This is a genomic window from Micromonospora sp. DT15 (genome assembly GCF_049841475.1).
Taxonomy (GTDB): Bacteria; Actinomycetota; Actinomycetes; order Mycobacteriales; family Micromonosporaceae; genus Micromonospora.
Map to the genome: position 1 here is coordinate 111,775 of NZ_JBNCKJ010000015.1, position 56,834 is coordinate 168,608.

General features: G+C 70.6%; 49 protein-coding genes, 2 tRNA genes and 1 pseudogene (2 of these 52 only partly in view). 38 read left to right on the top strand and 14 right to left on the bottom strand.

The window, feature by feature from the left end:
* Together ACLQ3F_RS28355 and ACLQ3F_RS28360 are read left to right on the top strand one after the other, a co-directional pair.
* A protein-coding gene (locus ACLQ3F_RS28355; protein WP_425852496.1) for a deoxyguanosinetriphosphate triphosphohydrolase crosses the window boundary here: on the top strand, positions 1-18 show its end. 1,248 nt of this gene lie to the left of the window's left edge; the window shows 18 of its 1,266 coding nt (coding positions 1,249-1,266); the start codon falls outside the window, past its left edge; its stop codon occupies positions 16-18.
* 15 nt (positions 19-33) lie between these two features.
* Entirely contained in the window at positions 34-882 is an 849-nt protein-coding gene (locus tag ACLQ3F_RS28360) for a siderophore-interacting protein (RefSeq protein ID WP_425852498.1), read from the top strand.
* 7 nt (positions 883-889) lie between these two features.
* On the opposite strand, the gene ACLQ3F_RS28365 is transcribed toward ACLQ3F_RS28360, so the two are convergent.
* Positions 890-2,095, bottom strand: coding sequence for a low temperature requirement protein A (locus ACLQ3F_RS28365; RefSeq protein WP_425852500.1), 1,206 nt, complete (start codon positions 2,093-2,095; stop codon positions 890-892).
* 113 nt (positions 2,096-2,208) lie between these two features.
* On the opposite strand from ACLQ3F_RS28365, the pseudogene dnaG reads away from it, so the two are divergent.
* A pseudogene (dnaG, locus tag ACLQ3F_RS28370) lies at positions 2,209-4,111 on the top strand (DNA primase).
* Positions 4,112-4,648, top strand: coding sequence for a hypothetical protein (locus ACLQ3F_RS28375; protein ID WP_355009809.1), 537 nt, complete (start codon positions 4,112-4,114; stop codon positions 4,646-4,648). It abuts the pseudogene before it with no gap.
* A gap of 9 nt (positions 4,649-4,657) precedes the next feature.
* Here the strand turns inward: ACLQ3F_RS28375 and ACLQ3F_RS28380 are convergent, their stop codons facing one another.
* Both ACLQ3F_RS28380 and ACLQ3F_RS28385 read right to left on the bottom strand, forming a co-directional pair.
* Positions 4,658-5,677 (bottom strand): TAXI family TRAP transporter solute-binding subunit, encoded by a 1,020-nt coding sequence (locus ACLQ3F_RS28380; protein WP_425852502.1) that lies wholly within the window; start codon positions 5,675-5,677, stop codon positions 4,658-4,660.
* Positions 5,674-7,899: a TRAP transporter permease gene (locus ACLQ3F_RS28385; protein WP_425852504.1), complete on the bottom strand. Its 2,226-nt coding sequence runs from the start codon at positions 7,897-7,899 to the stop codon at positions 5,674-5,676. Before ACLQ3F_RS28385 ends, ACLQ3F_RS28380 begins: the two co-directional genes overlap by 4 nt.
* A gap of 144 nt (positions 7,900-8,043) precedes the next feature.
* Between ACLQ3F_RS28385 and ACLQ3F_RS28390 the strand changes: the two genes are divergently transcribed.
* The 22 genes from ACLQ3F_RS28390 (at position 8,044) to ACLQ3F_RS28495 (ending at position 35,478) form a co-directional block, all read left to right on the top strand.
* Positions 8,044-8,976: an ABC transporter ATP-binding protein gene (locus ACLQ3F_RS28390; RefSeq protein WP_355009806.1), complete on the top strand. Its 933-nt coding sequence runs from the start codon at positions 8,044-8,046 to the stop codon at positions 8,974-8,976.
* Positions 8,977-9,104: 128 nt separating this feature from the next.
* Positions 9,105-9,644, top strand: a complete 540-nt coding sequence (locus ACLQ3F_RS28395; RefSeq protein ID WP_425852507.1) for a hypothetical protein — start codon at positions 9,105-9,107, stop codon at positions 9,642-9,644.
* A gap of 256 nt (positions 9,645-9,900) precedes the next feature.
* On the top strand, positions 9,901-10,689 hold the full coding sequence (locus ACLQ3F_RS28400; RefSeq protein ID WP_425852508.1) for an ABC transporter permease: 789 nt from the start codon (positions 9,901-9,903) through the stop codon (positions 10,687-10,689).
* A gap of 40 nt (positions 10,690-10,729) precedes the next feature.
* Positions 10,730-11,539 carry an ABC transporter permease gene (locus ACLQ3F_RS28405; RefSeq protein ID WP_425852510.1) on the top strand — a complete coding sequence of 270 codons (810 nt, stop codon included), beginning with the start codon at positions 10,730-10,732 and terminating at the stop codon, positions 11,537-11,539.
* A 64-nt stretch (positions 11,540-11,603) separates the two neighbouring features.
* Positions 11,604-12,629, top strand: coding sequence for a YihY/virulence factor BrkB family protein (locus ACLQ3F_RS28410; protein ID WP_425852512.1), 1,026 nt, complete (start codon positions 11,604-11,606; stop codon positions 12,627-12,629).
* Between the two features lie 259 nt (positions 12,630-12,888).
* Positions 12,889-14,067 (top strand): ROK family protein, encoded by a 1,179-nt coding sequence (locus ACLQ3F_RS28415; protein ID WP_425852514.1) that lies wholly within the window; start codon positions 12,889-12,891, stop codon positions 14,065-14,067.
* Between the two features lie 133 nt (positions 14,068-14,200).
* Positions 14,201-15,709 (top strand): sugar ABC transporter ATP-binding protein, encoded by a 1,509-nt coding sequence (locus ACLQ3F_RS28420; protein WP_425852603.1) that lies wholly within the window; start codon positions 14,201-14,203, stop codon positions 15,707-15,709.
* Positions 15,706-16,833: an ABC transporter permease gene (locus ACLQ3F_RS28425; RefSeq protein ID WP_355009798.1), complete on the top strand. Its 1,128-nt coding sequence runs from the start codon at positions 15,706-15,708 to the stop codon at positions 16,831-16,833. Before ACLQ3F_RS28420 ends, ACLQ3F_RS28425 begins: the two co-directional genes overlap by 4 nt.
* 98 nt (positions 16,834-16,931) lie before the next feature.
* Positions 16,932-17,984, top strand: coding sequence for a substrate-binding domain-containing protein (locus tag ACLQ3F_RS28430; RefSeq protein ID WP_355009797.1), 1,053 nt, complete (start codon positions 16,932-16,934; stop codon positions 17,982-17,984).
* A 54-nt stretch (positions 17,985-18,038) separates the two neighbouring features.
* Positions 18,039-19,214, top strand: a complete 1,176-nt coding sequence (locus tag ACLQ3F_RS28435) for a Gfo/Idh/MocA family protein (RefSeq protein ID WP_425852605.1) — start codon at positions 18,039-18,041, stop codon at positions 19,212-19,214.
* Positions 19,215-19,859: 645 nt separating this feature from the next.
* Positions 19,860-21,026, top strand: coding sequence for an inositol-3-phosphate synthase (locus tag ACLQ3F_RS28440; RefSeq protein WP_425852517.1), 1,167 nt, complete (start codon positions 19,860-19,862; stop codon positions 21,024-21,026).
* Positions 21,010-21,966 (top strand): SCO3242 family prenyltransferase, encoded by a 957-nt coding sequence (locus ACLQ3F_RS28445; protein ID WP_425852518.1) that lies wholly within the window; start codon positions 21,010-21,012, stop codon positions 21,964-21,966. Before ACLQ3F_RS28440 ends, ACLQ3F_RS28445 begins: the two co-directional genes overlap by 17 nt.
* Positions 21,963-22,922 (top strand): sugar phosphate isomerase/epimerase family protein, encoded by a 960-nt coding sequence (locus tag ACLQ3F_RS28450; protein WP_425852519.1) that lies wholly within the window; start codon positions 21,963-21,965, stop codon positions 22,920-22,922. Before ACLQ3F_RS28445 ends, ACLQ3F_RS28450 begins: the two co-directional genes overlap by 4 nt.
* Positions 22,923-22,977: 55 nt before the next feature.
* Entirely contained in the window at positions 22,978-23,586 is a 609-nt protein-coding gene (locus ACLQ3F_RS28455; RefSeq protein ID WP_425852521.1) for an EboA domain-containing protein, read from the top strand.
* Positions 23,587-24,444 carry a TatD family hydrolase gene (locus ACLQ3F_RS28460; RefSeq protein WP_355009791.1) on the top strand — a complete coding sequence of 286 codons (858 nt, stop codon included), beginning with the start codon at positions 23,587-23,589 and terminating at the stop codon, positions 24,442-24,444.
* Complete coding sequence (eboE, locus tag ACLQ3F_RS28465) at positions 24,444-25,643, top strand: metabolite traffic protein EboE (protein WP_425852523.1); 1,200 nt, start codon at positions 24,444-24,446, stop codon at positions 25,641-25,643. Before ACLQ3F_RS28460 ends, eboE begins: the two co-directional genes overlap by 1 nt.
* On the top strand, positions 25,640-27,055 hold the full coding sequence (locus ACLQ3F_RS28470; RefSeq protein WP_425852525.1) for an alkaline phosphatase family protein: 1,416 nt from the start codon (positions 25,640-25,642) through the stop codon (positions 27,053-27,055). The genes eboE and ACLQ3F_RS28470 overlap by 4 nt, the downstream gene beginning before the upstream one ends.
* Complete coding sequence (locus ACLQ3F_RS28475; protein ID WP_425852527.1) at positions 27,052-28,119, top strand: polyprenyl synthetase family protein; 1,068 nt, start codon at positions 27,052-27,054, stop codon at positions 28,117-28,119. Before ACLQ3F_RS28470 ends, ACLQ3F_RS28475 begins: the two co-directional genes overlap by 4 nt.
* Before the next feature lie 217 nt (positions 28,120-28,336).
* A complete protein-coding gene (locus tag ACLQ3F_RS28480) occupies positions 28,337-31,195 on the top strand; it encodes a PQQ-dependent sugar dehydrogenase (protein WP_425852529.1) in 2,859 nt (952 codons plus the stop codon).
* A 75-nt stretch (positions 31,196-31,270) separates the two neighbouring features.
* On the top strand, positions 31,271-33,385 hold the full coding sequence (locus ACLQ3F_RS28485; protein WP_355009786.1) for a ThuA domain-containing protein: 2,115 nt from the start codon (positions 31,271-31,273) through the stop codon (positions 33,383-33,385).
* A gap of 370 nt (positions 33,386-33,755) precedes the next feature.
* Complete coding sequence (locus ACLQ3F_RS28490) at positions 33,756-34,259, top strand: sensor histidine kinase (RefSeq protein WP_357260071.1); 504 nt, start codon at positions 33,756-33,758, stop codon at positions 34,257-34,259.
* Between the two features lie 211 nt (positions 34,260-34,470).
* Complete coding sequence (locus ACLQ3F_RS28495; RefSeq protein WP_355009784.1) at positions 34,471-35,478, top strand: sugar phosphate isomerase/epimerase family protein; 1,008 nt, start codon at positions 34,471-34,473, stop codon at positions 35,476-35,478.
* A gap of 64 nt (positions 35,479-35,542) precedes the next feature.
* On the opposite strand, the gene ACLQ3F_RS28500 is transcribed toward ACLQ3F_RS28495, so the two are convergent.
* Positions 35,543-35,947, bottom strand: a complete 405-nt coding sequence (locus ACLQ3F_RS28500) for a hypothetical protein (RefSeq protein WP_269682837.1) — start codon at positions 35,945-35,947, stop codon at positions 35,543-35,545.
* 294 nt (positions 35,948-36,241) lie between these two features.
* Here ACLQ3F_RS28500 and ACLQ3F_RS28505 point away from each other — a divergent pair.
* From ACLQ3F_RS28505 to ACLQ3F_RS28520, 4 genes are all read left to right on the top strand, one after another.
* Positions 36,242-36,314, top strand: a tRNA-Asn gene (locus ACLQ3F_RS28505).
* A gap of 247 nt (positions 36,315-36,561) precedes the next feature.
* Complete coding sequence (locus ACLQ3F_RS28510) at positions 36,562-38,679, top strand: MMPL family transporter (protein ID WP_425852532.1); 2,118 nt, start codon at positions 36,562-36,564, stop codon at positions 38,677-38,679.
* Positions 38,669-39,907, top strand: a complete 1,239-nt coding sequence (locus ACLQ3F_RS28515; RefSeq protein WP_425852534.1) for an NAD(P)/FAD-dependent oxidoreductase — start codon at positions 38,669-38,671, stop codon at positions 39,905-39,907. Before ACLQ3F_RS28510 ends, ACLQ3F_RS28515 begins: the two co-directional genes overlap by 11 nt.
* A 122-nt stretch (positions 39,908-40,029) precedes the next feature.
* A tRNA-Ile gene (locus ACLQ3F_RS28520) sits at positions 40,030-40,106 on the top strand.
* Positions 40,107-40,222: 116 nt separating this feature from the next.
* Here the strand turns inward: ACLQ3F_RS28520 and ACLQ3F_RS28525 are convergent.
* The gene (locus tag ACLQ3F_RS28525; protein ID WP_425852536.1) at positions 40,223-40,822 is read right to left on the bottom strand and encodes a TetR/AcrR family transcriptional regulator; all 600 of its coding nucleotides are present in this window, start codon (positions 40,820-40,822) and stop codon (positions 40,223-40,225) included.
* Between the two features lie 94 nt (positions 40,823-40,916).
* Between ACLQ3F_RS28525 and ACLQ3F_RS28530 the strand changes: the two genes are divergently transcribed.
* Complete coding sequence (locus ACLQ3F_RS28530; RefSeq protein WP_425852538.1) at positions 40,917-41,663, top strand: SDR family NAD(P)-dependent oxidoreductase; 747 nt, start codon at positions 40,917-40,919, stop codon at positions 41,661-41,663.
* Positions 41,664-41,921: 258 nt separating this feature from the next.
* Here the strand turns inward: ACLQ3F_RS28530 and ACLQ3F_RS28535 are convergent, their stop codons facing one another.
* A complete protein-coding gene (locus ACLQ3F_RS28535; protein WP_357196114.1) occupies positions 41,922-42,266 on the bottom strand; it encodes a hypothetical protein in 345 nt (114 codons plus the stop codon).
* Between the two features lie 603 nt (positions 42,267-42,869).
* Here ACLQ3F_RS28535 and ACLQ3F_RS28540 point away from each other — a divergent pair.
* A complete protein-coding gene (locus ACLQ3F_RS28540; protein ID WP_425852540.1) occupies positions 42,870-43,544 on the top strand; it encodes a cytidylate kinase family protein in 675 nt (224 codons plus the stop codon).
* 38 nt (positions 43,545-43,582) lie between these two features.
* Here the strand turns inward: ACLQ3F_RS28540 and ACLQ3F_RS28545 are convergent, their stop codons facing one another.
* The gene (locus ACLQ3F_RS28545) at positions 43,583-44,032 is read right to left on the bottom strand and encodes a hypothetical protein (protein ID WP_425852542.1); all 450 of its coding nucleotides are present in this window, start codon (positions 44,030-44,032) and stop codon (positions 43,583-43,585) included.
* A 120-nt stretch (positions 44,033-44,152) separates the two neighbouring features.
* Here ACLQ3F_RS28545 and ACLQ3F_RS28550 point away from each other — a divergent pair, with 120 nt between their 5' ends.
* Both ACLQ3F_RS28550 and ACLQ3F_RS28555 read left to right on the top strand, forming a co-directional pair.
* Positions 44,153-44,701 carry a hypothetical protein gene (locus tag ACLQ3F_RS28550; RefSeq protein ID WP_425852544.1) on the top strand — a complete coding sequence of 183 codons (549 nt, stop codon included), beginning with the start codon at positions 44,153-44,155 and terminating at the stop codon, positions 44,699-44,701.
* A 16-nt stretch (positions 44,702-44,717) separates the two neighbouring features.
* Positions 44,718-45,245: a hypothetical protein gene (locus tag ACLQ3F_RS28555; RefSeq protein WP_425852546.1), complete on the top strand. Its 528-nt coding sequence runs from the start codon at positions 44,718-44,720 to the stop codon at positions 45,243-45,245.
* Positions 45,246-45,279: 34 nt separating this feature from the next.
* On the opposite strand, the gene ACLQ3F_RS28560 is transcribed toward ACLQ3F_RS28555, so the two are convergent.
* Positions 45,280-45,732, bottom strand: a complete 453-nt coding sequence (locus tag ACLQ3F_RS28560) for a hypothetical protein (RefSeq protein WP_425852548.1) — start codon at positions 45,730-45,732, stop codon at positions 45,280-45,282.
* A gap of 16 nt (positions 45,733-45,748) precedes the next feature.
* Positions 45,749-46,381, bottom strand: a complete 633-nt coding sequence (locus tag ACLQ3F_RS28565) for a dihydrofolate reductase family protein (RefSeq protein ID WP_425852550.1) — start codon at positions 46,379-46,381, stop codon at positions 45,749-45,751.
* A gap of 137 nt (positions 46,382-46,518) precedes the next feature.
* On the opposite strand from ACLQ3F_RS28565, the gene ACLQ3F_RS28570 reads away from it, so the two are divergent.
* The 3 genes from ACLQ3F_RS28570 to ACLQ3F_RS28580 all read left to right on the top strand — a co-directional run bounded on the left by ACLQ3F_RS28570 (position 46,519) and on the right by ACLQ3F_RS28580 (position 51,026).
* Positions 46,519-49,284, top strand: a complete 2,766-nt coding sequence (locus ACLQ3F_RS28570; protein ID WP_425852607.1) for a BTAD domain-containing putative transcriptional regulator — start codon at positions 46,519-46,521, stop codon at positions 49,282-49,284.
* 94 nt (positions 49,285-49,378) lie between these two features.
* Complete coding sequence (locus ACLQ3F_RS28575; RefSeq protein ID WP_425852552.1) at positions 49,379-50,098, top strand: hypothetical protein; 720 nt, start codon at positions 49,379-49,381, stop codon at positions 50,096-50,098.
* 43 nt (positions 50,099-50,141) lie between these two features.
* Positions 50,142-51,026 (top strand): hypothetical protein, encoded by an 885-nt coding sequence (locus ACLQ3F_RS28580; protein WP_425852554.1) that lies wholly within the window; start codon positions 50,142-50,144, stop codon positions 51,024-51,026.
* A 114-nt stretch (positions 51,027-51,140) separates the two neighbouring features.
* On the opposite strand, the gene ACLQ3F_RS28585 is transcribed toward ACLQ3F_RS28580, so the two are convergent.
* Positions 51,141-51,770: a TetR/AcrR family transcriptional regulator gene (locus tag ACLQ3F_RS28585; RefSeq protein ID WP_425852556.1), complete on the bottom strand. Its 630-nt coding sequence runs from the start codon at positions 51,768-51,770 to the stop codon at positions 51,141-51,143.
* A gap of 78 nt (positions 51,771-51,848) precedes the next feature.
* On the opposite strand from ACLQ3F_RS28585, the gene ACLQ3F_RS28590 reads away from it, so the two are divergent.
* Positions 51,849-52,766, top strand: a complete 918-nt coding sequence (locus ACLQ3F_RS28590) for an alpha/beta fold hydrolase (RefSeq protein WP_425852558.1) — start codon at positions 51,849-51,851, stop codon at positions 52,764-52,766.
* A 25-nt stretch (positions 52,767-52,791) separates the two neighbouring features.
* Here the strand turns inward: ACLQ3F_RS28590 and ACLQ3F_RS28595 are convergent, their stop codons facing one another.
* The 4 genes from ACLQ3F_RS28595 to ACLQ3F_RS28610 form a co-directional block, all read right to left on the bottom strand.
* Complete coding sequence (locus ACLQ3F_RS28595) at positions 52,792-53,979, bottom strand: NAD(P)/FAD-dependent oxidoreductase (RefSeq protein WP_425852560.1); 1,188 nt, start codon at positions 53,977-53,979, stop codon at positions 52,792-52,794.
* 82 nt (positions 53,980-54,061) lie between these two features.
* Positions 54,062-55,006 (bottom strand): RNA polymerase sigma-70 factor, encoded by a 945-nt coding sequence (locus ACLQ3F_RS28600; protein WP_425852562.1) that lies wholly within the window; start codon positions 55,004-55,006, stop codon positions 54,062-54,064.
* Between the two features lie 184 nt (positions 55,007-55,190).
* Positions 55,191-56,411, bottom strand: coding sequence for an MFS transporter (locus ACLQ3F_RS28605; RefSeq protein ID WP_425852563.1), 1,221 nt, complete (start codon positions 56,409-56,411; stop codon positions 55,191-55,193).
* Positions 56,412-56,487: 76 nt separating this feature from the next.
* Positions 56,488-56,834 carry the 3' portion of a hypothetical protein gene (locus ACLQ3F_RS28610; protein ID WP_425852565.1) on the bottom strand. The gene runs 133 nt beyond the window's last position, so 347 of the gene's 480 nt are visible here — the last part of the coding sequence; its start codon lies off the right edge, out of view; its stop codon occupies positions 56,488-56,490.

The window sequence follows — 56,834 nt, forward strand, 5'->3', positions numbered from 1 at the left end:
GATCACACGTCAACTTAGGCTAGCCTAACTGGTATGACGGAACGCCCCAGGAACGTCACCTCGGCCCGGGTGCTGCGCACCGAGCGGCCCACCCCACACCTGATCCGGCTCGTCCTCGGTGGGGACGAACTGGTCGGCCTGCCGGTGGGCGAGTTCACCGACCACTACATCAAGGTGGTGTTCCCGCAGCCGAACGTCGCGTACCCGCAGCCGTTGGACCTCGCCGCGATCCGCCGGGACCTGCCCCGGGAGCAGTGGCCCCGGCTGCGCGCGTACACCGTGCGGCGCTGGGATCCGCTGGCCGGGGAGCTGACCGTCGATGTGGTGCACCACGGCGACGAGGGGTTGGCCGGCCCGTGGGCCGCCGCGCTGCGTGCCGGCGATCCGGTGCACTTCGTCGGCCCCGGCGGCGCGTACGCCCCGAACCCGGACGCGGACTGGCACCTGCTTGTCGGTGACGAGAGCGCCCTGCCGGCGATCGCCGCCGCGCTGGAGCGCCTTCCGCTGGGTGCCCCGGCCCATGTCTTCGTGGAGATCGCCGACCCGGCGGAGGAGCAGAAGCTGCTCAGCCCCGGGGCGGTCGAGTTGACCTGGCTGCACCGTGGCGAACGCCCGGTGGGCGAGGCGCTGGTCGCGGCGGTACGCGCGTTGGAGTTCCCGGCCGGCCAGGTGCACGCCTTCGTGCACGGCGAGGCGGCCTTCGTCCGGGAGTTGCGCCGGCTGTTGCGCGGTGAGCGGGGCGTACCCCTCGACCGACTCTCCATCTCCGGCTACTGGCGGCGTGGCATGGACGACGAGGGCTGGCGTTCCACCAAGGCCGACTGGAACCAGCAGGTGGCGGCCGAGGAGACGAGCGTCGGCGAGCCGGCCCGGGTGGCCTGAGCGCCGCTCAGCCCTCGGGCGTCTGATTCGCCTGGCCGGCCTTGGCGAGTCGCCGGCTGACCAGGACGGCGTATCCGACGACGGCCAGGGAGAGCAGCGACAGCATCAGCCTCGGTTGGTGCACAGTCACGGTGATCAGCGAGACCGAGACCACCCCGTAGACGGCGATCGCGAACCGGGCGGCGCTCGGCCGGGTCCACAGCCAGTACAGGGCGAGACCGCAGAGCGTCCAGATCACCATCGACGCGCCGAGCAGCAGCCGCAACTCCAGCGGCAGGTGGTTGGCGTCGTCGTCGACCAGCCGGACCACCTGCCCGAGTGACCAGCCGAGCAGCAGCAGCGCACCGCCGAGCGGAATGTGCAGGTAGCTGTACGCCTGCCCGCCACGCAGCCGGCGTTGGAGAAGGCGGGTGGTGACGAATGTGGTGTAGACCCACCAGACGGCCGCCGGGATCAGGAAGGCCAACGCCGCGGTGAGGATCATGTGGGGCGGAGGATGGTCCGGCACGGCGAAGAGCAGGCTGGCCAGCGCGCTACCCAGCACGATGATGGTGAACTGCCCGATCCGTTCCGGCAGGTGCCTGTTGTCCACCGGCCAGCGGTTGAGCCAACGTGCCCCGACCCAGGGCGTGGACAGTTCGATCAGCATCGCGACGATCCACAGGACGGGCCGCAGTTCGGTGGGCACGATCAGCGACACCAACCAGATCAACCAGCCTGACCCGAAGCCGATCAGGTAGATGGTCGTCACCATCCGGGCCATCGGGCTGGTGGAACGGGCGCGTAGGTACAGCAGGAGCAGCACACCCCGCACGATCAGGTACCCGATGGGCAGGAGGACGCTCTCCGGCACCTCGTCGACCCCGAGGGTCATCGCGCCCGCGCCCACGAGCGCGACGAGCACCAGCACCCGGTGCAGCGCGTCGTCCGGGTCGAACCGGGTGTCGTAGTAGACCTGTCCCATCCAGGCCCACTGGACCACCACGAAGAGCCCGATCACGGCCAGTACGTCGGTCGGCGACGGGCTCGGCTCGTCACCCAGCCGAGCCACCACCGCCGCCAGCGCGTACACGAAGATGATGTCGAGGAAGAGCTCCAGCCAGGTGGCGTGCCGGTGTCCGGCTTCGTCCGCACCCGGGGTCTGTTCGGGTAGCCCGACCCGTCCGGCCAGCCATCTCGGCAGGCGGGGGGCTTGGCTGCGTACCCGGCGCATCTGGTCATGGTCCCCGCGCGGACCCGGCCGGCGGGCCGGAACCGCCCAGCAGGCAGCGGCCGCCGCCACACCGGCGTCCCCCGGCCGGCGTGTCGTCGGTCCGGCAGGGCAGGATGTACGGCGAGGGGGTGGCGCATGGCTGGGCGGATCCGGGACGAGGACATCGCACTGGTCCGGGAACGCACCTCGATCGGGGATGTGATCTCCGAGACGGTCACCCTGAAGTCCGCCGGCGGCGGCAACCTCAAGGGTCTGTGCCCGTTCCACGACGAGAAGAGTCCGTCGTTCAACGTGTCCCCGGCCCGCAACGTCTGGTACTGCTTCGGCTGCGGGGCCGGCGGGGACGCGATCAAGTTCCTGATGGACGCCGACCACCTCAGCTTCGTGGAGTCCGTCGAGCGGCTGGCCGGCCGCGCCGGCATCCAACTGCGCTACATCGAGGACGACAAGGGCACCCCCCGCCCCCGACCGCAGCAGGGCCAGCGGCAGCGCCTGGTCGCCGCGCACGCCGCCGCCGTCGAGTTCTACAGCGCGCAACTGAGCACCGCCGGCGCGCGGGCGGCACGGGAGTTCCTGGCCCGCCGGGGCTTCGACCGGGCCGCCGCCGAGCGCTACGGCTGTGGCTTCGCGCCGGAGGGTTGGGACCCGCTCACCAAGCACCTGCGCCAGCAGGGCTTCACCCACCAGGAGCTGGTCACTGCCGGGCTGTCCCGGGAGTCCCGTTCCGGCACCCTGATCGACAGGTTCCGTCGCCGGCTGCTCTGGCCGATCCGCGACCTCGCCGGCGACGTGATCGGCTTCGGCGCACGCAAGCTCTTCGATGACGACGACGGCCCGAAGTACCTGAACACGCCCGAGACGCCGATCTACAAGAAGTCGCACGTGCTCTACGGCATCGACCAGGCCAAGCGGGAGATCGCCAAGCAGGGTCGGGCGGTGATCGTCGAGGGTTACACCGACGTGATGGCCTGTCACCTGGCCGGGGTGACCACTGCGGTGGCGACCTGCGGCACCGCCTTCGCCGCGGACCACATCTCCGTCCTGCGCCGGCTCCTGTTCGACAGCGACGAGGTGGCCGGCGAGATCATCTTCACCTTCGACGGTGACGCCGCCGGGCAGAAGGCCGCGCTGCGCGCCTTCGAAGACGACCAGCGCTTCGTCGGGCGCACGTTCATCGCGGTCAGCCCGGACAACATGGACCCGTGCGACCTGCGGCTGGCCAAGGGCGACCTGGCGGTGCGTGACCTGGTCGCCCGCCGTGAGCCGCTCGTCGACTTCGCGCTGCGGCACGTGATCAGCCGCTTCGACCTGGACACCGTCGACGGCCGGGTCGAGGCGATGCGCCACGCCGCGCCGCTGGTCGCCCGCCTGAAGGACCGGGAGAAGCGCCCGGAGTACGTCCGCAAGCTCGCCATGGACCTCGGCATGGAGATCGAGCCGGTGCAGCGGGCGGTGCTCGCTGCCGGCAACACCGCGCCGTCCGGCACCCGCGAGGCCGCCCCCGCCGCCCGGCCGACCTCCGCCCGCCCCGAGCCGGCGGTGGACAGCCCGCAGTCGATGGTCGAGCGGGAGGCGCTCAAACTCGCCCTTCAGCAACCGGTCCTGGCCGGGCCGATGTTCGACACGATCGAAGCCACCGAATACCGCCACCCGGTGCACGTCGCGGTGCGTACGGCCATCGCGGCGGCCGGTGGTGCCGCGTCGGCGACCGGCGGCGCGGTCTGGATCGAGTCGGTCCGCGACGCCTGCGAGGACCTGGCGGCAGCGGCGCTGGTCGGTGAGCTGGCCGTCGAACCACTGCGGATCGACGGTGAACCGGACCCGCGCTACGTGTCGATCACCATGGCCCGGGTGCAGTTCGGGTCGGTGACCGCCCGGGTCCGGGACCTCAAGTCACGCATCCAGCGGATCAACCCGGTCAACAACAAGGACGAGTACTTCGCCGCCTTCGGTGAGCTGCTGTCCCTGGAGCAGCACGCCCGGGCGTTGCGCGAGCAGGCTGCGGGAGGCCTCTAGATGGGACTGTTCAGCCGCAAGCCGAAGCTGCCGCCGGCCGACCGGCCGCCGCTGACCGCCGACGAGCGGGTGGTGGCCTGGGCCGCCGCCGGCAACGGCGAGGGCGACGGGGTGGTGGTCGCCACCAACCTCGGGTTGTGGCTGCCCGGTCGAGGGCACCGGCTCGGTTGGCACACCATCCTCAAGGCGGTCTGGTCCGGCCGGCAGTTGACAGTCACCCCCGCCGAGCCCGTCGTCGAGCGCGACGGCTACACGGTGGTCGCCGACGGTCCGGCCGAGACGTACCTGCTGCTCGACCCGGGGGAGTTGCCGCACCAGGTGCGGGCCCGGGTGACCCGTTCGGTCGCGTACACCGAGCACCAGCCGGTGCCCGGCGGCGCGGCGCGGGTCGCGGCCCGACGCGTGGCCGGGGTTGACGGTCTGACCTGGACGGTCCGACTCGATCCCGGCACTCCGACCGACGACGACGCAGTGCTCGCCGACACCGACCGGCTGGTCGGTGTGGCCCGCGCCGCCACCGCGCCGGCCGACGGCTGACCGGTCGGGTCAGTTCGCGCCGAGGTCGTTCAGCGCCTTCTCGGCGCCGCGGTGCAGTGGCACCGGCAGGGTCCGGCGGGCCTTTTCCAGCGAGATTCCCTTGGCCGCCGGGTTGGCCTGGGCCAGAGCGTCGCGCTTGTCGAACACCGTCCGGGTGATCGCGCAGGCCACGTTGGCGTCCAGATCCTTGCGGACCAGCAGCACGTTGGGCACGACGATGGTCGGGGTGTCGCTCGCCGTCTTGTACGCGTCCCGGCCGATCGTGCCTTCCTGGTAGCCGGGGCTCAGCGTGGTCATCTTCGGCAGCAACGGCGAGATGTCGACGAACTTCACCGAGTCGCCGGCAGTGGTGAACAGGTCGGTGAGGCCACCGGTGGGCAGACCACCGGACCAGAAGAAGCCGTCGACGCTGCCGTCCTTGATCCCCTCGACGGTCTTGGTGAGGTCCAGTCGCTGCGCCCGGATGTCCTTGGCCGGGTCGAGACCGGCGGCCTGCAACAGCCGGTTCGCGATCACCTCGGTGCCGGACTTCGGTGAGCCGGTGGAGATCCGCTTGCCGCGCATGTCGGCCACCGAGGTGATCCCGGAGTCGTTGCGGACCACCACCTGCGTGTAGTTGTCGTAGATGCGGGTCAGCGCCTGCACCGGCTGCGGCGCGGTGAAGCTGCCCTTGCCCTCCACCGCGTTGACCGCCGTGTCGAACAGCGAGAACGCCACGTCGTACTGGCCACCGACCAGTTGCTCGACGTTCTGCACCGAGGCGCCGGTCTCGGCGGCGGTGCCGGTGAGCTTGCCGCCGGTCGCTTCGGACAGCTGCCCGGCCAGGGCGTTGCCGACCACGTAGTAGACGCCCGTCGCGTTGCCGGTGGCGATGCCGACGCGGGTCTCCTTGGTCACCTCGCAGGTGACCTCGCTGGCCGTGTCGTCAGTGGCCGCGCCGCCCTGCTGACCTCCGCAACCCGCGGCGCCGACCGCGACCAGGGCGAGCACGCTGAGGCCCGCGGCGAGCCGTACGTCGATTCGTCTCACAGTTTCTCCTCCACAGGGTTGGACGATGGCCGGCCGGCGGATCTGCGGCGAACGATCACACCCGCCGCCGCGATCGCGGCGAGCGCCGCGCCGAGCGTGACCGGCACGGGTTCGAGCCAGAGCAATGTGACGCCGGCGAGAGCGCCCAGCACCCGCTCCGGTACGCCGGCCGGGCCCACACCGGGCAGCCAGCCACCGGCGGCGACGGCGAGCACCGCCACGCTGAGCGCTGTGACGCCGGCGGCGAAGGCGATCCGCTGGACGCCACCGATGCCGAGCAGGCCGAGCCCCGCCGGCGTGATGACGAACGCGATCGGGGTCAGGTAGGCCGGCAGCGCGTACCGCAGGGTCTGCCACATGGTCGGCACCAGCCGGCCGCCGGTGACCGCGGCGGCGGCCACCGCGGCGAGCGCGGTCGGTGGGGACACCTCGGACAGCACCGCGAAGTAGAAGACGAACATCGCCGCCGCCGGCGCGGTGACGCCCAGGTCGAGCAGGGCCGGACCGACGATCACCCAACCGATCACGAACGATGCGGTGACCGGAACGGCCAGGCCCAGCAGGCTGAGCGCGACGGCGGCGAGCAGCGCGGTGAGCACCAGCACCAGGGTCGGGTCCGACGTGGCCGCCTGCGCCCCGCCGATCAGCAGCGCCGCCGCCTGCGGCCCGAGGCCGGTCTTCGTGGTGGTCGCCGTGATGATGCCGGCGGCGGCGCAGACCGCGGTGACGGCGAGGACGCCGCGTACGCCGGTGACGAGCGCGGTCACCAGCCGGCCCGGGGTGAGTCGGTGCGCCCGGTCCAGGTAGGAGAGCACGACGGCGAGGACGATGGCGAACACGACGGCCCGCGTCGCGGACACACCGATGGCGAGGAACACGATGATGGCGATCAGTGAGGCGAAGTGGTAGCCGAACCGGGCCAGCAGCCGCCAGGGCGAGCCGACGTCGATCACCACCGGGCGTACGCCGGAACGGCGGGCGTCGATCTCCACGGCGAGCAGGATGCCGAGGTAGTAGAGCACCGTCGGTACCGTTGCCCAGCCCAGCACCTGGAGGTACGAGACGCCCAGGTACTCGGCGATGATGAACGCCGCCGCACCCAGGGTTGGCGGGGAGAGGATCGCGCCCACCCCGGCCGCGGCCAGCATGCCGCCGGCCCGCTCCGGCGGGTAGCCGGCGCGGCGCAGCAGCGGCCAGGTGACCGCGCCGATGCTCACCGTCGTGGCCGCGCCGGAGCCGGAGACGGTGCCGAGCAGGAAACCCGAGGCCACCGCCGTCCGGCCGGCTGCGGTCCGGGAACGTCGGAACGCCGCGGCCGACAACTCGACGAAGAACCGCCCGGCGCCGGACAACTCCAGCACCGCGCCGTAGATGGTGAACAGCACGATGTACGAGGCGGCCACGTCGAGCGGCGTGCCGTAGAAGCCGCTGTCGGAGTTGTAGAACGCGTCGACCAGCTGACTGAAGTCGAGCCCGGCGTGCGCGACCGGCCAGGACTGCGGCAACAACCCGCCGTAGTAGCCGTAGCCGAGGAACAGCAGGCAGACCGCCGGCAGGATCCAACCGGTGGCACGTCGACACGCTTCGAGCAGCAGGAGCAGCAGGAGGGTGCCCAGCACCAGATCCGTCGCCGCCAGCAGGCCCTGCCGGTCGAGGAACGCGTTGTAGCCGCCGCCACCGCTGCCGATCCGGATCGGGAGGACGGGGTAGAGGCAGGCCGCGACCGCCAGGGCGCTCAGAGCCCAGTCGGTCACTGTGGGCCGCGTCGACGCGGGTGCCGGGACGCGCCCGTCGCTGTCGCTCCCGGTGGCCTCGGCGCGGTCGGCCCGTGGTCGCCGGGCGCGTAGGCGGGCCGGCAGCCGCAGGTCGGACGGGTAGGCGAGGAAGACCAGCGGGAGTACGCCGGCGAGGAAGATGATCAGGTAATACTTGCTGCCCTGCGACAGGGGGCGGAACACCTGCCACAGGGCGAGAGCGCCGACCACCAGCGCCGCCACGGTGAGGAGCAGACCCGCCGGCCCGGAGAGCACCCGCCCTGGTTTCTCGTCCTCGAACTGGGCGGCCAGGTCCCGAGTCGCCTGCTCGGCGACGCTCGGGTCGCTCGGCTCGGCTTCAGATCGCGGTCGGGGTGGCCCGCCGGGGCTCGCTGCGGGCCCGTCAGCGGAAGAGTTGGCTGGTCGGGCACGTGACTGTGAACCATCGGGCGAGCTGATGGGCGGCACGGAAGGACGATACACGTCGATTGGCTGACGGGTGGGGCATCGATCGGCGTTTCGCCGTCGGTGGTACGGACACCACTGTGATCGGCCGGTCGCCGGCGGATATTTGCGTGGAGGGGTGTCGGACCGGGCGGTTAGGGTCGGGCGGTGACTTCGGGGCGACCACTGATTCAGGCTCGCGGGCTGGTGAAGCGGTTCGGCGATTTCACCGCCGTGGACGGCATCGACGTCGAGGTTCGCCCGGGTGAGGCGTTCGGTTTCCTCGGGCCCAACGGTGCGGGCAAGTCGTCCACCATGCGGATGGTCGGCTGCATCTCCCCACCCAGCGCGGGTGAGCTGCGCATCCTCGACATGGATCCGGTGGCTGACGGGCCGGCCATCCGGGCGCGCCTCGGGGTGTGCCCCCAGCTCGACAATCTCGATCCGGAGCTGACCGTCCGGGAAAACCTGACCGTCTACGCCCGCTACTTCGGCATCTCCCGCCGGGCGGCCCGGGAGCGCGCCGCCGAGCTGCTCGACTTCGTGCAGCTCACCGAACGGGCCGACAGCAAGGTCGAGCCGCTGTCCGGTGGCATGAAGCGTCGGTTGACCATCGCCCGAGCGCTGGTGAACGATCCGGAGATCGTGTTGCTCGACGAGCCGACCACCGGGCTGGACCCGCAGGCCCGGCACCTGGTGTGGGAGCGGCTGTTCCGGCTCAAGCAGCAGGGCGTCACGTTGGTGCTCACCACCCACTACATGGACGAGGCCGAGCAGCTCTGTGACCGGCTGGTGGTGATGGACGGCGGCCGGATCGTCGCCGAGGGCTCGCCCCGCGCGTTGATCGAGCAGCACTCGACCCGCGAGGTGGTCGAGCTGCGTTTCACCGCCGAGTCGCAGGAACCGTTCGCAGGCAAGCTCGACGGGCTGGGGGAGCGGGTCGAGGTGTTGCCCGACCGGGTCCTGCTCTACGTGCCCGACGGCGACGCGGCGGTCGCCGAAGTCGCCGCGCTGGGGCTCCAGCCGGCGAACGTGCTGGTCCGGCGCAGCGGCCTGGAGGATGTCTTCCTGCACCTGACCGGCCGCACCCTGGTCGATTGATCCACTCGGCTTCCTGCAAGTCGGGGTGATACGGCGCAGTGGACAGCCCGACTTCCTGAAACCCGAGTCGATCACGCACCGGCCAGGACCGTAGGGTGACGGCGGTCTGTCGTTCCCCGGGGAGTTTCATGTCTGAGCTGGTGACCGCCAACCGACGTCAGGCCGGGCTGACCGCCCTCTACCTGGGTGTCTTCGCGATGGTCTGGTTCAGTGTGCCGGCGGCGGAGCAGCCGCTGCGGGCCCTGCTCGTGGTGGGCAGCCTCGTCGCACTGCTCACCGCCGCGCTGGGCGGTGTGCTGTCCGCCCGACTGCGGGGGGCCGCCAGCCCTCGGGACCGGGCCGCCGACCGCCCGTACCTGCTCATCGTCCTGCCCGAGTTCGCCGCCGCCGGGCTGGGTGCGGCCGTGCTGGTCGCCGCCAACTGGTCCGAGTACGTTCCGGTGCTGGTCTGCCTGGTGGTCGGTCTGCACTTCTTCCCGCTCGCCCCGCTCCTGCGGGATCCACTGCTCCGCCCGCTCGGTGTCGCGCTGTGCCTGGTGGCCGTGGCGGGCCTCGTCACCGGCCTCGCCTCGGCGGTCTCGGCCGGGCTGGTGATCGGTGTCGGCGCGGGGGTGCTGCTGCTCGGTTACGCCGTGCAGGCGCTGATCCGCGCGTACCGACCGGCCTGACCGGCTGCCGAGGGGACTCGCGGAGCCGACCAGCGGCCATGCCGGTCCAGATCCACTCGGCTTCCAGGAAGTCGGGGCATTGGGGCGGCTCTGACACCGCGACTTCCTGAGAACCGAGTCGATCAACGGGCGGGCCGGGGCGACGGGGCGAAACCCGGGCGACACGTCGGCGGGGTCGTCGTAGGGTGACCGGCGGTCTGTCGTACCCCTTGGGTAGACAGGTCGTGGTCGACGGCGCGGTGGGCGGGGTGATCGGGTGAGTGCGACGGAATCGGCGCGGTTCCCATGGGTGCCGGCGTATGCGGTGTTCGAGCACTACCTGGTGGGTCTGCGGCGCACCTGGCGGGCCGGGGTGTTCTCGTCGTTCCTGCTGCCGGTGCTGACCGTCGTCGGGTTCGGGCTGGGCGTCGGCGCCTACATCGACCAGGGCGTCGGCGGGGTGCGTTACCTCGACTGGTTGGTCCCCGGGCTGATCGCCTCGACCGCGCTCCAGGTGACGGTCGGTGACTCGACCTGGCCGGTGTTCAGCAACTTCCAGTGGGTCAGGACCTACTTCGCGCAGGGCGCGTCGCCGCTGCGGGTGGGTGACATCGTGGCCGGGCACCTGGCGTTCGTGCTGTTCCGTGTGCTCACCACGATTGTGGCGTTCCTGTTGGTCACCGGGCTGTTCGGGGCGTTGCGGTCGCCGTGGGCGGTGGCCACCCTGCCGGTGGTCGCCCTGCTCGCGCTGGCCGTCGCCGCGCCGACCTTCGCGTACGCGGCGTCGGTGTCGAGCGACAGTTGGCTGGCGATGCTGTTCCGGTTCGCGGTCATCCCGATGACGCTCTTCGCCGGCGTGTTCTTCCCGGTCGAGTCGTTGCCCGAGGCGCTGCGCTGGCTGGCGTACGCGACACCGTTGTGGCACGCCGTGGACCTGTGCCGCGCGGCCACCCTCGGCGTCGCCCCACAGTGGTCGGTCGTCGGGCACCTGCTCTACCTGGCCGCCTGGGCGGTCGCCGGCTGGTTGCTGGCGGTGCGCGCGTTCCGTCGCAAGCTCGTCGTCTGAAGAGCAACTCGTCGTCTGAGGAGCAAGCAGAGAGGGTGTCGTGGTCACGCTGATCCTGCCCCGGCTGGTCGACGTCTCCGCCGCGTCCCGGCGGTCGGCGTCGGTGGTCGGGCGCAACGTCGCGGCGCTGAAGTCGGTCTACTGGCTGCTGCTGCTCTCCGGCTTCGTGGAGCCGCTGCTCTACCTGCTCTCCATCGGGGTGGGCGTCGGCGCGCTGATCGGCGACCTGCCGCTGCCCGACGGGCGGCTGGTCTCGTACGCCGAGTTCGTGGCTCCGGCGATGCTCGCCTCCTCGGCGATGACCGGGGCGCTCGCGGAGACCACCTTCAACTTCTTCGGCAAGATGAAGTACATGAAGCTGTACGACGGGATGATCGCCACCCCGGTACGGCCGTTCGAGATCGCCGTGGGCGAGTTGGGTTGGGCGATGCTGCGGGGCAGCGCCTACTCGGCGGCGTTCCTCGGGGTGATGATCGTGCTGGACCTGACCAGCGTCACCCGGGCGTTGACCGCCTTCCCGGCCGCGGTGCTGGTCGGGTTCGCGTTCGGGGCGCTCGGCATGGCGATCTCCACCTTCATGCGGAGCTGGCAGGATTTCGACCTGATGGGCTCCGCCCAGTTCACGCTCTTCCTCTTCTCCGGCACCTTCGTGCCGGCGCAGGCCTACCCGACGCTGCTGCACTGGCTCGTCGAGGTCACTCCGCTGTACCGGTCGGTGCACCTGATCCGGGGGGTCACGCTGGGCAGTGGCGGTTGGCTGTGGCTGCTCGACGTGCTCTACCTGCTGGCGATGCTGGCGGTCGGCCTGTACGTGGCCTCTCGCCGGATGGGCAGGTTGCTCTACAAGTAGGGGTTATGTGCGCGCGTTCACGGGGCATGTCCGGAGGTGACACCACCGACGAAGAGGAGGGGCGATGGCCTCGGACGAGTCTTCCGCCCAGCGGGAGCGGGAGCATGATCCCGCGAACGCGCCGGTCGGGCCTGAAGCGGGGCCGGACAGCCCCACCGATCTGCCCGGCAGTGGCTGGAAGGCGGCGTTGCGCCGGACGGTCCGCGAATTCCAGGACGACAGCCTGACCGACTGGGCGGCGGCACTGACCTACTACGGGGTGCTGTCGATCTTCCCCGGCCTGCTGGTGCTGATCTCGATCCTCGGCCTGCTCGGCAAGAGTGCTACCGAGGGCGTCAAGGACACCGTCAACCAGGCGGTGCCGAACGACAGCATCCAGAAGATCATCGAGGGTGCGATCGATACCGCCCAGCAGAACGGCGGCCTGGCCAGCATCGCGGCGATCATCGGTCTGTTGGCCGCGTTCTGGTCCGCCTCTGGTTACATCGGCGCGTTCATGCGCGCCTCGAACACCATCTACGACGTGCCGGAGGGGCGGCCGATCTGGAAGACGCTCCCGATCCGGCTCGGCGTGACCGCGGTGGTCGGGGTGTTGCTGCTGCTCAGCGCGGTGATCGTGGTCTTCACTGGGCGTCTCGCCGAATCGGTCGGTGACGTGATCGGGTTGGGCTCGACGGCGGTGGCGGTGTGGGACATCGCGAAGTGGCCGGTGCTGCTGATCCTGGTCAGCCTGATGTTCGCGATCCTCTACTGGGCCTCACCGAACGCGCGGCACGGCGGCTTCCGCTGGGTCAGCCCGGGCGGGGTGCTGGCCGTGGTGATCTGGTTGTTGATCTCCGGCCTGTTCGCCTTCTACGTGAGCAACTTCAGTTCGTACGACAAGACGTACGGGACGCTGGCCGGCGTGATCATCTTTTTGGTCTGGCTCTGGCTGAGCAACATCGCGATCCTGCTGGGGGCCGAGTTCGACGCCGAGTTGGAGCGGGGCCGCGCCATCGAGGCGGGTCACGACGTCGACGACGAGCCGTACGTCGAGCTGCGCGACGACCGCAAGCTCCGCAAGAAGCGAAATTCTGCCGGCCGTCGCTGACGGCCCCGCGCGAATCGCCCCGCCACCGAGGATCGGCTGGCGGGGCGTTTGCGTGTCCGTCGATGGAACTGTTGGCGAGGGGACGCGGCCGGTCCGTGATCCTTTCCTTGATCGACTAGTAGCTTTTGTTCTTTCGGACAAAAGTTGGTCTCGGAACGGCTGAAGCTCTGGACAGGCGGCGTGGAACGCTCTTACTGTGTCGGACACAACACACCGACATTGCGTCGATGTGAACGCTGCCAATGAAGAGGGGGCCCAGGTGCGCACCGTCGACCCCCTGCACGTGCGCCTGTTGCGGCTGCTCCGCGACGAGGGCGCTGTGTCCCGGGCCGAGCTGGGCGACCGGCTCCAGATGCCGCGTCCGCGCATGCTGGCCGAGCTGGATCGCCTGGTGGCGTTGGGTTATGTGGCCGAGGCCGGGCTGGCCGCGTCCCGAGGTGGGCGGCGCTCGACTCTCGTCGAGCTGAACCCGAAGCTGCGCTTCGCCGCCGTCGACCTCGGCGCCAGTTCGATGGACGTCGAGGTGGTCAACGGCCGCCTCGAACCGGTGGCCCACTACGCCGAGGCAGCCGACATCCGCAGCGGCCCGAAGGTGACCCTGCAACGGGTGAACGAGCTGCTGCACAAGGCCCGGGTCGACGGCGCGTACGAGCGCCTTGACGCTGTCGGCATCGGCGTACCCGGCCCGGTCAGCTTCCGCGACGGCGTGCCGGTCTCACCGCCGATCATGCCGGGCTGGGACCGGTTCCCGGTGCGTGAGCTGCTCAGCCGGGAGCACGGCTGCCCGGCGGTGGTCGACAACGACGTCAACATCATGGCGATCGGCGAGCGGCACGGTGGGGTCGCCCACTCGGTGGACGACTTCCTCTTCGTGAAGATCGGCACCGGCATCGGGTGCGGCATCTACCTCACCGGCGAGGTCTACCGGGGCACCGACGGCTGTGCCGGCGACATCGGCCACATCCAGGTCGACTCGCACGGTCCGATGTGCTCCTGCGGCAACATCGGCTGCCTGGAGGCGCTGTTCAGCGGCGCCGCAATGGCCAAGGACGCCGCAGCCGCCGCCCGCAGTGGGACGTCGCCGGCGCTGGCCGAGCGGCTGGCGCTGCGGGGTGTCGTCACCGCGCTGGACGTCGCCGAGGGCGCCGTCGAGGGCGACGTGACCTGCATCCAGTTGATCCGGGACGGCGGACGGCGGGTCGGCGGAGTGCTCGCCGGTCTGGTCAGCTTCACCAACCCGTCCATGATCGTGATCGGTGGAGGGCTGGCTCAGCTGGGCCACATCCTGCTCGCCGAGATCCGCAGTGTGGTCTACCGGCGGTCACTGCCGCTGGCCACCGGCAACCTTCCCGTCGTCCTGTCCGAGCTGGGCGGCCGTGCCGGTGTGACCGGCGCGGCGGTGCTCGCGAGCGACGTCGCCTTCGGGGAAGCCGCATGAAGCCGTTCGAGATTCCGTCGTGAGCGAGGAGGAGACTGTGGCTCTGCCCGAGGATGACCCCGCCACCGCGTCGGCCGAGGCCGTCGCCGAGGCGCCGCTGGTCGAGGCTCCCGCCGACACCGTCGCGGGCGAGGTGGTCCTGCGCCTCACCGATCTGGTGAAGACCTTCCCCGGCGTACGCGCGCTCGACGGCGTGCAGCTGGAGGTGCGTGCCGGCGAGGTGCACTGCCTGCTCGGGCAGAACGGCGCCGGCAAGTCCACCCTCATCAAGGTGCTGGCCGGGGTCCACCAACCGGATTCCGGGCAGGTGGAGTGGCGCGGCGAGCCGGCCACGTTCGCCAACCCGCAGGCCGCCATGAAGGCGGGCATCGCCACGATCTACCAGGAGCTCGACCTCGTCGAGGATCTGTCGGTGGCGGAGAACGCGTTCCTCGGGCACGAGTACCGCAACTTCGGTTTCGTCCGGCGCGGCCGGATGGCTCGGCACACCCGCCAGATCCTCAGCCGGCTCGGCCACGGTGAGATCCCGCCGAATCGGATGGTCCGGTCCCTGCCGGCGGCCGGCAAGCAGATCGTCAGCATGGCGCGGGCGCTGTCGCACGAGGCCCGACTGATCATCATGGACGAGCCGAGCGCGGTGCTGGCCCATGACGAGGTGGGCAACCTGTTCCGGATCATCCGGGAGCTGACCGCGCAGGGCATCGCCGTCATCTACATCTCCCACCGCCTGGAGGAGATCCGCGAGATCGGCGACCGGGTCACCGTACTCAAGGACGGCCGGACCACGGCGGCGAACCTGCCGGCGCGCGACACCCCGACCCGCGACCTGGTGAGCCGGATGACCGGCCGCACCATCGAGTACGTCTTCCCGGACCGGCCGACCGACGACCCCGCTGGTGCCGACCTGCTCCAGGTGCAGGGGTTGACCCGCACTGGTGAGTTCGCCGACGTGTCGCTGAACGTGCGTGCCGGGGAGATCGTGGGCATCGCCGGTCTGGTCGGCTCCGGGCGTTCCGAACTGCTGGAGACGATCTACGGAGCCCGCCTCCCGGAGGCCGGCACGGTGCAGATGGACGGAAAGGTCCTGCGGCCCGGCGTCGGCGCTGCGGTTCGCGCCGGCATGGGAATGGCCCCGGAGGAACGCAAGAGCCAGGCGCTGCTGCTCGGCGAGCCGATCTACCGCAACGTCACGCTGGCCACCTTCGGCCGGTACGCGCGCCTCGGCTTCACCAACGCCGCTAAGGAACGTGCCGAGGCGGACCGGATCGCGGAGACCCTGGAGCTGCGGCCCCGGGACGTCGACCGTCCGGTACGCACGCTGTCCGGCGGTAACCAGCAGAAGGTGGTGGTCGGGCGTTGGCTGCTCGGCGGCACCAAGTTGCTGCTTCTCGACGAGCCGACCCGAGGCGTGGACGTGGGCGCCCGAGCCGAGCTCTACCAGGTCATCCGGGGTTTGGCCGCTCAGGGTGTGGGGGTGCTGCTGGTCTCCAGCGAGGTGCCCGAGGTGCTGGGTCTGGCCGACCGGGTGCTGGTGATGCGGGAAGGGCGTGTCGTCCGCGAAGCCGCGGCCGGCGAACTCGACGAGAACACTGTGCTTGACCTCGTGATGGCGGGGTCCTTGATGGAAGGCGCACCGGCATGAGCGACGCGACTCCCACTCCCACCGCGACACCGGAGCGCCCGCAGCTTCCGGCGCAGTCGCCTCCGGTGGATCCGGCGGAGACGGCGGTGGCCAGCGACAAAGCAGGATCCGGGGGCAAGCTCTCCTGGTGGCGGGGTGACGGTGGCGACGGCGCCAAGCGCAACCTCGGCCTGATCGGGGTGCTCGCCGCGCTCATCGTGGTCGGCGCGGTCACCAAGCCAGACCTGTACGGCGACCCGAACTGGGTCTGGAACAACGTCCTGGCCATCCTTCAGTTGGCCTCGGTCGTCGGCGTGGTCACTGTCGGGATGACCTTCGTGATCATCGGTGGTGGCATCGACCTGTCGGTCGGCGCGATCGTCGCGCTGGCCGGGGTCTGGTGCACCACAGTGGCCACCCAGAGCTACGGCGCCGCCGGCATGATCTTCACCGCCCTCGCGGTCGGCGTCTGCGTCGGCCTCGTCAACGGTGTGCTCATCTCGTACGGGCGGCTGGTCCCCTTCATCGCGACGCTCGCGATGCTGGTGGCCGCGCGGGGGCTCGCGGCTTCGATCTCCAACAAGCAGACCCAGGTGTCGAGCAGCACGTTCATCAACGACATCGCCGCGCGCAAGGTGATCGGCATCCCGATCCTCGTCTACATCCTCGGCGCGGTGGTGCTGGCCGGCTGGGTGGTGCTCAACCGCACGACCTTCGGCCGGCGGACCATCGCCGTCGGCGGTAACCCGGAGGCGGCTCGGCTGGCCGGCATCAACGTCCGGCGGCACACCATGCTGCTCTACGCGCTCTCCGGTCTGTGCTGCGGTATCGCCGCCATCATGCTCACCTCGCAGGCCACCTCGGCGCAGGCGGCGATGGCCAACCTGTACGAGTTGGACGCGATCGCCGCGGCGATCATCGGCGGGACTCTGCTCAGCGGTGGCCGGGGCACGATCGTCGGCTCGCTGCTCGGCGTCATCATCTTCGCCACCATCACGAACCTCTTCGCCATCAACGGCCTCTCCATCGAGGCGCAGAACATGGTCAAGGGCGGCATCATCGTCGCCGCCGTCCTGGTCCAGCAGTTCCAGTTCAAGTCCGTCACTCGGCTCCTCGCGCGGAACAGGGTCACCACCGCAACCTGACGCACCGCACCGTTGTCCTGGCGACGTCGAGATCGTTCGACGGTGGCCGGGCCTCGCACACCCTCAATAAGTCACATCCCGCTCCCAGGAGGTCATTAATGACCCAGCACAGTCGCGACCTGTCGCGCCGCCGGTTGCTCTTCGGTGGAGCCGCAGTGGGCGCTGCCACCCTGCTCACCGCCTGCACCAGCAACGAGACCCCGGCCGCCAGCACCCAGACCAAGGCCGCCGGAAACGCCGAGGGCAACAACGCCCCGGGCAAGAAGGTCGTCATCGGCTTCTCCGCCCCGGCCGCCGACCACGGCTGGATGGGCGCGATCCACGCCAACGCCAAGGCGCAGGCCGCCGCGTACTCCGATGTGGAGTTCAAGGAGGTCGACGGTGGCTCGAGCTCCGAGGCCCAGCGCTCCACGCTCGGCACCCTGATCGCCCAGAAGCCGGACATCATCGTCGTGCTGCCGCACGACGGCAAGGAGGTCAACGCCGTTGCCCTCCAGGCGATGCAGGCGGGCATCCCGATCGTCAACCTCGACCGGATCTTCCCGGACGCGCTGGCCTCGCGGCTGGTGATCAAGGGTGACAACTACGGCATGGGCGTCGCCGCCGGGCACTTCATCGGCAAGCAGCTCAAGGACAAGGGTGTCACCAACCCGGTCATCGGCGAGATCGCCGGTCTGGAGATCCCGCTGACCGTCGAGCGCAGCACTGGCTTCAACGCCGCCCTGGCGACGTACGGGTTCAAGGTGCAGAACCGGCGTTCGGCCGAGTTCACCTCGGACAGCGGCCAGCGCGAGGCGGCCCAGCTCCTCCAGGCGCTGCCAAAGATCGACGCTATCTGGAACCACGACGACGACCAGGGCATCGGTGTGCTGGCCGCCATCAAGCAGGCCAACCGGTCGGAGTTCTTCATGGTCGGCGGCGCGGGCTCCAAGCTCGCGATCGACGCGATCAAGGCCGACAACACAGTGCTGAAGGCCACCGTCACCTACAACCCGTCGATGGCCTCGTCGGCGATCTCCCTCGCGCGGCTCATCGCGCAGGGTCGGGGCCTGGGCGACCTGACGGAGCTGCAGGTGCCCAAGGAAGTGACCCTGGCCTCGGAGACGATCACCAAGGAGAACGCGAGCAGCTACGACAAGCTCGGGTTCTGACATACCGGGGGGAGACCCACCTTGTCCACGACAGACAAAGAACTGCGGGTCGGCATGGTCGGCTACGCGTTCATGGGCGCCGCGCACTCACAGGCGTGGCGCACCGTGAACCGCGTGTTCGACCTGCCGGCGCGGGCCCGGATGGCGTTGATCTGCGGCCGAGACACAGCGAAGGTGGCGGACGCCGCCGACACGCTCGGCTGGGACGCGTACACCACCGACTGGCGTGACCTGATCAACCGGGATGACATCGACGTTGTCGACATCTGCACACCGGGCGACAGTCACGCCGAGATCGCTCTCGCCGCGTTGGCCGCGGGCAAGCACGTTCTGTGCGAGAAGCCGCTGGCCAACTCGGTGGAGGAGGCACGGGCGATGACCGCTGCGGCGGACGCCGCCCGGGCTGCCGGAGTGCGGTCGATGTGCGGGTTCAACTACCGCCGGGTCCCCGCGGTCACGATGATGCGCCAGTTGGTCGCCGACGGACGGCTCGGGGTGATTCGACACGTCCGTGCGACGTACCTGCAGGACTGGATCGTGGACCCGCAGTTCCCGCTGGTCTGGCGGTTGCAGAAGGACAGGGCGGGCTCCGGCGCGCTCGGTGACATCGGTGCGCACATCATCGACCTGACCCAGTTCGTCACGGGTCAGCGGATCAGCGGCGTCAGCGCGGTCACCGAGACCTTCGTCAAGGAGCGGCCGTTGCCCGCCGAGTCGAGCGGTCTGGCGGCCTCGGTGGACGGCCACGAGGCACCCACCGGGAAGGTCACCGTCGACGACGCCGCGGTCTTCGTGGCGCGACTCGACGGTGGCGCCCTGGCCACGTACGAGGCGAGTCGGTTCGCTACCGGCCGGAAGAACGCGCTGCGCGTCGAGATCAACGGCTCGCTGGGCAGTGTGGTCTTCGACCTGGAGCGCCTCAACGAGCTGGAGTTCTACGACGCGACCCGCCCGACTGTGGAGCAGGGCTTCAGCCGCATCCTGGTGACCGAGGGCGAGCACCCGTACATGTCGGCGTGGTGGCCCCCGGGCCACATCATCGGCTACGAGCACTCGTTCACGCACGAGATGCGCGATTTCATCGAGGCGGTCGCCACCGGTGTCGACCCAACTCCCTCCTTCGCCGACGCGTTGCAGGTCCAGCTGGTGCTGGACGCGGTGGCCCGCTCGGCGGAGCTCGGCTCCTCCTGGGCCGAGGTGGAACCGACGCTGACCGCGGCGGCTCTCTGACCATTGACCATCCGCGACGGCGGTGTTCGCACCGCCATCGCCCGACTGGCTTTCCGAAGCCGACCGGCGAGGGACCAGCCACGGATTGCGCCCCGTGGCCGGGACAGAGGTCGGCATCGGAGAGCGTGCAGCCGGGCCCTACGGCCCGGTGGCGCACGAGCAGGACGGTCGTCCGGTGCGACCGGACCGGGATTCCCCGGCCGCACCGGAGGACCGCCACCACCGGTGACCTCCGGAGGACCTGATGACACCGCCCGCCGCCGCCCCCGCCCGTACCGCACCCGCTCGCCGGTTCCCGGCGGGTAGTGGTTCGGTCGGTGTTCCGGTGGGCGCGGCGGCCTGAGACGCCCGGCCGGGGCATACCAGTGCCCCGACCGGCCGGATGCGGGGGAGGCAGGGTCGAGACGCCGACCCGACCCTGCCTACCAGCCCCGTCTGCTCGCACCTGCCGGGATCCGGTCCGGCGTCGTCGCCGCCGACGCCGACGTCGGAAGCCGGTGCTGTTCCGGTGCGGGGCGAGCGGACGGGGCCCATTCCACCCGGCCCGAAACTTTTCCGAAACCGGGCCGTATCTTTCCGAAACATATTCTGATATTCCTATATTTAGCGGTACCGACGGTTCCTCGGAAATGGGGAAGGAGCACCATGCGAACAGGTGTCTGGCTGGTAGGAGCGCGCGGTTCCGTCGCGACCACCAGCATCGTCGGGGGGCTCGCGCTGCGGGCCGGCCTGGCCGGGCCCACCGGCTGCGTCACCGAGCTTCCCGAGCTGCGCGGCCCGGCCCTGCCGGCCTTCGCCGACCTGGTCTTCGGCGGACACGACCTGGCCACCACTCCGCTGTGCAAGCGTGCCGAGGCCCTCGCGGACGCCGGTGTCATCCCCTGGCGGTTGGTTGCCGCGCTCCGCGACGAGCTGGGCGTGGTCGAGCAGGAGCTGCGCCCCGCGCCGGTCGGCGACACCCAGGCCGAGCGGGCCGAGGCAGTGGTCCGCGACCTGACCAGCTTCCGCGAGCGGCACAAGTTGGACCGGGTGGTGGTGGTCAACGTCTCCGCCACCGAGCCGGCCCCTCGACCGCACCCCGCGCACGCCGACCCGGCCGCGCTATGCGCCGCCCTCGACGGCCCGGACGAGGTGCTGCCGGTCAGCTCTCTCTACGCGTACGCCGCGGTGCTCGCCGGCTGCCCGTACGTCGACTTCACCCCGTCCACCGGGCTGCGGCTGCCGGCGCTGGCCGCGCTGGCCGAGGAGGCCCGACTGCCGTACGCCGGGCACGACGGCAAGACCGGGGAGACCCTGGTCAAGTCGGTGCTCGCGCCGATGTTCGCGATGCGCAACCTGGCAGTGGGCTCCTGGTCCGGGGTCAACCTGCTCGGCGGCGGCGACGGCGCCACCCTCGCCGACCCGGCCGCGAACGCGGCGAAGGTGCAGAGCAAGCAGCGGGTGCTCGGCGAGACGCTGGGCTACGTCCCGCAGGGCGGCACCCGCATCGAGTACGTCGAGGAGCTGGGCGACTTCAAGACCGCCTGGGATCTGATCACCTTCAGTGGATTCCTCGGCACCGGCATGCGGATGGAGTTCACCTGGCACGGTTGTGACTCCGCGCTGGCCGCGCCGCTGGTGCTCGACCTGGCCCGACTCACCGCCGCCGCGCACGCCGCCGGGCAGGTGGGGCCGCTGGCCGACCTGGGCTTCTTCTTCAAGGACCCGCTGGGCAGGCCCACCCACTCGCTGGGCGAGCAGTGGGCCCGGCTGACCGCCTTCACCCGGCAACTGCACGACGGCGGGGACGGTGATCATGACAACGTTGGCTGATCTCGCCGAGCTGGTCCGGGCACCGGCCGCGCTCTCGGTGCCCGGTGACGTGATCGCCGGGGCCGCGGCGGCGGGCGCGCTGAGCCCGCGTACCCCCGCCCTGGCCGGCGCATCGGTGCTGCTCTACTGGGCCGGCATGGCCGCGAACGACTGGTCCGACCGGGGTCTGGACGCCGAGGAACGGCCCGAGCGGCCGATCCCGAGCGGGCGGGTCACTCCGGCCGTCGCGGTCGGTCTCGCGGCGGGCCTCACGGCCGCCGGTGTGGGCCTGGCCGCCGCCGTGGGCGGTCGCCGCGCCGCCGCGCTCGCCGTGCCGCTGGCCGCCACCATCTGGGGGTACGACCTGCTGGCCAAGAACACCGCGGCCGGTCCGGCCGTGATGGCCGCCTGCCGAGGGCTGGACGTGCTGCTCGGCGCGTCCGGCGGTCGGATCACCCGGGCGTTGCCGGCGGCGGCCACCGTCGCCGCGCACACCTGGACGGTCACCGCGCTGTCCCGCCGGGAGGTCACCGGCGCCGACGCCACCCTGCCGATGCGCACCCTCGCCGGCACCGCGTTGGTCGCCACCAGTGCCGCCGTCGCCGTTCCGGGTGCCTTCCGCACCGCGAACACCGCGAACCCCGCCGGGGCCACCGACCGGGCCGAGACCGTCGACGAGACCGGCGTGCGCGCGGGTCGGAGCCGGTCGGCCACGATCGCGGCGCTGCTACCCGCGGTGCTGGCCGGGTGGTACGCCGCCCGGTACGGCGCGGCCCAGGTCGAGGTTGTCCGGGACCCGTCGGCCAAGCGGGTCCGCGCGGCCGTCGGCGCCGGGATCACCGGGTTGCCGGCCCTCCAGGGAGCGCTCACCGCACGGGGTGGAGCAGGTCTGCTCGGGGTGGCCGTCGCGGCGGCCGCGCCGCTGGGTCGACGACTGGCCCGGAAGGTCTCCCCGACATGAGCGTCCCCGAGCCACGGCCCGGTGCGCCGGCCACCGACGCCACCACGCTGCGCCTCGGGTACGGCACCAACGGGTTCGCCAACCACCGCCTCGACGACGCGCTCGCGGTCATCGCCGACCTCGGCTACGACGGGGTGGCGCTCACCCTGGACCATGACCACCTGGACCCGTTCGCGCCCGGGCTCACCCGCCGGGTCGCCGCTGTCAGTCGACGGTTGGAGTCTTTGGGCCTGGCGGTGGTCATCGAGACCGGCGCCCGCTACCTGCTCGACCCGTGGCAGAAGCACGCCCCGACGTTGCTGCACGACGACCCGACCCGGCGGATCGAGTTCCTCCGCCGGGCCGTGCGGATCGGCGCCGACCTGGGCGCGGAGGCGGTCTCGTTCTGGGCCGGTGTCCGACCCGAGTCGGTGTCACCGCAGTGCGCCTGGGACCGACTGGTGGCTGGCTGCGCCACAGTGGTCGACGCGGCCGACACCGCGAACGTCACCCTCGGCTTCGAACCGGAGCCGGGCATGCTGGTGCAGGACATCGCCGACTGGCGTCGGCTGCACGCCGCACTGGACAATCCGGCCCGCTTCGGCATCACCCTCGACATCGGCCACTGTCGGTGCCTGGAGCCCTGGCCGGTGCCGCAGTGCGTCGCCGAGGTGGCCGACCACCTTGTCAACGTGCAGATCGACGACATGCGCCGAGGCGTGCACGAGCACCTGGAGTTCGGCGTCGGCGAGATCGACTTCCCGCCGGTGCTGGCCGCCCTGCGCGACGCCGGCTACCGCGGCCTGGTCGCCGTGGAGTTGCCCCGCGACTCGCACGCCGCACCCGCCGTGGCGGCCCGGTCGATCGAGTTCCTGCGTGCCGCCGCCGCGACGGCCACCGATGACGACCCTGCCCCCACCCTTTGCTCTGCACCCGCCGAGGCGACGCCCGCCAAAGAGGCCCCGGTGCATATATAGGTGCAGAGCAAAGGGTGGCGAGGCACCGGGGAGCAGCACAAGGGGAGGAGACGGGATGACACCGGATTCACTACGGGCCGCGCTGGGAGGCGTACCCGATCCCGATTGGCTGGACACGGCGCTGCGCCGGGTCACCACCGAGCCCTCCGCGATCACCCGGCTCTTTCCCGCCGTCGGCCGACGCTGCGGGCGGGCCGCGCTGCCCGACGCCCCCGGCTGGACCGCCGACGACGCGGCCCGGGTGCTGCTGCTCACCAGCCTGCCCGGCGAGCACGCGGCGTACGCCGAGCGCCTCTACCAGCACGGTGACGCGGCCGAACGACGAGCAGTGCTGCGCGCCCTGCCGCTGCTGCCGATCGGCGCCGACGCGGTCCCGTTGCTGCACGACGCGATCCGGACCAACGACACCCGGTTGGTCGCCGCCGCGCTCGGCCCGTACGCCCGGCACCTCGACCAGGCCGCCTGGCGGCAGGCGGTGCTCAAGTGCGTGTTCAGCGGCGTACCCCTGGCCGGGGTGGCCGACCTGGACTCCCGGGCCGACAGCGAGCTGACCGCCATGCTCGCCGCGCTGGCCGCGGAACGACACGCCGCCGGCCGTGACCTGCCCGCCGACGCCACCGACCTGCTCGCCCGGCTCACCGCCGCACTGCCCCGGGAGGCGTGAATGCGCATCTTCGACCCCCACATCCACATGACCTCACGCACCACCGACGACTACGAACGGATGGCCGCCGCCGGGGTGCGCGCGGTGGTGGAGCCGGCGTTCTGGCTGGGTCAGCCGCGCACCAGCGCCGCCTCGTTCACCGACTACTTCGACTCGCTGATCGGCTGGGAGCCGTTCCGGGCCGGGCAGTTCGGGGTGCGCCACTTCGCCACCATCGCGCTGAACCCCAAGGAGGCCAACGACCCGCGCTGCCGGCCGGTCCTCGACCTGCTGCCCCGCTACCTGGACAAGGACGCGGTGGTGGCGGTCGGCGAGATCGGGTACGACTCGATGACGCCCGAGGAGGACGAGGCGTTCGCGGCGCAGCTCGCCCTCGCGGTGGCGTACGAACTACCGGCGCTGGTGCACACCCCGCACCGGGACAAGGCGCGCGGCTGTGAGCGGACCCTCGCCGTGGTCGCCGAGTCCGGCATCGACGCGGGTCGGGTGGTCGTCGACCACCTCAACGAGGTGACAGTGAAGCTGGTCCGCGACAGTGGCTGCTGGCTGGGTTTCTCGATCTACCCGGACACCAAGATGACGCCTCAGCGGATGGTGGAGTTGCTGCGGGAGTACGGCACGGAACGGATGCTGGTCAACTCGGCAGCCGACTGGGGGCGCTCCGATCCGCTGCTGACCCGAGCCACCGGCGAGGCGATGCTCGCGGCCGGCTTCAGCGACGACGACGTCGACAAGGTGCTGTGGCGAAACCCGGTGGAGTTCTACGGGCAGTCGGGGCGGCTCGACCTCAGCGACCTGGATGCCGCCGCCGCCGTGGACCCGCAGACCGGTAACTCGATCCTGCGCGGCGGCAGCTGATGCGGCTGCGACATGCCGGCGGCGAGACCGTCCACCTGGGCTACTGCACCAACGTGCACCCGGCCGAGGACCTCGCCGGGATCCTCGGTCAACTGGACACCTACGCGGTGCCGGTCCGCGAGGCGCTCGGCAGCGACCTGCTCGGGCTCGGCCTGTGGCTGGCCGCCCCGGTCGCCGCCGAGCTGGCCGCCGACCAGACGCTACGCCGCCGGTTGCGCACCGAGCTGGACGCGCGCGGCCTGGAGGTGGTCACCCTCAACGGCTTCCCGTACGCGGCCTTCCAGGCCCCGGTGGTCAAGCAGGACGTGTACCACCCGGACTGGACCACCGAGCAGCGCCTGACCTACACCCTGGACCTGGCCCGGGTCCTCGCCGACCTGCTGCCCGACGACGCCGCCCGGGGTTCGATCTCCACGCTGCCGCTGGCCTGGCGTCAACCGTGGGACACCGGCCGGGCCGACGCGGCCCGAGGCCGGCTGGACCAGCTCGCCGCCGGCCTGGCCGACGTGCAACGCGACACCGGCCGTGAGGTGCGCGTCGCCTTCGAGCCCGAGCCCGGCTGTGTGGTGGAGAGCACCGGTCAGGCGGCCGCGCTGCTGTCCGGGATGGACACCGAACGGCTGGGTGTCTGCGTCGACCTCGCTCACCTGGCCTGCGCCTGGGAGGAGCCGGCCGAGGCGCTGCACCGACTGCGGGCGGCCGGACTGCCGGTGGTGAAGGTGCAGGTCTCGGCCGCTGTCGAGGCCGCCGACCCGGCCCGCGACGCTGAGGCGTTGCGCCGCTGGGTGGAGCCGCGCTTCCTGCACCAGACCCGGGGCGCCGGTTGCGCCGGTCTGGCCGACCCGGCCGAGCCGACGTACGCGGCCGACGACCTGGACGAGGCGTTGGAGCGGGCGCTGCCCGGGCCGTGGCGGGTGCACTACCACGTGCCGCTGCACGCCCCACCCGAGGAGCCGCTCGGCTCGACCCTGCCGGTGCTTCGTGCGGCCCTGAGAGCGCTCTTCGACGGCCCGACCGCCGGCTGCGACCACCTCGACGTCGAGACGTACACCTGGGGGGTGCTGCCGGCCGCACGACGGCCCGGCACCGACGCGGAGCTGGCCGCCGGCATCGCCGCGGAGCTGGCGTTCGCCCGGGACGAACTGGTCGGCCTCGGCCTGACCACAGACCGAACCGTGAGCATGGGAGTGACGCGATGAGCCGGCGACTGGTGGTCCTCGACGTGGTGGGGTTGACACCCCGACTACTGGCCCACATGCCTCGACTGCGCGGGGTGGCCGACGGCGGCTTCCGAGCCGAGCTGGGCACTGTGCTGCCCGCCGTGACCTGCTCGGTGCAGTCCACCTTCCTCACCGGCGAGCAGCCCAGCGGGCACGGGATCGTCGGCAACGGGTGGTACTTCCGGGAGCTGGGCGAGGTGCTGCTGTGGCGGCAGCACAACGCGCTGGTCGGCGGGGACAAGCTCTGGCAGGCCGCTCGCCGGGCCGAACCCGGCTACACGGTGGCCAACGTCTGCTGGTGGTACGCCATGGGCGCCGACGTCAACTGGACGGTGACGCCACGCCCGGTCTACTACGCCGACGGGCGCAAGGAACCGGACTGCTACACCGACCCGCCGGAGCTGCACGACGCGCTCACCGGGCGGCTGGGCACCTTCCCGCTCTTCACCTACTGGGGGCCGACCGCCGCCCTGCCGTCGTCGAAGTGGATCTGCCAGGCCGCCGAGCAGATCCTCGCCGACGTGTCACCCGACCTGACCCTGGTCTACGTCCCGCACCTGGACTACGACCTGCAACGCTTCGGTCCCTCGTCGGCCCAGGCCGCCGCGGCGGCAGCCGAGCTGGACGCGGTGCTCGGCCCGCTGCTGGACGCCGCCCGGGCCCGGGACGCCACAGTGGTGGTGCTGTCCGAGTACGGCATCACCGACGTGTCCCGGCCGGTGGACGTCAACCGGTTGCTGCGCGCCGAGGGCCTGTTGCGGGTGCACACCCAGGCTGGCATGGAGTACCTCGACCCGTGGACGTCGAAGGCGTTCGCTGTCGCCGACCACCAGATCGCGCATGTCTACGTCAAGGATCCGGCCGACGTGCCGGCGGTGGCGAAGCTCTGCGCCGGCCTGCCCGGGGTGGCCGAGGTGCTCGACGCCGAGGGCAAGGCCGCACACGGGCTCGACCATCCGCGCGCCGGTGAGCTGGTGCTGGTGGCCGAGCCGGACGCCTGGTTCACCTACTACTACTGGTTGGACGACGCCAACGCACCGGACTTCGCCCGGCTCGTGGAGATCCACCGCAAGCCGGGCTACGACCCGGCGGAGCTGTTCTTCGACCCGGCGAACCCCGGTGCCGCGAAGGCTCGCGCCGGGGTGGCCCTGGCCCGCAAGAAGCTCGGCATGCGGTACCTGATGAGCGCTGTCGGCCTGGACGCCGGTGCGCAGGCGGTTCGCGGCTCGCACGGGCGGCTGCCGGCCGACCCGGCGGACGGCCCGGTGCTGCTCTGCTCCGACCCGAGCGCGGCCCGGGACAAGATCGCGGCGACCGAGGTCAAGGCGCTGCTGCTGGAGCTGGCCGGATTAGGCGTTGACGGCGCGAGCGGCTCGGGGGAGCGGACATGACGGTCACCGTCGCGCCCACCGACGCCAGCGAACTGCGGGCACGCTTCGACGCGGAGCTGGCCGGGTTTCTCAGCCGACAGGGCCCGGACTGGCCGGACGGGGCGCCGCGGGGCGTGTTCACCGCGCTGCAACGGTTCGTGCTGGCCGGTGGCAAGCGGTTACGACCGCTCTTCTGCTACTGGGGTTGGCGCGGCGCGGGGGCGGCCGACGGCACCCCGATCGTGGTGGCCGCGGCGGCCCTGGAGCTGTTCCACGCGTTCGCGCTGATCCACGACGACATCCTGGACGGCAGCGACCGCCGCCGGGGTGAGCCGTCGGTGCACCGGCTCTTCGCCGACCTGCACGCCCGCTCGTCGTGGCGTGGTGACCCCGAGGCGTACGGCCGCAACACCGCGCTGCTCTGCGGGGACCTCTGCGCGGCGTGGTCGGATCAGATGTTCCACGAGTGCGGGCTGAGCACCGAGCAGGTGCACCGGGGGTACGGCGTGTTCGCGCTGATGCGTACCGAGGTGATCGCGGGGGAGTACCTGGACCTGGTCTCAGGGGTGGGCGATGGCTCGGTGGCCAGCGCGCTCACCGTGATCCGGATGAAGGCTGCCCGGTACACGGTCACCCGGCCGTTGCAGATCGGTGCGGCGCTGGCCGGCGCAGGGCCGGAGCTGATCGCCGCGTTGGGCGAGTTCGGTGACCCGCTGGGTGACGCGTTCCAGCTCCGCGACGACGTCCTTGGCGTGTTCGGCGACCCGGCGGTGACCGGCAAGTCGGTCCTGGACGACCTGCGTGAGGGCAAGCCCACGGTCATGATGGCGCTGGCCCGCAGCGCCGCCGACCGGCCCCAGACCATCCGGTTGCGGGAGCTGTTCGGCAACCCGGCGTTGGACGCCGAGGGCGCGGCGGAGCTGCGCGACATCATCGAGGCGACCGGCGCGCGGGAGCGGATCGAGCAGATGATCCGGGTCCGGACCGAGGCCGCGCTCGTCGCGCTGCAGAACGCCGTGGTGGCCGATGAGGCCCGCGCGGCCCTGGTTGCGCTGGCCGGGCAGGCGATCGACCGACGCGCCTGACCGGCGACTTTCGATCAAATCGACAAAAGTTGATGCTGAACCGCCGGAAGGTATGGACACATCGACACGTGCGACTTAGTGTCGTGACCAACACGAAGATGTTTCGTCGAGGTGAACCGGCGGCGCGGTAACCCATCGACCCCCACCACCGCTACGGCATCCGGCGCGACGGCGCGCGCCCGGCCTGGCAGTCACACGTCAGGAAGGGACAGCACAGATGTCAATGAAGGACGCTCCCCGACAACGGTCCCGACGATGGTTCTCCGCCGGATCCGCGCTGCTGCTGGCGGTCGCCGCCGGCACTGTCACCTTCGCCGCCGGCTCGGCCCCCGCCCAGGCACACACGATCGTCGCCAGCGACTTCCAGCAGGTCGAGTTGGCTCGCGGCGTGACCGACATGGGTGAGCCGATGTCGCTGGCGGTGCTGCCGGACCGCTCGGTCCTGCACACCGCCCGCAACGGCACCCTGCGCCGCACCGACGCCAACGGCACCACCTCCGTGATCGGCACCGTCTCGGTCTACACGCACGACGAGGAGGGGTTGCAGGGCGTCGGGGTCGACCCGGGCTTCGCCAGCAACCGCTACATCTACCTCTACTACGCCCCGCCGCTCTCCACCCCCGGCGGCGACGCACCGGCCACCGGCACCGACTTCTCGGCCTTCGACGGCGTCAACCGGCTCTCCCGGTTCACCCTCAACTCGGACTTCACGCTCAACCAGTCCAGCAAGGTCGACGTGCTCGACGTCCCGGCCAGCCGGGGCGTGTGCTGCCACGTCGGTGGTGACATCGACTTCGACGCCGCCGGCAACCTCTACCTGTCCACCGGCGACGACACGAACCCGTTCGAGTCGTCCGGCTACTCGCCGCTGGACGAGCGGACCAACCGCAACCCCGCGTACGACGCGCAGCGCAGCGCCGGCAACACCAACGACCTGCGCGGCAAGATCCTGCGGATCAAGGTGAACGCCAACGGCACGTACTCCGTCCCGTCAGGCAACCTGTTCGCCCCCGGCACGGCCAGGACCCGGCCGGAGATCTACGCGATGGGGTTCCGCAACCCGTTCCGGATCAGCGTGGACAAGGCCACCGGTGTGGTCTACGTCGGTGACTACGGGCCGGACGCCGGCTCCACCAGCTCCACCCGCGGGCCGTCCGGCCAGGTGGAGTTCAACCGGGTCGCGGCACCGGGCAACTACGGCTGGCCGTACTGCACCGGCACCAACACCAGCACCGAGACGTACAACGAGTTCGACTTCGCGACCAGCGCCAGCGGCGCGAAGTACAACTGCACCGGCGGGCCGACCAACAACTCGTTCCGCAACACCGGCCTGACCACCCTGCCGCCGGCCCAGCCGGCCTGGATCCGGTACGCCGGTGACGCCGGCACCCCGACCGAGTTCGGCGGCGGCTCCGAGTCGCCGATGGGCGGCCCGGTCTACCGGTACAACGCCTCGTCGACCTCCACCACCAAGTTCCCGCAGTCGTTCGACGGGCAGTTCTTCGCCACCGAGTTCGGCCGGGGCTGGATCAAGCCGATCCACGTCAACTCCGACGGCTCCCGGGGCACCATCGACACCTTCCCCTGGGTCGGCAAGCAGGTGATGGACTCGGCGTTCGGCCCGGACGGCGCCTACTACGTCCTCGACTACGGCACCGGTTACTTCAACGGTGACGCCAACTCCGCGCTCTACCGCTTCGACTACGTCGGCGGCGGCAACCGGGCGCCCACCGCGAAGGCCAGCGCCAACCGCACCTCAGGTGCGGCCCCGCTCGCAGTGACGTTCTCCTCGGCCGGCTCGTCCGACCCCGAGGGTGGCACGTTGACCTACGCGTGGGCCTTCGGTGACGGCACCACCTCGACCGCCGCGAACCCGACGAAGACCTACAGCGCCAACGGCACCTACACCGCCACGCTGACCGTGCGGGACCCGCAGGGCGCCACCGGCAGCAGCAGCGTGCAGATCAGCGTCGGCAACACCGCGCCCACCGTCACGATCAACAACCCGGGCAACGGTCAGCTGTTCGGCTTCGGGGACACGGTGCCGTACAGCATCACGGTGACCGACCCGGAGGACGGCACCATCGACTGCACGAAGGTCAAGATGACCTATGTGCTCGGCCACGACCAGCACGGCCACCAGATCACCTCGAAGACCGGCTGCTCCGGTTCGATCACCATCCCGGTCGACGGTGAGCACGACGACGCGGCGAACATCTTCGCGATCTTCGACGCCGAGTACACCGACGCCGGTGGGCTGACCACGCACACCCAGCACACGTTGCCGCCGCGGCACCGCCAGGCCGAGTTCTACGGCACCTCGTCGGGGATCAACGTGTTCAGCAAGACCCCGGCCGAGGGTGGCAAGACCGTCGGCGACATCAACAACGGCGACTGGATCGCGTTCCAGCCGTACCGGCTGGGCAACGTGACCTCGTTCAACGCCCGGGTCTCCTCGGCGGGCGCCGGCGGCACCCTCCAGGTCCGGGCCGGCTCGGCCACCGGCACCGTGCTCGGCTCGGCCACGGTCCCGGTGACCGGCGGCTGGGAAACCTTCACCACTGTCACCGGGACGATCAGCAACCCGCCGACCGGCACGACCACGCTCTACCTGACCTTCGCCGGGTCGGGCACCGGGGCGCTCTACGACCTGGACGCCTTCACCTTCGTGACCGGGACGCCCCCGGCCGGTGGGGCCGGGCCGATCAAGGGCCTGGCTGGCAAGTGCCTGGACGTGCGCAACGCCGCCACCGCCGACGGCACGCAGATCCAGATCTACACCTGCAACGGCAGCGCGGCGCAGACCTGGGCCGTGACGCCGAACTCGACGATCAAGTCGTTGGGCAAGTGCCTGGACGTCGCGGGTGCCGCCACCGCCGACGGCACCAAGATCCAGCTCTATACCTGCAACGGGACCGCCGCGCAGAACTGGGTGGCCCAGGCCGACGGCACGTTGCGTAGCCCGGCGTCCGGCAAGTGCCTCGACGTCTCCGGCAACAGCTCCGCCGACAGCACTGCGGTCCACCTCTGGACCTGCGTCAGCGGTGCCGCAAACCAAAAGTGGATCCTGCCCTGAGCTGACAGGTGGGGGCCCCTCGGCACGCCTAGTGTGAGGCGAGGGGCCCCTCCTAACCGCAGTTAGGAGAGCGATATGCGCAGACGTCTGCGACCCGTCCTCGGTGCGGCAATGGCCGCACTCGCCGTCATCGCCTGCACCACCCCAGCCACCCCGGCCAGCGCCGCCGACGCCCCGTACGACGTGTTGGTCTTCTCCAAGACCGCCGGTTTCCGGCACGACGCGATCCCGGTCGGCATCCAGACCATCCGGGACCTGGGCGCGGCGAACAACTTCACCGTCACCGCGACCGAGGACGCCGCCGCGTTCACCACGAGCAACCTCAACCAGTACGAGGCTGTCGTCTTCCTCAACACCACCGGCGACGTGCTCAACGCCAGCCAGCAGACCGCCTTCGAGTCGTACATCGGCTCCGGCCGCGGATACGTGGGTGTGCACGCCGCAGCCGACACCGAGTACGACTGGCCGTTCTACGGCAACCTCGTCGGGGCGTGGTTCGCCTCGCACCCCGCTATCCAGCAGGCCAACATGAAGGTGGAGGACCGGGGCCACGCGGCCACCGCTCACCTGCCGCAGACCTGGACCCGCACCGACGAGTGGTACAACTACCGCACCAACGCCCGGTCGAGCGCCCACGTGCTGGCCACCCTCGACGAGTCGTCGTACTCCGGCGGCGGAATGGGCGCCGACCACCCGCTGAGCTGGTGCAAGAGCTACAGCGGCGGCCGGTCCTTCTACACTGGCGCGGGGCACACCCAGGCGTCGTACGCGGAGTCGGGTTTCCGGAACCACCTGCTCGGCGGCATCCGGTACGCCTCCGGTCGGAGCAAGGCCGACTGCCGACCCGAGACCGGCTACACCCCGCTGTTCAACGGCTCGACGGCCGGTTGGTCACAGGCCGGCCCGGGCAGCTTCACCAACACCGACGCCACCCTGACCTCGGTCGGCGGCATGGGGCTGTACTGGTACAACGCGAAGCAGTTCACCAACTACTCGCTGAAGATGGACTGGAAGCTGGCCGGTGACGACAACTCCGGCATCTTCATCGGGTTCCCTCCGTCGAGTGACCCGTGGTCGGCGGTCGACAACGGTTACGAGATCCAGATCGACGCCACCGACGCGACCGACCGCACCACCGGCGCGGTCTACACCTACAAGTCCGCCGACATCGCCGCCCGCGACGCGGCGCTGAACGCGCCGGGGGAGTGGAACACCTACGAGCTGCTGGTCGAGGGCGAGCGGCTACAGATCTTCCTCAACGGGGTGAAGATCAACGACTTCACCAACACCAACCCGGTACGGTCGCTGGCCGGTCACATCGGTATCCAGAACCACGGCACCGGTGACGACGCCTCCTTCCGCAACATCCGGATCAAGGAACTGGGCGGCACCCCGCCGCCGACCGGGAACACCACGATCCAGGCCGAGGCGTTCAGCTCGGCCAACGGGGTCTCCGCGTTCACCAAGGCGGGCGCCAACGGCGGGCAGACCCTCGGCTACATCGAGCCGGGTGACTGGGCCGCGTACAACGGGGTCAACCTGGCCGGGGTCACCTCGTTCACGGCGCGGGTCGTCTCCGGCGGCGCTGGTGGCGCCATCCAGGTGCGCACGGGTTCGGCCACCGGCCCGGTGCTCGGCACTGTCGCGGTGCCGAACACCGGCAGCTGGAGCACCTACGCCAACGTCTCCGCGGCGCTGTCCAACGTCCCGTCCAGCACCCAGAACCTCTACCTCACCTTCACCGGTAGCGGCACGGGGCTCTTCGACCTGGACGACTTCACCCTGGTCAAGGGTGGAGGTGGCACGAACGGGGTGGGCCCGATCAAGGGTCTGGCCGGCAAGTGCCTGGACGTGCGCAACGGTGGCACCGCCGACGGCACCCAGATCCAGCTCTACACCTGCAACGGCAGCGCCTCGCAGACCTGGACCGTGACGCCGAACTCGACGATCAAGGCGCTCGGCAAGTGCCTGGACGTCAACGGCAGCGGCACCGCCGACGGCACCAAGATCCAGCTCTGGACCTGCAACGGCAGCGGCGCACAGAACTGGGCTGCCGCGTCCGACGGCACGCTGCGCAACCCGTCGTCGGGCAAGTGCCTGGATGTCTCCGGCAACAACTCCGCCGACAGCACCGCCGTGCACCTCTGGACCTGCCTCAACGCGGCCAACCAGAAGTGGACCCTGCCCTGACCGACTGACCCCGGAGGGGCCGCGGCTCACGTCGTCGGCCCCTCCGGGCCGGCCGGCGTGCCCGGCCGACGTGCCCGGTTGGCGTCCCCCGTCAGCCAGTTGCGTCGGCAAAGGGCGACGAGCGGTGTCTTCAACGAGCGTGATGCCTCTGAGTCATCCTGATGACTCAGAGGCATCACGCTCGCACCGATTCGTCCGCCGGTTGCCATCCCGCCAGCCCGCCGTTTACGCGGGGGTGCGCGGGGTTGTTGGGGAGGCCGGAGCCCTGGTGCAGGGCTGGTCCCCGCACCGCTGCCGGCGCACTCGGATGCAGGCACATTGCGTGGATGCCGCCGACCGGCTCACAGGTGGCTGCCGTACCTTGACCTGCATGGGGTTGTTCGCGCAGTGGCGCGGGACGGTGCTGGCGCGAGGCCATCAGCTGCTCGGTGCGCTGGGCCGGGCCGACGAGCCCGACGACCCGTCCGAGCCGGCGCCCAGCCTGAACCGCCTCGACGCGCTGGTGGAGGGCTTCACCGCCGGTCAACCGGTGCGGTGGACCATGGCCGGGCAGCCCCGTCCGCTACCCGGCCCGGTCGACGTCGTGGCGTACCGGATCATCGAGGAAGCGCTGACCAACGCCTGCCGGCACGCGCCGGGCGCCCCGGTCGGGGTCCGCCTGCGCTACGACGCCGCGGGCATCAGCATCGAGGTCCGCGACGAGGGCGCCGGTCCCGCTCCGTCCGGCGGCGGCACCCAGGGCGCCGGTCGGGGTCTGCTCGGGGTACGCAGGCGCGCCGAGCGGCTCGGCGGCACGTTTTCCGCCGGCCCGCGTGCCGGTGGTGGCTTCACCGTACGGGCTGTCCTGCCCGCGCCTGAGGAAATGATCGGATGATCGGCCGACTGCGGGGCTTCCCCGATGGGGTACTGCGGAAATAGGGTGGGGGTCGGCGACCGTGCTGGTGGCCGGTGACCCGGTGGGAGGCGCAACCCGCCGGGCTCAGGTGTGCTCCGCACCCACCGGTGACCGTTCGGGTGCCACGCACGTCCGGTCACCCTCGCCCCGGTCCGCACAGGAATCCCCATCACATCAGGGGAGAAGGACAATGGCGCGACCCATCACGCTCTTCACCGGCCAGTGGGCCGATCTTCCGTTCGAGGAGGTCTGCCGGCTCGCCTCCGAGTGGGGCTACGACGGTCTGGAGATCGCCTGCTGGGGCGACCACTTCGAGGTCGACAAGGCGCTCGCCGACGACTCGTACGTCGAGCGCAAGAAGGAAACCCTCGCGAAGCACAACCTTGAGGTCTTCACGATCTCCAACCACCTGGTCGGTCAGGCGGTCTGCGACCACCCGATCGACGAGCGGCACCAGGACATCCTGCCCGGCCGCATCTGGGGCGACGGGGAGCCCGAAGGGGTTCGCCAGCGGGCCGCCGAGGAGATCAAGGACACCGCGCGGGCGGCGGCGAAGCTCGGAGTGAAGACTGTCGTCGGCTTCACCGGTTCGTCGATCTGGCACACCCTCGCGATGTTCCCGCCGGTGCCGCCGTCGATGATCGAGCGCGGCTACCAGGACTTCGCCGACCGGTGGAACCCCATCCTCGACGTGTTCGACGAGGTGGGAGTGCGGTTCGCGCACGAGGTGCACCCCAGTGAGATCGCGTACGACTACTGGACGACGAAGCGGACGCTGGAGGCGATCGGCAACCGGCCCGCGTTCGGTCTGAACTGGGACCCGTCGCACTTCGTGTGGCAGGAGCTGGACCCGGTGAACTTCATCTTCGACTTCGCCGACCGGATCTACCACGTGGACTGCAAGGACGCGAAGGTGCGTACCGGCGATGGCCGGCGTGGCCGGCTCGCCTCGCACCTGCCCTGGGCCGACCTGCGGCGCGGGTGGGACTTCGTCTCCACCGGCCACGGCGACGTGCCCTGGGAGGACTGCTTCCGCGCGTTGAACGCGATCGGCTACACCGGCCCGATCTCGGTCGAGTGGGAAGACGCCGGAATGGACCGGCTGGTCGGCGCTCCGGAGGCGTTGCAGTTCGTCCGCCGGCTCGCCTTCGACGCACCGAGCGCCGCCTTCGACGCGGCGTTCAGCAGCAAGGACTGACCGCGCGTCGGACAGACCACGGGCCGGTCGCCTTGCGGCGACCGGCCCGTCGACGTGCGATTGGTCAGAGCGTGCTGGCGTTCGTTCCCGAGCCGGACGGCTTGGTGCGGGGGTTCGTGGACGACGGCGACCCGGAGGTCGTGCCGACCGTGCTGGTGCCCGCCTTGGCGCCCACAGTGGCGGGCGTGCCGGCGAACGCGTCGTCGGCGGCGGTCAGCTCCTGCTTGCCGGTGCTGCCGTTGCCGTTGCCCAGCTTCTCGCCCAGTTTGGTCTGGCCGAGCTTGTCCTTGCCCTCGCTGTAGAGCTTGTTGGCCTGGGCCTGCGCCACCCCGGCCGCCTCCTGGACGGTCGGGTGGTCAAGCACCTTGCGGCCCCGGACCACGAGCTCTTCGTACTTCTCCCGGCCGGCACGGGCGCCCAGGACGAATCCCGCAGCCAGCCCGCCAAGAAACATGATCTTTCCGCGCATGGCGGCTCCTTCCGTACCTGACGCGCCGTCGCCCCGGCGAGTTGCCCCGTCGGAAGGCGACCTGTTCGCGCCTGCGTCCTCTGTCCGCAGCTAACTACCCATCCTGCTCCCCGCTCAAGCATGGTTGTGCCGGGATGGCGATTTACCCTGTTTGTCAATGCGTCGCGGACCCTGACCTGCGCCTCTTGATCAACCGGCGCCGGGGTGGAACCCACTGGACCGCCACCGGGGAAAGTCCTGTACTCTTGTCCCGTCGCACGGCGTCGGCGAGATCCGATGTCAGGCGGTGCACGATCCCCTGTAGCTCAATTGGCAGAGCAGCCGGCTGTTAACCGGCAGGTTATTGGTTCGAGTCCAATCGGGGGAGCTTCTCCACCCAGCGCCCGTCGGCCCCAGGCCGACGGGCGTTCTTCGTATCTGCCCCCCATCCGCAGAATTGATCATGCAGTTGTGGTGCCGGGTGCACAGTGCTTTGCGCATGTCATCCACCACCACAACTCCTTGATCGACGCTGACGGTATGCCGGATTCACACCGTCTCGATGGGTTTCGGCGGCAGGATGGGCGATGGTGGCCGCGCTCAGAGCGCGTCGAACCTTGGGGTGTGAGGGGCGGATGTCCGGACGAGGCGGCAGGGCCACGCTGATCGCGGTGGCGGTCGTGCTGGCCTGGTTGGTGATCGGCGGCGTGTCCGGCCCGTACGCGGGACGCCTCAGCGAGGTCGCCACCAACGACAACGCCGCCTTCCTGCCCACCGACGCCGAGGCGACCCGAGCCCAGGACCTGGCCAGCGAGTTCGTCGACAGGCAGACCATCCCGGCTCTGGTCGTCTACGAGCGGCCCACCGGGATCACCGACGCGGACCGGCAACGGGTGAGCGCCGACGCCGCCCGGTTCGCCCAGATCCCCGGAGTGGTCACCCCACTGCCCCCGCCCATCCCGAGCGACGACGGCCAGGCACTCCAGGTCGTCGTACCGGTGGACGACGCCGAGGGCGAGGAGATCGGCACTGTCGTCGAGCAACTGCGCGACATCACCGGCGGAGACCGGGACGGCCTCACCGTGGACGTCTCCGGCCCGGCCGGTCTGCTCGCCGACCTGATCGAGGTCTTCTCCGCCATCGACGGACCACTGCTGCTGGTCACCCTGGTCGTAGTGCTTGTCATCCTGCTGGTCGTCTACCGCAGCCCGGTCCTGTGGATCTTCCCGCTGCTCGCCGCCGGGATGTCGTACGCCCTCGCCTCGGTCTTCGTCTACCTGCTCGCCGACGCGGACGTGGTCAAGCTCAACGGGCAGGCCCAGGGCATCCTCACAGTGCTGGTCTTCGGCGCCGGCACCGACTACGCGCTGCTGCTGATCGCCCGCTACCGGGAGGAACTGCACCGGCACGAGCGCCCATGGGACGCCATGAAGGCCGCCTGGAAGGGCGCCGCTCCGGCCATCATCGCGTCCGGCGGCACCGTCATCGTCAGCCTGCTCTGCCTGCTGCTGTCCAGCCTCAACTCCAACCGGGCGCTCGGACCGGTCGCCGCCATCGGCATCGCCGCCACCCTGCTGGTGATGCTCACCTTCCTACCCGCGCTGCTGGTGCTCGGCGGACGGTGGGCGTTCTGGCCCCGACGACCCCGAGCCGACCAGGCCGACCCTCGGGCCGAACACGGCATCTGGAGCCGCGTCGCCGGCTTCGTCGCCCGGCACGCCCGCCCGATCTGGCTGAGCACCGCCGTCGTGCTGGCCCTGCTGACCCTCGGCCTCACCCAGCTCGGCGCCACCACCCTCGGCCAGTCCGACCTGTTCACCCAGCGCACCGACTCGGTCGACGGTCAGGAGGTGATCTCCCGGCACTACCCGGCCGGCACCGGCAGCCCGGCCACCATCTTCACCACCGAGCAGACCGCCCGACAGATCGCCCAGGTGGCGAAGGATGTGCCCGGGGTCGCCGACGTCCGCCCCCTCACCGCCGGCCCGCAGACCGGCCCATCCCAGGAGAACGCCGCTCCGAAGGTCGTCGACGGGCGGGTGCAACTGGAGGCGACCCTGGCCGACCCACCAGACAGCGACGGCGCCGAGCGGACAATCCGCGAGCTGCGGGTGGCCGTACACCAGGTGCCCGGCGCGGACGCGGTCGTCGGCGGCTTCACCGCGATCAACGTGGACACCTCGGACGCCGCGAAGCGCGACCAGAACGTCATCATCCCGGTGGTGCTGGTGGTCATCGCTGTCATCCTGGCCCTGCTGCTGCGCGCGCTGCTCGCCCCGCTGCTGCTGATCGCCACGGTGCTGCTCAGCTTCGCGGCGACCCTCGGACTCTGCGCGCTGCTGTTCCGCCACGTCTTCGACTTCCCCGGCGTGGACTCGTCGTTCCCGCTGTTCGCGTTCGTCTTCCTGGTCGCGCTCGGCATCGACTACAACATCTTCCTGATGAGCCGCGTCCGCGAAGAGTCGGTCAAGCGCGGTACCCGCGCCGGAGTGCTCGCCGGCCTCGCCGTCACCGGCGGGGTGATCACCTCCGCCGGCATCGTGCTCGCCGCGACGTTCTCCGCCCTCGCCGTCCTGCCACTCGTGGTGCTCGTCGAGTTGGGTACGGCGGTCGCGATCGGGGTACTGATCGACACCATCATCGTCCGGTCGCTGCTGGTGCCCGCACTCGCGTACGACATCGGGCCGAAGATCTGGTGGCCGGGCCGGTTGTCCCGGGCGAACGGTGAGCGGGAGGCGCGCGGTGCTGGCTGAAACCGATGTGGTCATCGTCGGCGGCGGCCTGGCCGGCCTCGCCGCCGCCCGCCGGCTGCACCGCGCCGGCGTGCCCTGGCGGCTGGTGGAGGCCGAGGGTCGGCTCGGCGGCCGGGTCGCCACCGACGTGGTCGACGGTCACCTCATCGACCGGGGCTTCCAGGTGCTCAACACCGCCTACCCCCGGCTCGGCACGCTGCTCGACACCGACCAGCTCCACCTCGGCTACTTCACCTCCGGTGTGCTGGTCCGCAAGGGCGACAAGCTGCTGCGGCTGGTCAACCCGCTGCGCGAACCGACCGGCGGGCCCGGCACCGCGCTCGCCGGGGTCGGCTCCCTGCTCGACCGGCTGCGCTTCGCCGCCCTCGCCACCGGCTGCGCCACCCTCCCCGCGTCCCGGCTCCTCGACGCGCCGGAAACCAGCACCGAGACCGCGCTGCGCCGCGCCGGCCTCTCCGACGCCATCATCGAGGAGCTGCTGCGACCGTTCCTGTCCGGTGTGTTCATCGACCGGGAACTCTCCACCTCCAGCCACGTGCTGGCGATGGTGCTGCGCTCCTTCGCCCGCGGCCGGATTGGCCTGCCCGCCGAAGGAATGGCCGCGCTGCCCAGGGCCATCGCCGCGCCGCTCCCCGCCGACCTGCTCGACCTGAACACCCCGGTCGCCGAGGTCACCCCGGGCCGGGTCCGCACCCAGGCCGGCGACATCCACTGCCGGGCCGTCGTGGTCGCCGTCGACCCGCCCGCCGCGGCCACGCTGCTGCCAGCCCTTGCGACGGTACGCATGCACAGCTACACCACCTACTACCACAGCGCCCCTGAGCCGCCGCTCACCGAGCCGATCCTGCTCGTCGACGGCGACCGACGCGAACTCGTCGCCAACACCGTGGTGCTCAGCAACGCCGCCCCGACGTACGCGCCCACCGGGCGGCACCTCATCGCCACCTCGGTGGTCGGCCCGACGGCCCCACCCGAGCCGACCATCCGGGCCGAGTTGACCCGGTTGTACGGCCGCTCCACCGCCGGCTGGACCCACCTCACCACCATGGCCATTCCCGAAGCGCTACCAGTCGCGCCACCGCCGCAGGGACGGCTACGCAAGCCGGTGGCAATGGGGGAGGGCCTTTTCGTGGCCGGTGACCACCGGGACAGCCCATCGATCCAAGGTGCTCTCACCAGCGGCTGGCGCGCCGCCGGCGCCGTCCTGGACGAGCTGCGCGCCGACTGACGGTCGTACCCGAGCACGCTGTTATATTCCTGTTGCCCATCGTGCTGGCGCAGGCGTGGGCACCGGCCGGCTTCATGCTGGCTGCTGATCGCCGAGCGGGATAAGATCCGGCGCGGTGTTTCGGGGCGGTAGCTCAGCCGGTTAGAGCAGGGGACTCATAATCCCTCGGTCGCGGGTTCGAGCCCCGCCCGCCCCACCAGCCGTTTTGCTGGTCAGCCATGCTGCCTATGACCCGGACGGGACCGCGTCGAGGTCCGGACCAACGCTCTCAGTCCGCACCGAGTCCGCAGCCGCACGACCCGCCGCCCGGCCGGTTCAGCCGTCGTGGGGATCCGGTAGGAGTTGATTGGCGAGTGATCGTGCTGTGGCGGTGAGTGTCGCCGTGTCCATGCCGGTCCGGCTCATGAACAGCAGGCCTTGTTGCGCGGCCAGGAGTGCGCGCGCCAGTGCGATCGGATCCGCCTCCGCGGGTAGGTCGCCCTCGCGTTGGGCGCGGGCGACGCAGTCGCCGATCAGCGCGGTGGACGTCTCGTACGTGCGGTGGGCGTGATCGAGGACTTCGGGGTCGGCGTTGCCGAGTTCCAAGGTGCTGTTGGCCATCAGGCAGCCACGCCGTTCGCCGGCGCCGGTCGGGTCGCCGATCGGTGGCTCAAGGATCGTGCGTAGTGCGACCACGGCCTGCGGAGCTTCGGTGAGGGCTTTGCGCAGGTGGTCGTGGTTGTCGTCGGTGTAGCTGCGCAGCGCCCGGAGGAAAAGCCGGCGCTTGTCGCCGAACGCTGCGTACAGGCTGCCTTTGCCCAGCCCGCTGACCCGCATCAGGTCCTCCAACGAGGTCGCGGCGTAACCGGCGTTCCAGAACTGATCACGGACGGCGTTGAGCACCTGCTTCTCGTCGAACCCTCGCGGACGTGCCATGCGATCCAGGATACGGATCCTTGACCGTCCGGTCCACAATCCTTATGGTGGACCGGTCAGTCAATAACTCGTCGTACGCGGGAAGTGGGCAGCAGTGGGAAAGCTGGACAACAAGGTGGCGATCGTGACCGGCGGATCGCGGGGGATCGGCACCGCGATCGCGCTGGCCCTGGCCGACGAGGGAGCCGACGTCGCAATCAGCTACGTGGCCGCGGAGGATCGGGCCAAGGCCGTGGTCTCCGACCTGGAGGCGAAGGGAGTGCGCGCGGCAGCGTTCCGGGCCGACCAGACGGACGTGACGCAGGCGACCGCCCTGATCCACCAGGTGGTCGAGCAGTTCGGAAAGCTCGACATCCTGGTCAACAACGTGGGAATCGGTGGTGGTGGCCGCATCGACGAGGTCGATCCCGATGAGGCCGCCATCGAGCGCCAGCTCACCGCCAACTACAGGAGCCCGGCGGCCGCGATCCGGGAGGCGTTGCCGCTGCTGCCGGATGACGGGCGGATCATCAGTATCAGCTCGGGTGTGGGAATGCGGGCCGGGTTCCCCGGGATGGCGTACTACACGGCGACGAAGTCGGCCATCGAGGGCTTCAGCCGGGGCGTGGCCCGCGATCTGGCGGGCCGGGGTGTCACGGTCAACGTCATCCAGTCCGGATTCGTCGACACCGACGCCAACCCGGCTGACGGCCCGGCCGCAGCCATGTTCCTTCCGACGACGTCGATGGGGCGCTACGGCAGGGGGGAGGAGATCGCCGCGGGCGTCGTCTTCCTGGCCAGCCCGGAGGCCTCCTACGTCACCGGCGCAGTACTCCGGATCGACGGCGGATACGGCGCCTAGTTCGAACTCCAACCTGTGGCCGGGCGATATCGACCCCCGGCCGATCACGACGACGGCCCTCGGTCGAGGCAGGTCATGTAGGAGCTTTGCTGCACCCGTCCGATGCTGGCGGGCGACGGGACCACCGGCACCTGCGCAGGCGCCGGTGGTCTCGGACCGGCACCGAACAGAGGTTGCCGTTGAAGTCGACACCTGGGAAGCCGGCATCAACGTCCCGGGCAACCAGATGTCCGCAGACGACAAGCGGCGGGCGGTGTGTCAGGACCAGCGGAACATCCGCACTGGCAGGAGTACGAGAACGACTGTCGCAGCGACGGCCAGCAGAATGCGCACCGTGCGAAGACCTCGCCACCATGGAATGACCCAGAGCAGCAACCACATGACGCCTGAGATGAGCACATGTAAGCCGGCCACCCCGAGGATGGTCTCCTCGCACATGTTGTCTGCTATGGCCTCCTTGCACAGCGCCGGTGGACCGTTGCGGTCCCCGAGGCTTCCCAACACCCCGGCGAGGCAGGCCAACACTGGAGCGGCTATCAGGGTGAACAGCGGCGTCACCAACCACCCGGCCAGATCACGATGCCGGTCCACTAGCCGTCCCACTGGCAGAACGCTACAGCCGGACATCGGCACTTCTCAAGCTGACGATTCGGGCCCCGCGCCAACGGCAGGACGGCCGTCGGAGGTGGCACAACGTCGGCGTCTTCCTCACCGAGGTGGACCGTGATTTTGCTTGTGGGCGCCGCCATCCCGGCGTCGATGATGTTCGCGAATGGTCCATCCGTTGCCACCGGGTTGATAGGCGTACTTCTTCTCACCGAGGATGGTGCGTCAGGGCTGCTTCAGATCGTTGGTGCGGCAGTCATCGTCGGCCTGTTGCTGGTACCCGCGTCGTCCCGCCGGTGGTTTCACGACTTGCCGGCGGAGGGGTAGCGCCGGCCAGACGTTCGGTCCCTGAGCGGTGTCGTAGCCGCCTGTTACGGTGCCCCTCAGTTGGCCGGTCAGAGCAACCCACATGGGACAGCGCGGCTACGGGGGGCGGGCACTGGTAGGTCCCCGGAGTGATCCCGGGACTGAATATGGGACACCGCGACCCGCCCCCGCCACGCACACCACGAGCCCGGAGTAGAAGACCGTGCTGTGACCGACTTCGATGGGGCGCAAATCCGGCCGACCGGCGAGCGGTGACGTGAGGAGGGGCAGGACATGGTTCACGGCACCCGCGACGAGCTGCTCGACCGCTTGGCTGAGGCGGTTGGCGCCGTCACGGTCGCCCACCCGACGCGGGTTGCCATCGACGGGCCGCCGGCCGCAGGCAAGACCACCCTCGCCGACGAGTTGGCCGTCGTCCTGCGCGCACAGGGACGCGAGGTCATCCGCGCCACGATCGACGACTTCCTCTTCCCTCGGGCGCAGCGCTATCCGCGCGGCGAGTTCTCGGCCGAAGGCTGCTACCACGACACCCACGACTATCAGGCGCTGAAGCGGGTTCTACTCGACCCGCTGGGGCCGGACGGAGATCGACGCTTCCAACCCGCGGTCTACGACAGCGCGACGGATGCCGTGCTGTCCCCGCCGGTCGTGACTGCCCCGGCCGACGCCGTGCTCGTCTTCGACGGCGTCTTCCTGCTGCGCCCGGAACTGGTCGACCGGTGGGAGCTGCGCGTCTTCGTGTCGACGGCACTGGAGAAGACCGTGGACCGTGCCGTGGTCCGGGAGCGCCGGGTGTCGACCCGGGCCGACGTCGAACGGCGCTGGCGGGAGCGTTACATCCCCTCCCAGCACCTCTACCTCGCTACGGCCCAGCCGACCCAGCACGCCGACATCGTCGTGCACAACGACGAGACTCAGCGGCCGGTCTGGGAGATACGGACGCACTGACCGCACTCATTCCGTCGAGCGCACAGTGGGCGGCCACATTACCCACGGTCGACGTACTGACCAAACGGTTCGACGGATCCGTCCCAACCGTTCCAACCCTGTTGGGTCACCTGCCCGTCCGCGTAGGTGTAGGACCAGCGGGCACCGTCCTCGCCTTCGATGTGGACAGTTCCGGAGCGAACGAACGGCGCGATCGCGACGTAGAAGGCGATGGCCTGGTACGACCACTTGGGGTCACCCTCGTCGTCATGATCGAATTCGATCCAGTCGCCGTCGCGGACGATCGAGGCTCTGGCCTCGCACGCTATGTCGACAAGCGTGTCATCCGACGGAGACCCATCGGGTTTGTACCAACCAGCCTGTTCGGCCATGGCGGCCTTGGCGGCGGCGACCGCGGCGGCGTCGTCCGACTCTGGTAGGTGCAGACGGCCTGACGGCCACACCGTATATCCCACGATGGGCATCCTACGACTGTCGATGTTCTTCACGTCGAGGCCGTTGTCCGGCGGGTGGAAGACGGCGAGCTGACAGGGTAGGCATTCGGTCTCCCCGAGGCGCTGGTGCGTCGGCGCTACCGTGAGTGCGTCACACCCACCGAGGAGCGCCGCATGACCGCCGCACCGCGCAGGGCCGTACGCCGGGGTCTCATCGTCCTTCTCGTTCTGCTGGCGGTCTCCGGCTGGACCTATGTCGCCATCGGTGACCGGTGGAAGAGCAACGTCGCCTTCTTCACCCTCGACGAGGGCGACAACTACCGGCTCCGGGTCACCGGTTCGTTCGATGTCCGTTGCGCCAAACTTGAGCGGGAGACGTTCTCCGACCCGTACGTCAACTGGCGGGAGGCGGGTAAGGACTGCGCCTGGCCCCGGGTGGCTGACGGCGACGGCTGGCTGGCCGGTGGGCGGGTCGAGCAGGTCCATTCGGAACGTCTGGGCCGGCGCCTGCCGGAGGCGATCCTCTACGGCATCGTGCCGGCCGCCGCCACGTCGATCCAGATCACCCTTGGCGACGGGACGCCACGCGAGGCGACCACCATCGCATCGGGTCACGACGCCTACCGGGTCTACGCCGTGTACGTACCCGATGCGGGCGACCGGGTCGAGGTCGTGTCGCTGCGGCTGCACGACGCGCAAGGCGGTGATCTGGTTGTCTACTAGCCGTTTCCGTTCCGTGGTGGCTGCCGTGGTGGTGTTCGGTGGTCTTGCCGTGGTCGGCGGCCTCACCTGGGAGGGCTGGGACGGGCGGCGGCCGAGCGTCACCGGTCCCCGGTTACTCACCGAAGGCACGACGGGCGGCGTGCACTGGTCGGTGGTCCAGGTTCGGGAAAGCACCTGGGGCGAGTGTCTCTACCTGCGTCAGGACGGCGCGACAGTGGAACGCGCCTGCACCGAGTCCGGAGTTCTGCAGAACTACGAACTCAGCGTCCGTACGCTCCGCGGCGCCGCCGCCCCGATCATCTTCGGCATGCTTCCCGCCGCTGCCGCCCGAGCCGAGGTGGCCGCGGACGGCGGCGATGTCCAGGCCCGCTTCCGCAACGCCGAACTGGTGCCGCTCGAGGTCCACGGCTCCGACGGGTCCAGGCGCTTCGTGATGCAGGCCGCACCAACCGGCCCGGACTGGGCTGGCAAGAACTCGGTGTCGGTTGCCGTTCAGGACGCGGCGGGTCGGCCGCTCACCCCCCGCGACAGACGGTCCCGGTAGTCGCCGGGCATGCGACGACAGCCGTCCGGCGCGTTCAGCCGATGTGCAGCAGCAACACCTGGTGGTCGCTGAGGTCGGAGACGCAGTCGCGCAACAGCCTCAGCCCGTCCAGCCCGGCCGGGCCACTCTCCTCGAAGTCCATCCCCATCTCGGCGAAGTGGGCTGCCAGATCCTCCGCGCGGTGCCCGCCGGGATCGAGCTGATCCAGTAACCCTGGTGCGGGAGTGATGAGCGTGGTCAGGCCGTACGCGCTGTTGATGGCCTCCGACTCGGCGTTGAGCTCCGGCGGATCCAGGTCGATGCCGCGCTCCTCCAGATAGGTCAGGACGTACAGCATGCAGTAGCCGGACCAGTCGTACTCCTGCCGCGCCCTGCGCCCGTGTGCGGCCAGGTACGCGCGGAACGACGACGGCGATGTGCGGGCCAGGCGCGCCAGCTCAAGGATGCTGTCCCTGGGGACCACTGTCAGTGACGCGATGGCGGACAACGCATCCTCCGTCGCTTCAGGAGAGCACGCGGTAGGTGACGTGCAGGACCGCGCTTGCCGCCCGTGCCGTCACCTGTTCGAGCTTCAGCGACGGGACGCCGTCGAACAGCCGCACACCGGCGCCGAGGGTGAGCGGCACCATGTGCAGGCGCAGCTCGTCGACGAGGCCGGCGGCGAGGTACTGGTTGATGGTGGTCGCACCGCCGTGGATCAGGATGTCGCCGCCACCGGCCGCCGCGCGGGCCCGCGTGAGGGCCGACTCGATCCCGTCGGTGACGAAGTGGAAGGTGGTGCCGCCCTCCATCGGCTGCGGCTCCCGTGCGTGATGGGTGAGCACGAACACCGGCTTGTGGAACGGTGGGTCGTCACCCCACCAGCCGTTCCACTGCCGATCCCACGCACCGCGCACGGGGCCGAACATGTTGCGCCCCATGATGACCGCCGACGCGTCGGTGATCTGGTCGATCTCGGCCTGGTTCTCCTCGGCGGCGTCGAACATCCAGGCGTGCAGCCTGCGGCCCCCGCCGTCACCGCCGTCGTCGCCGAACGGGCGTTCCTCGGTCTGGTTGAGCCCGGCCGAGTACCCGTCGGCGGAGATGGTCTGGTCGACGATCACCTTGCCGTTACGTGTGGTCACAGCGCTCTCCATCTGCGCACCTCCCTGCCGTAGTGCGCTAGAGGCTAGCTCCCGGAGTCCGGTTCTGGTGTCCCCCTGGATCGTGTCCAGTGCGCGACGAACGGATCGAGCATGCCGGGGTGGAGATTTAGCCTGATTCGGTGATCTCGATGGTTGGTACGGGCGTGCGGGTCAGGCTGCTCGGGCCGGTGGAGGTGGTCGTCGCCGGCGCTCCGCAGGCGGTGAACGGTGTACGCCGCAAGGCGGTTCTGGCCACGTTGGCGCTGCACGCGGGCCGTGTCGTCAGCATCGACCGGCTCGTCGACGTGGTCTGGGGCGACCAGCTACCGGCCACCGCGGCGAACACGTTGCAACGCCACGTGTCCTACCTACGCGGGGTGCTCGGTGAGCCCGGATCGATCGTGGCGCGCCAGCCCGGCTATCTGCTCGACACCGGGCCGGACTCCACGGACGTCCAGGCCGCCGAGCGCCTCATCGAGCTGGCCCGGCGCTCGACGGACCCCAACGAGCAGGTGAAGCACCTGACGGCCGCGGTGGCACTGTGGCGGGGCCCACCGCTGGCCGACGTGGCCGGGTCGGCCTGGCTTGAGGAGCAGGCAGAACACCTGGCACGCCTACGGTTGGAGGCCGAACGGTCGCTCGCCGAGGCCCGGCTGTCCGTCGGTGAGCACGCCGGCCTCGTCCCCGGGTTGGAACGGCTCGTCCGACAACACCCCTTCGACGAGCACCTGCACGCGCAGCTGATGCTCGCCCTGTACCGCGACGGCCGGCAGGGCGAGGCGGTCGCCACGTACCGGCGGTTGCGCGACAACCTGCGGGAGAACCTCGGCCTCGACCCGGGTCCGCGGCTACGCGACCTGGAGTGCGCCATCCTGCGCCAGGACAGCGCCATCGCCGCACCGGCCCCGGCGGCACCGACGCGGGTGGCGGCGCAACTGCCTCCTCCCGTACCCACGTTCACCGGACGCGACGCGGAGCTCGCCGCCCTCGACGCGCTGATCGACCGGGGCGGCACCGTAGTGGTGTCCGGGACGGCCGGCGTCGGCAAGACCGCCCTCGCCGTGCACTGGGCGCACCGCGCGGCCGAGCGCTTCCCCGACGGGCAGCTCTACGTCAACCTGCGCGGCTTCGACCCGGCGGCCACACCAACCGAACCGGTGCGGGCGCTGCACGGTTTCCTGGAGGCGCTCGGCGTTCCGGTGGCCCGGATGCCCCGCGACCTGGACTCGATGGCGAGCTTGTACCGCACGACGGTGGCGGGCAAGCGACTGCTGGTGGTGCTGGACAACGCGCGCGACGCGGAGCAGGTCCGGCCGTTGCTGCCCGGCTCACCGGACTGCCTCGCCATCGTCACCAGCCGCGACCAGCTCATCCCGCTGGTCGTCACCGAAAGCGCCCAACCGGTGCCCCTGGACCTGCTGAGCCCCGGCGAGGCCCGCGACATGCTGGTCCGCCGGCTCGGGGAGAGCCAGGTCGCCGCCGAACCCGCCGCGGCCGACACCATCGCCGACCGGTGCGCCCGGCTGCCCATCGCCCTGGCCATCGTGGCCGCCAGAGCCGCCACCAACCGGCGCTTCTCGTTGGCCGCCGTCGCCGGCGAGCTGGGCGACCTGGACGCCTTCCGCGCAGGTGACGAGGCCACCGACGTACGGGCGGTCTTCTCCTGGTCGTGCCGGACGCTCAGCCCGGCCGCGGCCCGACTGTTCCGGCTGCTGAGCCTGCATCCCGGCCCGGACGTCTCCGCCCCGGCCGTGGCCAGCCTGGCCGGCGTCGACGGACAGGCGACCGGCCCTCTGCTCACCGAGCTGACCCGGGCGAACCTCTTCACCGAGCACACGTACGGGCGCTACGCGTTCCACGACCTGCTGCGCGCGTACGCCGCCGACCTGGCCGAGGAGGCCGAGCCGCCGGCCGAGCGTCGGGCCGCCATCCACCGGCTGCTCGACCACTGCCTGCACACCGCTCACGCCGCCGACCTGGCGCTGCACCCGCACTTCAGCGCGATCAGCCTCCCGCCACCCCGGGCGGGTGTGACGCCGGAACGCCCCAGGAGCCGATCGGCCGCCGCGGCGTGGTTCGCCACCGAGGTCCCCGTCCTGCTCGCCACCGTGCCGCTCGCGGCGCGGTCCGGGTTCGAGGGACACGCCTGGCAGCTCGCCTGGACCATGGCCGGCTTTCTGCACCGGCAGGGGCACTGGCAGGACTGGCTCGGCACACAGCAGATCGCTCTGGCCGCCGCGTCCCGCATCGGGGACCAGGCGGGGCAGGGCCACGCGCACCGCAGCCTCGGTCTCGCCTGCTCCCGGCTCCGACGGTACGACGAGGCCGACGACCACCTGCGGCGCGCACTCGACCTGTTCACCGACGTCGGCGACGACGCCGGACGGGCGCACACCTGCCTGAACCTTGGTCAACTGGCCGAGCGGCAGGGGCAGCACCAGCAGGCGCTGCACCATTCCCGGCGGGCGCTGACCCTGTTTCGAAGGGCCGGAAACCGGGCCGGGCAGGGGTACACCCTCAACGCGGTCGGTTGGCAGGAAGCGCTGCTCGGCAACTACCACAAGGCCCTCGAATCGTGCGGCCAGGCGCTGCGGATGTTGCAGGAGGTGGACGACGTCCAGGGGCAGGCCGACACCTGGGACAGCCTCGGCCACGCCCACCACCAGCTCGGCGACGACCGGCGGGCCATCGCCTGTTACGAGCACGCACTCGAACTCTTCACGCAGGTCAACGACAGGTACGCCGAGGCGGGCACGTACGTCAACCTCGGCGGCAGCCACCTGGCGCTCGGCGACGTCCCCGCCACCCGTGCCGCGTGGCGGCGAGCCCTGACCATTCTCGACGAGCTCGGCGATGCCGACGCCGACTCGATCCGCGCCGACCTCGAACAGCTCGACGCCACTCGGCTGCGCTGACGTACGTCGCTTTCAGCGCCGTTTCCGGGCCGCTTCAGCGCCGCCCGGCACTCTTCGGACACCAGTCTCTTCCGCATCAGGAACGGAGCGTCCGATGAGTCTTCTGGCACACCGCCTCGCGGTGATCGGGGTGGTCAGCGCGACGGTGCTGGCCATGTCCTCCGCCGCCGTCGCCCAGACCGACAAGCCGCAGCAGAAGGGCGCCGACTGCGTGGTCCAGCACGTCGACGAGCGCGGCAAGGTCCTCCGCACCGAGACCGCGCCCGAGGGCCGGGAGCACGGCCCGTTCCGCTGCGTCGGCGGGAAGTGGACGTTCGCCTGGGCACCCTTCGGGGCGGACGACATGATCACTGCCGCCGAGATCCAGATCGAGCCGTCCGGAGCCGTGTCGGTCCAGCGGTTCACCGGCCCCGCGCTCGGCAACGACCTCACAGTGGGCGAGATCGCCGGCATCGCCCAAGCCGTCAGCGGAAGCCGGGAGGTGCTTGTCGACCGCGCCATCGTGGCGGTCGACGACGGCAAGGAGCGGACCCCGGAGCAGATCGAGGCGCTGCTGGCTGGCAAGGACGACACCGGGGTACGGGTGCTGGACACCATCGAGAAGCCCGACGCCGCCATGTCGACGAAGGACGTCATCGACGAGGCCGGCGGGACACCCGAGACGACTGTCGTCTATTTCAGCCTGTGGGGTGCGATCAAGTCGGTGTTCGCCTGGATCGTGGACACGATCGGCGAGATCGGTGAGTGGATCGACGACCACTGCGAGTGGGGGTCTCCCAACACCACTGGCGACATCGTGACGTGTCGCTGGTAGCCCGTCCCACCCCGCCGACACCGATCACGGAAATGAGGACAGCATGACAACTCTGCGGGACATCACCAGGCGCGCCACCATCGTCACGACCGCCCTGATCGTCGGACTGACGGCTTCGTACGCCCCGTCCCAGGCCGCCGAGGGGGAGGCCCGGACGACGATCACCGACCACACCGGTGCCCCGGGCGCGATGCTTCGACAACTAGAGGACCTGACTGGTCGGCCCGTCGGCGACCTGGACAAGGTGCTGGCCGTCGACACCGGCGGGCGGACCCTCACCAGCGACCAACTCGCGGCGCTCGCCGCCGGCAAGGAGGTCGACGGCGTCAAGGTCGTCGGCACGATCCCGGGCAGCCGGGACGTGCTCGGCACGACAATGGCCGACCTCGCCGACGGCACGTACGACGGCACTGGCGACGGCGGGACGGCGACGTCCCTGCTCTTCGCCTCGTCCACCTCCGGCGGCCGGGAGTGGTGCCTGACCATGTGCGTCGCGTCCGGCAAGTCCGTCTGGGAATGCCTGCTGTCGCGCCGGACCGGGGAGCTGATCCTCACCCTCGACCTGGCCGGCGGCACCACGGTCGGCGGGACGAAGGCGGCCTTCGAGAAGGCGAATGGTGTCGCCGTCGACGGCCCGTCCAGCGTGCAGACGCTCATCGGCGACGGCGAGCCGTCGGCGGACGAGATCAGGACACTCCTCGACGGCAGGGACATCACGTCGTTGCGCCGGGTGGCGACAGTGGACCGACCGGACCCGGAGTGGGCGCTGGCCGACATCGCCGAGAAGTCTGGCGTCGTCTACGCGAAGACCAAGGGCCACCTCTTCACCCTCAACCTGCCGATCCTGGGCAAGATCCTCGTGTTCTGCGTCTCGCAGGACAACGGGAAGACCTGGAAGTGCTCGGCCCGCCAGTGGGGCGGGTTCTGACCGGCAGGCCGTCCACCGTCCCGCTCCGCCCGACCTCCCCGGTCGACGCGGAGCGGGGTTCCGGAACACTCATTCTCGCGAGCATATGGACAGCCTTGACGGCGGCGACGGGCATCACCAGACGACTTCGCCGGGGCCATGGGTGTCCATTGCGCTACTCGAGGTAGTGGGTGTGGTGTCCGGGATGCGGGCGGCGGCTGCGGCGACGGTTGCCAGGTCTTCGCCCGAGAAGCCGGCGCGGCTCAGCACCGCGAGGGATTTGTTCGTTGCCAGCGTGCACAACGCCAGCTCTGCCGCCGACGGCTCATCGGCCCCCGCCGCCAGCAACGACTGCTCCAGCATCGCCCGCAAACCGTCGATCATGGCGCGGACCATCGCCTGGCCCTCCGCGTCGAGGGCCGGGAACTGCGTCGCCGACACCGTGAGCAGGCAGCCGTCCGGGACCGTCGGGTCGGCGATGCGGTTCAGGGTGACCTGCAGGTAGGCGGCCACCACGGCGCTCGGGCTCGGGTGGGGGCCGGACAGGGCCTGGTCGTACAGCGGGTGGTAGGTCTGCGCGTACCGTTCGAGGCTTTTCCGGAAGAGGGTGCTCTTGTCGCCGAAGGTGCCGTAGAGCGAGCTCCGGCCCAGGCCCGTGCCTTCGGTGAGACGGTCGATCGAGGCCTCGGAATAGCCCCAGCGCCAGAAGACGTGCATCGCGCGTCGTAGCGCCTCGTCCACGTCGAATTGCTTGCGGCCCGCCATGTCGTCAGCCTACAGATCTTGCACCGATCGTTTCAAGAATCTTGTACCGATCGTTTCAAGATGTGTATGGTCGCCGGCATGACAAACCTGAGTTCGCTACGGCTGCCCGACGGGTTCACCGACGTCTTCACCAGCCGCCTCGTGGAGGTGAACGGGCTGCGGCTGCACGCGGTCACCGGCGGCGACGGCCCGCCGCTGCTGCTGGTCGGCGGGTGGCCACAGACCTGGTACGCCTGGCGGGAGGTAATGCCCGCACTCGCCCGCGAGCACACCGTCGTCGCCGTCGACCCACGCGGGGCCGGGCTCTCCGACAAGCCCGACGACGGTTACGACGCCGGCACGCTGGCCGCCGATCTGGTCGCTCTGATGGCCGCGCTCGGGCACGACCGGTTCGACCTGGTCGGCCACGACATCGGCATGTGGACCGGATACGCCCTCGCTGCCGATCACCCCGAGCGGGTGGGCAGGCTCGCCGTCGTCGACGCCATCATCCCCGGTCTCACGCCGACCCCGTCCGTCTTCAGCTCGGACGCGGTCAACCAGCGGCTCTGGCACTTCGGCTTCAACCGGCTCACCGACCTGAACGAAGAGCTGGTCCGGGGGCGGGAGCGGCTCTTCTTCGGCTACCAGTTCGCCAAGAAGGCAGCCACCCCTGAGGCGATCCCCGCCTACGTCGTCGACGTCTACGTCGAAGCGATCGTCGCGGATCCTCGCGGGCTGCGGGCGAGCTTCGGGTACTACCGGGCGCTGGACGAGACGATCGCGCAGAACGAGCAGCGCAGGAAGACCCGACTGACGCTGCCGGTGCTCGCCGTAGGCGGCGCGCGGTACACCGGCGCGATGGTCGCCGAGACGATGCGGCTGGCGGCCGACGATGTCACCGGGGTGGTCCTCGACGATTGCGGCCATTACGTGGCCGAGGAGCAGCCGGCGCGCTTCACCGAGATCCTGGAGGGCTTCCTCGGTGGCGAACCGGTAGCAGGCGTGCACGGCTGACACATCGGGGCCGCCCAAGCGCCGCTCAGGACGAGGCCGTGCGGATCTCCGATCGGGTGGGGAAGACGCGGTGGCGGCGGACCGGGTACAGGACCGGGTGCGCCATGCTCCAGGCGGCGCCCGCGCAGACGAACTCCTTGTACCGGGCCGCCAGCTTCCCGGTGAGCTGGGCGGGCCTGGCCCGGTCGTCGGCGGTCACGTACTGGATGATGCCGTCGCGGCGACCGAGGCTGATGCACTGGTTGACGTAGCGCAGCGGGGCCTTGGGGAACTTCGCCCGACCGGTCAGGCGTGCGGCGATGGCGTCTGCGGCCTGCCATGCCATGGGGATGCCCGAGGCGCAGGACATCCGCAGTGGCTTGCCGCCCGGTCCTTCGGCGATCGCGGCGTCGCCCACCGCGTACACCTCGGGGTGTGAGACCGACCGCATGCTGGCGTCGACGATGATCTGGCCGGTCTGCGCCACCGCCAGGGTCGTGGCGGCGGCGATGGGGTGCACGGCGAAGCCCGTCGTCCACACCGTCACCTGGGCCGGGATCTCCCGACCGTCGCGGGTGACCGCACCGTCCGCCTCGACCCGCGTGATGTCGGCGTGCTCGTGCACTGTGATGCCGAGCCGGTCGCAGACGCCGCGCAGGTGCTGCTGCGCCTTGCCGTTGAGCCAGTCGCCGAGACCGCCGCGGGTGGCGAGCGCGACGTCGAGGTCCGGCCGGGCCTCCGCGATCTCGGTGACCGCTTCGAGGCCGGTGAGGCCCCCGCCGACGACGAGCACGGTCCCGCCGGCAGCGAGGTGGGCGAGGCGGTCGCGCAACCGCAGCGCCGAGGGCCTGCCGGCGATGTCGTACGCGTGCTCGGCGACCCCGGGAACGCCGTGGTCGGCGGTGACGCTGCCGAGGGCGTAGACAAGCGTGTCGTACGTGATCTCGTCGGTGCCGTTGTCGTCGACGAGCGCGACGGTCCTGCGGTCGGCGTCGACGGCGGTGACCCGCGCCTGCCGAGGCGTTACGCCGGTGCCGGCGTAGACCTTGCTCAGTGGGCGTGGTGTGAGGTCCTGTCCGGTGGCGAGTTGGTGCATGCGGACCCGCTCGACGAAATCCGCGTCGGCGTTGACGAGGGTGATCTCGGTGTCGTCCGGGTGCAGCCGCTTGGCGAGACGCCCGGCGGCCATGGCTCCGGCGTAACCCGCTCCGAGGACGACGATGCGGTGCTTCATGGTGGCACTCCTGTCTCGGTGGTGGTCGCTTCCTGAACCGGACAGCGACGCGATTCCTGACAGGAGTCGGCTATGAGCTGGATCACCAGACGCGGAGGGTGGGCTCCTCGTGCTCGGAGGCGGACCACTGCCGGGTGGCGCGGACGAGCTTGTCGGGGTTGACCTGGTTGTGGATGGCCGCGACGCCCTCGGGCGTCACCTCCAGCGACATCACGCCGATGACCCGGTCGTCGATCACGACCACCACCGCCGGAGCGCCGTTGGCGGTGGCGACGTGCACGGCTGGGCTGCCACCCACCAGGTCCCGTTTGACGTCGGTCGGCTTGAACAGGCCACGTAGGAACTTCGACACCGCCAGCGCGCCGACGATCGGCGCGGCCCGGGCCGGGATCTTGCCGCCACCGTCGGCGGTGCTCGTCGCGTCACTGGTCAGCAACTCCACCAGCCGCTGGATCTCGCCGTTGTTGGCCGCCGTGAGGAACTCCGCGACGACCTTCCGGGCGGTGGCCCGGTCGACCTCCGCGGGGGCCCGTTCGGCGGTGACGTGCTGTTTGGCGCGCCGGTAGGTCTGCTGGCAGTTCGACTCGGTGATGCCGAGGATCTCGGCGATCTCACCGTGCGGGTAGCCGAATGCCTCCCGCAGCACGTACACCGCGCGCTCGTTGGGTGACAACCGCTCCAGCAGGGTCAGCACCGCCATCGAGACGGACTCGCGCTGCTCGGCGGTGTCGAGCGGGCCGAGCATCCGGTCCCCGCCGAGGACCGGCTCGGGCAGCCACGTGCCCACATAGGTCTCCCGCCTGGCCCGCGCCGAGGTCAGCTGGTTGAGGCACACGTTGGTGAGGACCTTCGTCAGCCACGCCTCGGGCGTCTCGACGTGTTCCCGGTCCGCGCCCTGCCAGCGGAGGAAGGTGTCCTGGACGGCGTCCTCGGCGTCGCTGGCCGAACCCAGCAGGCGGTAGGCGATCGCCTCCAGGCGGGGCCTGGAGTGCTCGAACACCTCGACCTCGTCCGGGCTGAGCGGCATGACTAGACAGTATCCGGGCGGGCGGTGCCGCCGTCCCGGTGCCCGTCCCACCGCTCGCGCCATGATCAAGTGATGAAAAGTAGCTTTGAGCGCTGCTCCTGACCTACTTTTCATCACTTGATCAACGGATCGCCCGGCACGACTCGCCTCTCAGGCGACCCATCCGGTACGCGGGTGAAGCCGGTCAGCGGCTCGCCGGACCCGTCCCAGCCGTCCGGCGTGGTGTGGACGCGGCCGGCGTCTCGTCGTACGGCGTCGACCGGCGGCGGAACGTCGCCATCACCACGGCGGTCAGGCAGATTGCCGCGGCTGCCATGAGCGGCGGGCGGGCGCCGAGGTGGACGGCCGCGGAGCCGAGCGGTATCGCCACGACGAGCGGTCCGAACATCGCGGTGTTGGCCGTCGCGGAGACCCGTCCCAGCAGCGCTGACGGCGTGTGGGTCTGTACGGCGGTCACCGCCGCGACCAGGGTCCAGGGCAGCCCGACGCCGGCCACCGCCGCCCCGACGACAGTTGCCGGCCACCACGGCAGGCAACGCGTCAGGCAGCCGACCGCGAACAGCGCCGTTCCGGCGACACCGACGGCCACGGGACCTCTCGCCGCGATGAGCCGGCCGACGATCAGGCCACCGAGAACGGAACCCGCGCCCTGCGCGCTGGCCAGCACACCGAGGAACGTCGTCGGCAGGCGTAGCTCGGTCACGACGATCGCGTAGATTCCCGCGGTCGTGAAGCCGGACATGGCTATCGACACCGCGGCGAGCACGACCGCCAGCCGTGTCGCTCGCTGTCCGAACAGGACCGCCAATCCGGCACGTGGGTCGTTGCCGCCTTCGGTGGGCCGGCCGGTGGGCGCACCGTTGAGGCGAAGGAGCGCGTACAGGGTGGCGACCAGGACCGGCATGGCGGCGCTGAGGACGGCGACCGCGTGGCCGCCGCGCCACGCGTAGAGGCCGGCCCCGGCCAGGGGAGCGACGAGCTTCATGCCCTCCTGCGCGCTGGAGCGCCACCCGTTGACGTCACCGAGTTCGGCCGGCGCGAGTGCCGACGGCAGCAACGCGGTCTCGCCGGCGTCGATCAGCACGTAGCTGACGCCGTAGGCGCACGCGACGGCGAAGATGAGCCAGGTCTGCCCCGGCCCGCGCACCGCGAGGAGTGCGAGCAGGGCGGCCGCCAGCATGAGGTTGACGGCGATGACCAGCGGCCGCCGGGCCGCCCGGTCGAGCAGACCGCCCAACCACGGGCCGGTGAGCACCGGGGCGTAGACGCAGAGCCCGGCGAGGGCGGCGAGGCTGGTGGAGCCGGTGAGGTCCAGGATCCAGATGCCGGCGACCAGGGACATGGCGCTGCTGCCGAAGCCGGACAGCAGGGAGATCGCCACGAACAGGCCCACGTTGCGACGCATGAGCACTCCGAGTTGAGTCGAGGTGACTCATATCCTCAAGCTTGAGCGGAACCGCAGGCAATGCTGCTGGCCTTTGTCAATCAATCGTTGACAGGGCGACGTCGATCTTCCTCGCGGCGGTCCGCGCCGGCGCGGGCAGTCGCTCACCCGCTCCGGCGAGATCGGTGGTGAGGTGCAGGGCCAACGCGTGCAGCGAACCCGGGGCCGCGTCCAGCGCGGCGTCCACTGTGCTCCGGACGAGCGCCGCTCGACGAAATCGGCTGTCCCACCGCTGGTCGGCCCCGATCCACCGGGCCAGGTCGGCCACCGCCGCCCGCAGCGCCGCGATCTGCTGAGGCATCCGGAGGTCGAGCTGCTGCCGCCGGGACCACCGTGCCGCCACCAGCCGTTGTCGACGCTGCTCGGCGGCCTGCCGGCTGCCGA

Excerpts from the sequence above, each read along its gene's own strand:
- ACLQ3F_RS28360 (WP_425852498.1), top strand. The coding sequence starts at position 34 with ATGACGGAACGCCCCAGGAACGTCACCTCGGCCCGGGTGCTGCGCACC.
- ACLQ3F_RS28365 (WP_425852500.1), bottom strand. The coding sequence starts at position 2,095 with ATGCGCCGGGTACGCAGCCAAGCCCCCCGCCTGCCGAGATGGCTGGCC.
- ACLQ3F_RS28375 (WP_355009809.1), top strand. The coding sequence starts at position 4,112 with ATGGGACTGTTCAGCCGCAAGCCGAAGCTGCCGCCGGCCGACCGGCCG.
- ACLQ3F_RS28395 (WP_425852507.1), top strand. The coding sequence starts at position 9,105 with ATGTCTGAGCTGGTGACCGCCAACCGACGTCAGGCCGGGCTGACCGCC.
- ACLQ3F_RS28410 (WP_425852512.1), top strand. The coding sequence starts at position 11,604 with ATGGCCTCGGACGAGTCTTCCGCCCAGCGGGAGCGGGAGCATGATCCC.
- ACLQ3F_RS28425 (WP_355009798.1), top strand. The coding sequence starts at position 15,706 with ATGAGCGACGCGACTCCCACTCCCACCGCGACACCGGAGCGCCCGCAG.
- ACLQ3F_RS28430 (WP_355009797.1), top strand. The coding sequence starts at position 16,932 with ATGACCCAGCACAGTCGCGACCTGTCGCGCCGCCGGTTGCTCTTCGGT.
- ACLQ3F_RS28435 (WP_425852605.1), top strand. The coding sequence starts at position 18,039 with ATGGTCGGCTACGCGTTCATGGGCGCCGCGCACTCACAGGCGTGGCGC.
- ACLQ3F_RS28440 (WP_425852517.1), top strand. The coding sequence starts at position 19,860 with ATGCGAACAGGTGTCTGGCTGGTAGGAGCGCGCGGTTCCGTCGCGACC.
- ACLQ3F_RS28445 (WP_425852518.1), top strand. The coding sequence starts at position 21,010 with ATGACAACGTTGGCTGATCTCGCCGAGCTGGTCCGGGCACCGGCCGCG.
- ACLQ3F_RS28450 (WP_425852519.1), top strand. The coding sequence starts at position 21,963 with ATGAGCGTCCCCGAGCCACGGCCCGGTGCGCCGGCCACCGACGCCACC.
- ACLQ3F_RS28455 (WP_425852521.1), top strand. The coding sequence starts at position 22,978 with ATGACACCGGATTCACTACGGGCCGCGCTGGGAGGCGTACCCGATCCC.
- ACLQ3F_RS28460 (WP_355009791.1), top strand. The coding sequence starts at position 23,587 with ATGCGCATCTTCGACCCCCACATCCACATGACCTCACGCACCACCGAC.
- eboE (WP_425852523.1), top strand. The coding sequence starts at position 24,444 with ATGCGGCTGCGACATGCCGGCGGCGAGACCGTCCACCTGGGCTACTGC.
- ACLQ3F_RS28470 (WP_425852525.1), top strand. The coding sequence starts at position 25,640 with ATGAGCCGGCGACTGGTGGTCCTCGACGTGGTGGGGTTGACACCCCGA.
- ACLQ3F_RS28475 (WP_425852527.1), top strand. The coding sequence starts at position 27,052 with ATGACGGTCACCGTCGCGCCCACCGACGCCAGCGAACTGCGGGCACGC.
- ACLQ3F_RS28480 (WP_425852529.1), top strand. The coding sequence starts at position 28,337 with ATGTCAATGAAGGACGCTCCCCGACAACGGTCCCGACGATGGTTCTCC.
- ACLQ3F_RS28485 (WP_355009786.1), top strand. The coding sequence starts at position 31,271 with ATGCGCAGACGTCTGCGACCCGTCCTCGGTGCGGCAATGGCCGCACTC.
- ACLQ3F_RS28490 (WP_357260071.1), top strand. The coding sequence starts at position 33,756 with ATGGGGTTGTTCGCGCAGTGGCGCGGGACGGTGCTGGCGCGAGGCCAT.
- ACLQ3F_RS28495 (WP_355009784.1), top strand. The coding sequence starts at position 34,471 with ATGGCGCGACCCATCACGCTCTTCACCGGCCAGTGGGCCGATCTTCCG.
- ACLQ3F_RS28500 (WP_269682837.1), bottom strand. The coding sequence starts at position 35,947 with ATGCGCGGAAAGATCATGTTTCTTGGCGGGCTGGCTGCGGGATTCGTC.
- ACLQ3F_RS28510 (WP_425852532.1), top strand. The coding sequence starts at position 36,562 with ATGTCCGGACGAGGCGGCAGGGCCACGCTGATCGCGGTGGCGGTCGTG.
- ACLQ3F_RS28525 (WP_425852536.1), bottom strand. The coding sequence starts at position 40,822 with ATGGCACGTCCGCGAGGGTTCGACGAGAAGCAGGTGCTCAACGCCGTC.
- ACLQ3F_RS28540 (WP_425852540.1), top strand. The coding sequence starts at position 42,870 with ATGGTTCACGGCACCCGCGACGAGCTGCTCGACCGCTTGGCTGAGGCG.
- ACLQ3F_RS28550 (WP_425852544.1), top strand. The coding sequence starts at position 44,153 with ATGACCGCCGCACCGCGCAGGGCCGTACGCCGGGGTCTCATCGTCCTT.
- ACLQ3F_RS28565 (WP_425852550.1), bottom strand. The coding sequence starts at position 46,381 with ATGGAGAGCGCTGTGACCACACGTAACGGCAAGGTGATCGTCGACCAG.
- ACLQ3F_RS28570 (WP_425852607.1), top strand. The coding sequence starts at position 46,519 with ATGGTTGGTACGGGCGTGCGGGTCAGGCTGCTCGGGCCGGTGGAGGTG.
- ACLQ3F_RS28575 (WP_425852552.1), top strand. The coding sequence starts at position 49,379 with ATGAGTCTTCTGGCACACCGCCTCGCGGTGATCGGGGTGGTCAGCGCG.
- ACLQ3F_RS28580 (WP_425852554.1), top strand. The coding sequence starts at position 50,142 with ATGACAACTCTGCGGGACATCACCAGGCGCGCCACCATCGTCACGACC.
- ACLQ3F_RS28585 (WP_425852556.1), bottom strand. The coding sequence starts at position 51,770 with ATGGCGGGCCGCAAGCAATTCGACGTGGACGAGGCGCTACGACGCGCG.
- ACLQ3F_RS28590 (WP_425852558.1), top strand. The coding sequence starts at position 51,849 with ATGACAAACCTGAGTTCGCTACGGCTGCCCGACGGGTTCACCGACGTC.
- ACLQ3F_RS28595 (WP_425852560.1), bottom strand. The coding sequence starts at position 53,979 with ATGAAGCACCGCATCGTCGTCCTCGGAGCGGGTTACGCCGGAGCCATG.
- ACLQ3F_RS28600 (WP_425852562.1), bottom strand. The coding sequence starts at position 55,006 with ATGCCGCTCAGCCCGGACGAGGTCGAGGTGTTCGAGCACTCCAGGCCC.
- ACLQ3F_RS28605 (WP_425852563.1), bottom strand. The coding sequence starts at position 56,411 with ATGCGTCGCAACGTGGGCCTGTTCGTGGCGATCTCCCTGCTGTCCGGC.